General features: G+C 64.5%; 50 protein-coding genes and 1 other RNA gene (1 of these 51 running past the window's edge). 33 read left to right on the plus strand and 18 right to left on the minus strand.

What is annotated here, in order from left to right:
• Positions 1 to 823 precede the first annotated feature (823 nt).
• From DYQ94_RS19105 to DYQ94_RS19130, 6 genes are all read left to right on the plus strand, one after another.
• Entirely contained in the window at positions 824 to 3,322 is a 2,499-nt protein-coding gene (locus tag DYQ94_RS19105) for a ribonucleoside-diphosphate reductase subunit alpha (RefSeq protein WP_046345023.1), read from the plus strand.
• A gap of 185 nt (positions 3,323 to 3,507) precedes the next feature.
• Positions 3,508 to 4,551, plus strand: coding sequence for a ribonucleotide-diphosphate reductase subunit beta (locus tag DYQ94_RS19110; RefSeq protein WP_046345022.1), 1,044 nt, complete (start codon positions 3,508 to 3,510; stop codon positions 4,549 to 4,551).
• 200 nt (positions 4,552 to 4,751) lie between these two features.
• The gene (locus tag DYQ94_RS19115; protein ID WP_039521114.1) at positions 4,752 to 5,237 is read left to right on the plus strand and encodes a flavodoxin; all 486 of its coding nucleotides are present in this window, start codon (positions 4,752 to 4,754) and stop codon (positions 5,235 to 5,237) included.
• Positions 5,209 to 5,535: a thioredoxin family protein gene (locus tag DYQ94_RS19120; protein WP_024940689.1), complete on the plus strand. Its 327-nt coding sequence runs from the start codon at positions 5,209 to 5,211 to the stop codon at positions 5,533 to 5,535. Before DYQ94_RS19115 ends, DYQ94_RS19120 begins: the two co-directional genes overlap by 29 nt.
• A 40-nt stretch (positions 5,536 to 5,575) precedes the next feature.
• Positions 5,576 to 6,028: a hypothetical protein gene (locus DYQ94_RS19125; RefSeq protein WP_126966423.1), complete on the plus strand. Its 453-nt coding sequence runs from the start codon at positions 5,576 to 5,578 to the stop codon at positions 6,026 to 6,028.
• 38 nt (positions 6,029 to 6,066) lie between these two features.
• A complete protein-coding gene (locus tag DYQ94_RS19130; protein WP_054591206.1) occupies positions 6,067 to 6,471 on the plus strand; it encodes an acyl-CoA thioesterase in 405 nt (134 codons plus the stop codon).
• A gap of 6 nt (positions 6,472 to 6,477) precedes the next feature.
• Here the strand turns inward: DYQ94_RS19130 and DYQ94_RS19135 are convergent, their stop codons facing one another.
• The 4 genes from DYQ94_RS19135 to DYQ94_RS19150 form a co-directional block, all read right to left on the minus strand.
• Positions 6,478 to 6,993, minus strand: a complete 516-nt coding sequence (locus DYQ94_RS19135; protein ID WP_024940686.1) for a hypothetical protein — start codon at positions 6,991 to 6,993, stop codon at positions 6,478 to 6,480.
• A gap of 377 nt (positions 6,994 to 7,370) precedes the next feature.
• Positions 7,371 to 8,315 (minus strand): 2-dehydropantoate 2-reductase, encoded by a 945-nt coding sequence (gene panE / locus DYQ94_RS19140; RefSeq protein ID WP_184429183.1) that lies wholly within the window; start codon positions 8,313 to 8,315, stop codon positions 7,371 to 7,373.
• 5 nt (positions 8,316 to 8,320) lie between these two features.
• Positions 8,321 to 9,124: an ABC transporter permease gene (locus tag DYQ94_RS19145; protein ID WP_016903649.1), complete on the minus strand. Its 804-nt coding sequence runs from the start codon at positions 9,122 to 9,124 to the stop codon at positions 8,321 to 8,323.
• Positions 9,121 to 10,137, minus strand: a complete 1,017-nt coding sequence (locus DYQ94_RS19150; protein ID WP_126966424.1) for an ABC transporter ATP-binding protein — start codon at positions 10,135 to 10,137, stop codon at positions 9,121 to 9,123. Before DYQ94_RS19150 ends, DYQ94_RS19145 begins: the two co-directional genes overlap by 4 nt.
• Before the next feature lie 35 nt (positions 10,138 to 10,172).
• On the opposite strand from DYQ94_RS19150, the gene DYQ94_RS19155 reads away from it, so the two are divergent.
• The gene (locus tag DYQ94_RS19155; RefSeq protein ID WP_024940738.1) at positions 10,173 to 11,000 is read left to right on the plus strand and encodes a ferredoxin--NADP reductase; all 828 of its coding nucleotides are present in this window, start codon (positions 10,173 to 10,175) and stop codon (positions 10,998 to 11,000) included.
• Positions 11,001 to 11,260: 260 nt separating this feature from the next.
• Here the strand turns inward: DYQ94_RS19155 and dmeF are convergent, their stop codons facing one another.
• Positions 11,261 to 12,292 carry a CDF family Co(II)/Ni(II) efflux transporter DmeF gene (gene dmeF, locus DYQ94_RS19160; protein ID WP_160954441.1) on the minus strand — a complete coding sequence of 344 codons (1,032 nt, stop codon included), beginning with the start codon at positions 12,290 to 12,292 and terminating at the stop codon, positions 11,261 to 11,263.
• A 65-nt stretch (positions 12,293 to 12,357) separates the two neighbouring features.
• Between dmeF and DYQ94_RS19165 the strand changes: the two genes are divergently transcribed.
• Positions 12,358 to 12,630 (plus strand): metal/formaldehyde-sensitive transcriptional repressor, encoded by a 273-nt coding sequence (locus tag DYQ94_RS19165; protein WP_039514053.1) that lies wholly within the window; start codon positions 12,358 to 12,360, stop codon positions 12,628 to 12,630.
• A 62-nt stretch (positions 12,631 to 12,692) separates the two neighbouring features.
• Positions 12,693 to 12,767: non-coding RNA, sX9 sRNA (locus DYQ94_RS19170), on the plus strand.
• 282 nt (positions 12,768 to 13,049) lie between these two features.
• Here the strand turns inward: DYQ94_RS19170 and DYQ94_RS19175 are convergent.
• Positions 13,050 to 14,615, minus strand: coding sequence for a GH39 family glycosyl hydrolase (locus DYQ94_RS19175; RefSeq protein WP_126966427.1), 1,566 nt, complete (start codon positions 14,613 to 14,615; stop codon positions 13,050 to 13,052).
• A gap of 328 nt (positions 14,616 to 14,943) precedes the next feature.
• Here DYQ94_RS19175 and DYQ94_RS19180 point away from each other — a divergent pair, with 328 nt between their 5' ends.
• The 5 genes from DYQ94_RS19180 to DYQ94_RS19200 are packed head-to-tail and all read left to right on the plus strand — an operon-like array spanning position 14,944 to position 19,340.
• Positions 14,944 to 15,531 (plus strand): hypothetical protein, encoded by a 588-nt coding sequence (locus tag DYQ94_RS19180; RefSeq protein WP_126966428.1) that lies wholly within the window; start codon positions 14,944 to 14,946, stop codon positions 15,529 to 15,531.
• Positions 15,528 to 15,728 (plus strand): helix-turn-helix transcriptional regulator, encoded by a 201-nt coding sequence (locus tag DYQ94_RS19185; protein ID WP_016903655.1) that lies wholly within the window; start codon positions 15,528 to 15,530, stop codon positions 15,726 to 15,728. Before DYQ94_RS19180 ends, DYQ94_RS19185 begins: the two co-directional genes overlap by 4 nt.
• Positions 15,729 to 15,788: 60 nt before the next feature.
• Positions 15,789 to 17,372 (plus strand): alpha/beta hydrolase, encoded by a 1,584-nt coding sequence (locus DYQ94_RS19190; protein WP_160954442.1) that lies wholly within the window; start codon positions 15,789 to 15,791, stop codon positions 17,370 to 17,372.
• Positions 17,373 to 17,403: 31 nt separating this feature from the next.
• Positions 17,404 to 18,150: an ABC transporter ATP-binding protein gene (locus DYQ94_RS19195; protein ID WP_024940732.1), complete on the plus strand. Its 747-nt coding sequence runs from the start codon at positions 17,404 to 17,406 to the stop codon at positions 18,148 to 18,150.
• Complete coding sequence (locus DYQ94_RS19200; RefSeq protein ID WP_126966430.1) at positions 18,147 to 19,340, plus strand: ABC transporter permease; 1,194 nt, start codon at positions 18,147 to 18,149, stop codon at positions 19,338 to 19,340. Before DYQ94_RS19195 ends, DYQ94_RS19200 begins: the two co-directional genes overlap by 4 nt.
• Positions 19,341 to 19,623: 283 nt before the next feature.
• On the opposite strand, the gene DYQ94_RS19205 is transcribed toward DYQ94_RS19200, so the two are convergent.
• The 5 genes from DYQ94_RS19205 to DYQ94_RS19225 all read right to left on the minus strand — a co-directional run bounded on the left by DYQ94_RS19205 (position 19,624) and on the right by DYQ94_RS19225 (position 27,248).
• Positions 19,624 to 20,643, minus strand: a complete 1,020-nt coding sequence (locus DYQ94_RS19205) for an energy transducer TonB (protein ID WP_047127581.1) — start codon at positions 20,641 to 20,643, stop codon at positions 19,624 to 19,626.
• A gap of 133 nt (positions 20,644 to 20,776) precedes the next feature.
• Positions 20,777 to 22,342: a tryptophan halogenase family protein gene (locus DYQ94_RS19210; protein ID WP_126966431.1), complete on the minus strand. Its 1,566-nt coding sequence runs from the start codon at positions 22,340 to 22,342 to the stop codon at positions 20,777 to 20,779.
• A gap of 12 nt (positions 22,343 to 22,354) precedes the next feature.
• Positions 22,355 to 23,365, minus strand: a complete 1,011-nt coding sequence (locus DYQ94_RS19215; RefSeq protein ID WP_126966432.1) for a cupin-like domain-containing protein — start codon at positions 23,363 to 23,365, stop codon at positions 22,355 to 22,357.
• On the minus strand, positions 23,355 to 24,056 hold the full coding sequence (locus tag DYQ94_RS19220) for a SapC family protein (RefSeq protein WP_160954443.1): 702 nt from the start codon (positions 24,054 to 24,056) through the stop codon (positions 23,355 to 23,357). The genes DYQ94_RS19215 and DYQ94_RS19220 overlap by 11 nt, the downstream gene beginning before the upstream one ends.
• A 177-nt stretch (positions 24,057 to 24,233) precedes the next feature.
• Positions 24,234 to 27,248: a TonB-dependent receptor gene (locus DYQ94_RS19225; protein ID WP_024939092.1), complete on the minus strand. Its 3,015-nt coding sequence runs from the start codon at positions 27,246 to 27,248 to the stop codon at positions 24,234 to 24,236.
• 249 nt (positions 27,249 to 27,497) lie between these two features.
• Here DYQ94_RS19225 and DYQ94_RS19230 point away from each other — a divergent pair, with 249 nt between their 5' ends.
• The 3 genes from DYQ94_RS19230 to DYQ94_RS19240 all read left to right on the plus strand — a co-directional run bounded on the left by DYQ94_RS19230 (position 27,498) and on the right by DYQ94_RS19240 (position 32,754).
• Positions 27,498 to 28,187 (plus strand): glutathione binding-like protein, encoded by a 690-nt coding sequence (locus DYQ94_RS19230; RefSeq protein WP_160954444.1) that lies wholly within the window; start codon positions 27,498 to 27,500, stop codon positions 28,185 to 28,187.
• Positions 28,188 to 28,397: 210 nt separating this feature from the next.
• Positions 28,398 to 30,626, plus strand: coding sequence for a dipeptidyl aminopeptidase 4 (locus tag DYQ94_RS19235; protein ID WP_160954445.1), 2,229 nt, complete (start codon positions 28,398 to 28,400; stop codon positions 30,624 to 30,626).
• A gap of 343 nt (positions 30,627 to 30,969) precedes the next feature.
• On the plus strand, positions 30,970 to 32,754 hold the full coding sequence (locus tag DYQ94_RS19240) for a DUF885 domain-containing protein (RefSeq protein ID WP_160954446.1): 1,785 nt from the start codon (positions 30,970 to 30,972) through the stop codon (positions 32,752 to 32,754).
• A gap of 597 nt (positions 32,755 to 33,351) precedes the next feature.
• Here the strand turns inward: DYQ94_RS19240 and DYQ94_RS19245 are convergent.
• From DYQ94_RS19245 to DYQ94_RS19270, 6 genes are all read right to left on the minus strand, one after another.
• Positions 33,352 to 33,876: a DUF4189 domain-containing protein gene (locus DYQ94_RS19245; protein WP_126966436.1), complete on the minus strand. Its 525-nt coding sequence runs from the start codon at positions 33,874 to 33,876 to the stop codon at positions 33,352 to 33,354.
• A 157-nt stretch (positions 33,877 to 34,033) separates the two neighbouring features.
• On the minus strand, positions 34,034 to 34,327 hold the full coding sequence (locus DYQ94_RS19250; RefSeq protein WP_425519007.1) for a hypothetical protein: 294 nt from the start codon (positions 34,325 to 34,327) through the stop codon (positions 34,034 to 34,036).
• A 219-nt stretch (positions 34,328 to 34,546) separates the two neighbouring features.
• On the minus strand, positions 34,547 to 35,086 hold the full coding sequence (locus DYQ94_RS19255; protein ID WP_126966437.1) for a DUF4189 domain-containing protein: 540 nt from the start codon (positions 35,084 to 35,086) through the stop codon (positions 34,547 to 34,549).
• 20 nt (positions 35,087 to 35,106) lie between these two features.
• A complete protein-coding gene (locus DYQ94_RS19260) occupies positions 35,107 to 36,258 on the minus strand; it encodes a TrbL/VirB6 family protein (protein ID WP_126966438.1) in 1,152 nt (383 codons plus the stop codon).
• A 61-nt stretch (positions 36,259 to 36,319) separates the two neighbouring features.
• Positions 36,320 to 37,093: a hypothetical protein gene (locus tag DYQ94_RS19265; protein ID WP_102257153.1), complete on the minus strand. Its 774-nt coding sequence runs from the start codon at positions 37,091 to 37,093 to the stop codon at positions 36,320 to 36,322.
• A gap of 359 nt (positions 37,094 to 37,452) precedes the next feature.
• Positions 37,453 to 37,908: a hypothetical protein gene (locus DYQ94_RS19270; protein WP_024939084.1), complete on the minus strand. Its 456-nt coding sequence runs from the start codon at positions 37,906 to 37,908 to the stop codon at positions 37,453 to 37,455.
• A 198-nt stretch (positions 37,909 to 38,106) separates the two neighbouring features.
• On the opposite strand from DYQ94_RS19270, the gene DYQ94_RS19275 reads away from it, so the two are divergent.
• The 3 genes from DYQ94_RS19275 (at position 38,107) to DYQ94_RS19285 (ending at position 42,467) form a co-directional block, all read left to right on the plus strand.
• Positions 38,107 to 38,349: a hypothetical protein gene (locus tag DYQ94_RS19275; RefSeq protein ID WP_024939083.1), complete on the plus strand. Its 243-nt coding sequence runs from the start codon at positions 38,107 to 38,109 to the stop codon at positions 38,347 to 38,349.
• A gap of 265 nt (positions 38,350 to 38,614) precedes the next feature.
• Positions 38,615 to 39,604 (plus strand): porphobilinogen synthase, encoded by a 990-nt coding sequence (hemB, locus tag DYQ94_RS19280; RefSeq protein ID WP_126966439.1) that lies wholly within the window; start codon positions 38,615 to 38,617, stop codon positions 39,602 to 39,604.
• Positions 39,605 to 39,947: 343 nt separating this feature from the next.
• The gene (locus tag DYQ94_RS19285) at positions 39,948 to 42,467 is read left to right on the plus strand and encodes a PepSY domain-containing protein (RefSeq protein WP_126966440.1); all 2,520 of its coding nucleotides are present in this window, start codon (positions 39,948 to 39,950) and stop codon (positions 42,465 to 42,467) included.
• Between the two features lie 878 nt (positions 42,468 to 43,345).
• Here the strand turns inward: DYQ94_RS19285 and DYQ94_RS19290 are convergent.
• Positions 43,346 to 44,227: a TolB family protein gene (locus tag DYQ94_RS19290; protein WP_126966441.1), complete on the minus strand. Its 882-nt coding sequence runs from the start codon at positions 44,225 to 44,227 to the stop codon at positions 43,346 to 43,348.
• A 52-nt stretch (positions 44,228 to 44,279) separates the two neighbouring features.
• Here DYQ94_RS19290 and aroE point away from each other — a divergent pair, with 52 nt between their 5' ends.
• From aroE to DYQ94_RS19355, 13 genes are all read left to right on the plus strand, one after another.
• A complete protein-coding gene (aroE, locus tag DYQ94_RS19295; RefSeq protein ID WP_024939079.1) occupies positions 44,280 to 45,131 on the plus strand; it encodes a shikimate dehydrogenase in 852 nt (283 codons plus the stop codon).
• Positions 45,121 to 45,495 carry a hypothetical protein gene (locus DYQ94_RS19300; RefSeq protein WP_016902791.1) on the plus strand — a complete coding sequence of 125 codons (375 nt, stop codon included), beginning with the start codon at positions 45,121 to 45,123 and terminating at the stop codon, positions 45,493 to 45,495. The genes aroE and DYQ94_RS19300 overlap by 11 nt, the downstream gene beginning before the upstream one ends.
• The gene (locus DYQ94_RS19305) at positions 45,492 to 45,728 is read left to right on the plus strand and encodes a hypothetical protein (RefSeq protein ID WP_126966442.1); all 237 of its coding nucleotides are present in this window, start codon (positions 45,492 to 45,494) and stop codon (positions 45,726 to 45,728) included. Before DYQ94_RS19300 ends, DYQ94_RS19305 begins: the two co-directional genes overlap by 4 nt.
• 253 nt (positions 45,729 to 45,981) lie before the next feature.
• Entirely contained in the window at positions 45,982 to 48,114 is a 2,133-nt protein-coding gene (gene dinG, locus DYQ94_RS19310) for an ATP-dependent DNA helicase DinG (protein WP_126966443.1), read from the plus strand.
• A 188-nt stretch (positions 48,115 to 48,302) separates the two neighbouring features.
• Positions 48,303 to 48,911 (plus strand): DUF6624 domain-containing protein, encoded by a 609-nt coding sequence (locus tag DYQ94_RS19315; protein WP_126966444.1) that lies wholly within the window; start codon positions 48,303 to 48,305, stop codon positions 48,909 to 48,911.
• 434 nt (positions 48,912 to 49,345) lie between these two features.
• A complete protein-coding gene (gene katB / locus DYQ94_RS19320) occupies positions 49,346 to 50,851 on the plus strand; it encodes a catalase KatB (protein WP_180968604.1) in 1,506 nt (501 codons plus the stop codon).
• A 58-nt stretch (positions 50,852 to 50,909) separates the two neighbouring features.
• A complete protein-coding gene (locus DYQ94_RS19325) occupies positions 50,910 to 51,485 on the plus strand; it encodes an ankyrin repeat domain-containing protein (protein WP_054591226.1) in 576 nt (191 codons plus the stop codon).
• An 843-nt stretch (positions 51,486 to 52,328) separates the two neighbouring features.
• A complete protein-coding gene (locus DYQ94_RS19330) occupies positions 52,329 to 52,553 on the plus strand; it encodes a hypothetical protein (protein ID WP_016902784.1) in 225 nt (74 codons plus the stop codon).
• Positions 52,554 to 53,007: 454 nt separating this feature from the next.
• Complete coding sequence (gene dusA / locus DYQ94_RS19335) at positions 53,008 to 54,012, plus strand: tRNA dihydrouridine(20/20a) synthase DusA (protein ID WP_126966445.1); 1,005 nt, start codon at positions 53,008 to 53,010, stop codon at positions 54,010 to 54,012.
• Positions 54,013 to 54,259: 247 nt separating this feature from the next.
• Complete coding sequence (locus DYQ94_RS19340) at positions 54,260 to 54,649, plus strand: hypothetical protein (RefSeq protein ID WP_179466027.1); 390 nt, start codon at positions 54,260 to 54,262, stop codon at positions 54,647 to 54,649.
• A gap of 71 nt (positions 54,650 to 54,720) precedes the next feature.
• A complete protein-coding gene (locus tag DYQ94_RS19345; protein ID WP_002808458.1) occupies positions 54,721 to 55,404 on the plus strand; it encodes a response regulator transcription factor in 684 nt (227 codons plus the stop codon).
• 74 nt (positions 55,405 to 55,478) lie between these two features.
• A complete protein-coding gene (locus DYQ94_RS19350; protein WP_024939071.1) occupies positions 55,479 to 56,849 on the plus strand; it encodes an ATP-binding protein in 1,371 nt (456 codons plus the stop codon).
• Between the two features lie 234 nt (positions 56,850 to 57,083).
• A protein-coding gene (locus DYQ94_RS19355; protein WP_425519008.1) for a DUF1800 domain-containing protein crosses the window boundary here: on the plus strand, positions 57,084 to 57,296 show its start. Its footprint extends 1,269 nt past the window's final position; 213 of the gene's 1,482 nt are visible here — the first part of the coding sequence; its start codon is at positions 57,084 to 57,086; its stop codon lies beyond the right edge, outside the window.

Genomic DNA, 57,296 nt, shown 5'->3' on the forward strand with positions numbered 1-57,296 from the left:
AAGTACGTCCATGTAGGCTCTTACGCGGCATCCATGCCGCGTAAGGTCCCGCGACGGTGAGCGGACAAGGACCAGTCGAGATGGTCGGTGTGCACGGTTTTCAACAAAGCGGGCAGCCATCTTTCTGCTGCGGTGAGGGCGCCGCGCCCTCGACCCGACGTCGGCAGCGGCGAGTTCCTCCCATTGCCGGTGTCAGGGCAGGCCCCCCAGGCGTGCGGTGCCACCTGAGACAGTCACGGCCAACCGTGACCGGCTTCAGTCTCGATGGGTGTCGCAGCCAACCTAACCGGACCCAACTGATCGACAGAATTACCGGTTTGGGCCTTGACTGCGCAGTCCAATTGGACGGGTTCGCAGCCTTGCGCCGACCGTTCGTCAGACAGTGCTTTGTGCTGTAAGGGTTTTCGGGATTTTCCTACATTTGGTGTTGACCCCTCCGGGGGACCCCACTATCTTGGGGGAGTCGGTGGTTGGTCGCCCCAAGGCGTCCGGACCAGTGAGAGCATGATTTGCAGCAGGTTGCCAATCAAACGCCTCTCCGCGGCGGCAGCAACGAACGATCACAGCCATCCGGGCGTCGCCTGGAGCGGGCGGCGTGGTCTCGTTGCGCCGCGGTTGTTTCGCCACCGACCACTGCGCGACAGCACACCGCGCGGTGGCGGCCGTGGAATCTCCGGGAAGGAGATGGCTGGTGAAGGCGATGCCGCCGCAGACCGTGGGTCTTGCGTGCTGGTCGTCGCGCACCGCCATCGCTATCCAGGGAGTCCGGATCCGGCCGCAACCCGTCCCCAGCCGGGTTCGTGTGCCTACGCATGGAGGACGCATGACCACCAACGACACCCTTGCCGCGATCGCCACCGGTACCGCAACACCCACCAGCGTTCCTGCCAGTGTCAGCGCGCCCGGTTGCGGCGCGCCGGAATTGACCGACCCGTCGGACATCGTGCCGCCTCCCCGCCAAGCCATTGCAATGCACGCACAGACCATCGAAGAACAAGCCGTCGCCACCTGGATCACCAAGGAAGCCGGCAACCGTCGGATTCCGTTCGAGCCGGAGCGCCTGGAGCGCGCCATCGACCAGATCCATGCCGAATTCCCGCAGCTGGACGTGGCCGACTACAAGCGCTCGGTGTTTGGCTTCGTCGACCGCAAGGACAGCGTCAACGCTGACGACCTGGTCGACCACCTGATCCGCGAGGCCGAGGCCCGCGTCGATCTGACCACCCCGGAGTGGGAGCACTTTGCCGCGCGCCTGTACCTGCGCCGCCTGTACAAGCGCGCCAGCCGCAACCGTTTCTACGACGCCAGCCAGAAGTACGGCTCGTTCGTCGGCCTGCAGGAGAGCCTGGCCGACCGCAATGTCTATTCCAACGACATCCTGCGCCGCTATTCCAAGGACGAGCTGATCGAAGCCGGCAAGATGATCGAGCCTGAGCGCGACAAGCTGTTCGCCTACAACGGCCTGTACCTGCTGGCCACGCGTTACCTGGCCACCGACAACTCGCGCGGCGTGTTCGAGCTGCCGCAGGAGCGTTGGCTGACCATCGCGCTGTACCTGATGCAGGACGAGATCGGCAACGGCAAGGGCAGCCGCGAGCGCCGCATGCAGTTGGTCGGCGAGGCCTACTGGGCGCTGTCCAACCTGTACATGACCGTGGCCACCCCGACCCTGGCCAATGCCGGCAAGGTCGGCGGCCAGCTGTCGAGCTGCTTCATCGACACCGTCGACGACAGCCTGCAGGGTATCTACGACTCCAATACCGACGTGGCGCGCGTGTCCAAGCACGGCGGCGGCGTGGGCGCGTACCTGGGCTATGTGCGTTCGTCCGGTTCGGCGATCCGCGGCGTGTCCAATTCCTCCGGCGGCGTGGTGCCGTGGATCAAGCAGCTCAACAACACTGCGGTGTCGGTGGATCAGCTGGGCCAGCGCAAGGGCGCCATCGCGGTCTACCTGGACATCTTCCACCGCGACATCGAGGCGTTCCTGGATCTGCGCCTGAACAACGGCGACCAGCGTCTGCGTGCGCACGACGTGTTCACCTCGGTGTGCATCCCCGACCTGTTCATGGAAGCGGTCGAGCGTCGCGGCGACTGGTACCTGTTCGATCCGCACGAAGTGAAGCGGATCAAGGGCTGGTACCTGCAGGACTTCTACGACGAGAAGAAGGGCGACGCCAACAGCAGCTTCCGTCGCAAGTACGAGGAAGTGGTTGCCGACGAGCGCATCACCCGCAAGACGGTCAAGGCGATCGAGATCTTCAAGCGGATCATGGTCAGCCAGCTGGAAACCGGCAACCCGTTCATGTTCTATCGCGATGAAGTCAATCGCAAGAACCCGAACAAGCACGAGGGCATGGTCTATTCGTCCAACCTGTGCACCGAGATCCTGCAGAACATGAGCCCGACGCGGATGATGCAGGAGATCATCAGCGGCAATCAGATCGTCACCACCAAGAAGGCCGGCGACTTCGTCGTGTGCAACCTGTCCTCGATCAACCTGGGCCGCGCGATCACCGTGCAGGCAGACCAGGCCGATCTGCTGGGCGCCGACGTGCTGGAGCGCTTGATTCCGATCCAGGTGCGCATGCTCGACAACGTGATCGATCTGAACCAGTTGCCGGTGCCGCAGGCCACCATCACCAACCAGAAGTACCGTGCCATCGGCCTGGGCACCTTCGGCTGGCACCATCTGCTGGCGCAGAAGTCCATCCACTGGAATGCCAAGGAAGCCGAGGACTACAGCGACGAGCTGTACGAGCGCATCAACTATCTGACCGTCCAGGCGAGCATGGAGCTGGCCAAGGAAAAGGGCACCTACAGCGTGTTCCGCGGCAGCGACTGGCACACCGGCGAGTACTTCCGTGCGCGCGACTACAACAGCCCGCAGTGGCTGGAGCTGTCCGCGCAGGTAGCCGTCAACGGCGTGCGCAATGCCTGGATGCTGGCGGTTGCGCCAAACATGAGTACCGCGCAGATCGCCGGTTCCACCGCCTCGATCGACCCGATCTACAGCGCGTTCTACTACGAAGAAAAGAAGGACTTCCGTCGTCCGGTCGCCGCACCTGGCCTGTCGCTGGAAACCTGGCCGTACTACGAAAAGGGCGCCTACAAGGTCGACCAGTTCGCCAGCGTGCGCCAGAACGCGCGTCGCCAGCGGCACGTCGACCAGTCGATCAGCTTCAACTTCTACGTGCCCAGCACCATCCGTGCGAGCACCTTGCTGGACCTGCACATGACCGCCTGGCGCGAAGGCCTGAAGACCACGTACTACGTGCGCTCCAACGACATCGACATCAGCGAATGCGAGTGGTGTTCGAGCTAAAGCGCATGCAGTAGCTAAGCGCATTCGCGCTTCGCTTCCACGGTTCGCGTTGCGAACCGTGGACCCTGCTTCATCAGCTCCCACACCCCCGCGCCCTCGGCGCGCCCCCTGACTCAGGGGGCTTTCCTCCAGATTGATTTGTTGCGCCGCCGTACGCGCGACGCCTGAAACACGAGTAGAAACCCATGTCCGCAACATCGCTTGAGCGCATCAAGATCCTGGAGCCGCGTCACCCGAACCGCTCCACCGCCATCATCAATGGCCAGACATCCGGCATCCTCAACTGGAACGACATCCCGTACCCGTCCTTCTATCGGGCTTACAAGGAGCTGTCGACCAACTTCTGGATCCCCGACGAAGTGGACATGAAGGGCGACGCGCGCCAGTACAACGAGCTGTCGGCGCGCGAAAAGAACGCCTACGACTCGATCATCGGCCTGTTGGCCACGCTGGATTCGCCGCAGACGCGCTTCATCTACAACGTTGCCGAATACATCACCGACCCGGCCGCGCATGCCAATGCCGCGATCATCGGCCAGCAGGAAGTGATCCATAACGAGAGCTACAGCTACGTGCTGGCCTCGATCACCGGCCTGGCCGATCAGAACCGCGTGTTCGAGATCGCGCGCACGCATCCGACCATCATCAAGCGCAATGCGCCGATCATGGGCGCCTACGAAGACTTCATGCGCGACAAGACGGCCGAAACGCTGATCCGCGCGCTGATCCAGTCCTCGATCCTGGAAGGCATCAACTTCTATTCCGGCTTTGCGTATTTCTACAATCTGGTCCGCCAGAACCGCATGACCGGCACCGGCAAGATCATCAGCTTCATCAACCGCGACGAGCTGGCCCACTCCAAGTTCATCAGCGAGCTGATTCGCGCCATCATCGGCGAGAACCAGGCGCTGCAGGGCGACCAGCTCACCGATTACGTCCACAAGGCGTTCGAGCACGCGATCGACCTGGAAACCCAGTGGACCGCCGAAGTGCTGGACGGCATCGACGGCATCGATGTCGACGAGATGATCCGCTACGTGAAGTACCGCGCCAACAAGATGGCCGGCATGCTCGGCATCGAGAAGCTGTACGAAGGCGCCAACGACAACGTGATGCCGTGGATCAAGGCCTACGCCGACAACTTCACCGAAACCAAGACCGACTTCTTCGAGATGCGGAATGCCTCGTACAAGAAGACCAACTCGGATAACGGCTTCGACGATCTGTGAGGATCCGGGATTAGGTATTCGGGATTTGGGATTCGTCGCAGCCGCATCGATGCGCTTTACGAATCATCAAGATCCGGGATTGGAGAGTGGGTAGGCGGGATTTGCAACAGCAACTTGATGGGCTTTGACGAATCTCCACTTCGACTCTCCAATCCCTGCTTTAGACGAATCCCTAATCACGACTCCCGAATCCCCGCCTCATGAACATCCTGCTCGCACTGGCCTCGTTGAGCGGCAACACGCGCGATGTCGCGCGCAGTGTTGCACTGCGCTGCGAAGCGGCCGGGCATGCGGTGACCTGGGTGGAAACCGATGTGCAGACGCTGGCGCAGGTGCCGCATGCGCCGGGGCAGTACGAACTGTTTCTGCTCGGTAGCTGGACCGACAACGGCGGCCGTACGCCGGCAGAGATGAAACGCTTCATCGTCGAGTTGGTCGAGACGCTGGGCAAGCCGCCGCGGGTGGCGGTGTTCGGCACCGGCGAAACGCAATGGGGCGAGGACTATTTTTGCGGCGCGGTGCATCGCATCGCCCAGTTCTTCGCCAGCCCGTTTCCACGTTTGACCATCGAACAGATGCCCCACGGCCAGCGCGACGCGCAGGCCATCGCCGCCTGGACCGACGAGGTCCTGGCCCAATGCAAGAACGATCCCCATGATGCAGACCATTACCGTCACGTCGCCTGAGCACTACACCGCCGCCCTGGCTGCGCATCCGCGCCTGCTGGTCGACTACTACAAGGACAATTGCCCGGGCTGCAAGATGCTCGACATGTCGCTGACCAAGTTTGCCGCGAGCGAGGACGCCGCAGGCGTCGCACTGCTCAAGGTGAAGCTGGAAGTGGTTGGCGAGGAGTTCTTTCGCAGTCTGGGCCTGCGGCAGACGCCGACGTTGGCCTTGTTCAAGGACGGCGCGGAAGTGACACGTCTCCCAGGTTTCCAGTCGCCGGCGCAGGTCGAAGCGGCGGTCCGCAGCGGGCTGTGAGCGCGCCGGAAGTCCATCGCAACCGCGCAGGCTTCCGGCGATGAACGCCACCGTCACCATCGTCGCCTGGAGCTTCCTGCTGGCGGGGCTGGGGTTGTTGACCGGTGCGGCGCTGTTGCCCGATCAGGCGCGCTGGATCCTGTTGCTGCTGGGTGTGGCGTTCGGCGGCGTGGGGGGCGGCATCCTCGGTTATCGCGTCTGGCATGCGCGGCGTGCTGCGTGGTTGCGCCGGTATGGCACGGTGGTGGAAGCCCGCTTCGTGTGCGTCGAACGCAATGCGTCCTTGCAGGTCAACGGCGTGCACCCGTTCCGTATCCTTGCCCATCGCCAAGACCGCACGCACAACACCCTGACTGAGTATCGCAGCGACAACCTGTGGATCGATCCGCAGCCGTTTCTGGTCGACGGGCAACCGCTGCGGGTCCTGGTCGATCCACGACGCCCGGCGCGCTACCACATGGACCTGAGCTTCCTGCCGACGCTGCGCAGCTGATCTGGCTGGCTTTCCTTCCTTCTTCCGGTACCGCCTTCATGAGCAGCTCCACCACCGTTGCACCGACCGAGGCCCGCATGGCCGAGATCGTGTTCCCCAACCACACCAACCACATGGGCACACTGTTCGGTGGGCAGGCGCTGGCGTGGATGGACAAGGCCGCCTTCCTGGCCGCCTCGCGCTATGCACGCCGTGCGGTGGTGACCGCGCGCTCGGACCAGGTGGATTTCAAGCTGCCGATCCGCCAGGGCCAGATGGTGGAAACCATCGCGCGGGTGGTCTCGGTGGGGCGCAGCTCGATCAAGGTGGAAGTGGAACTGATCGCCGAAGACCTGCTCAGCGGCGCACGCGAGCTGTGCACCCGCGGCCACTTCGTAATGATCGCGCTCGGCGACGACGGCAAGCCGACCACGGTGCCGCCGCTGCCCGCGGTCAGCAGCTGAGGGCGCTTATTCCTCGACCTCGCGGTCCTCGCGCTTGGTTTCCGCCATCGCCTCGGGCTCCAGCTCTTCGGCGCTGCGATTGAGTTTGACGAATACGCCCCAGGCGATCAGCAACAGCGCCGCGCACAGGCCCACCGCCGCCGCATACGGCAGCTTGGCCGGGTCGTCGTGCATCAGCTCGAAGATCGACACCAGCGTTTCGATCGCCAGCGCAATCACGATCACCACGAAGAACCGCGACAGGTAGCGGCGTACGCGCGTGGGGCCGCTGACCTTGACGTCGCGCAGGATCTCTTCCTCGAAGATGGTCTGGCCCAGCTCCAGCGTCACCAGCGCCACGGTGAGCAGGCCGATCGCCTCCAGCACCACGTTGAAGCGGTCGCGCACCACCATGTCGCCGCCCGGGGTAAAGCCATGCCACAGCTCCAGCCCGGCCATCGCCACCAGACCCGCCGCGCACAGCACGAAAAACGCCAGGATCACGAAATGACCGGCACGGAACAGGTGGCTGAGCGCTTTCATCGGCGGCGACACGGGCAAGGGGGACGCAGAGCATCGTGTGCACCGCGTCGTTGCAGCGCGAAGGCAATGGCAACATCGACGTCGATGGCATCGCGCTGTGGAGGCATCGCGTGAGGTGTGCGATGCGTTACCAGTGCGACGTCGGCACCTGATCGAAGCAGGCCTCAGCGGCCCGCTGTTTGCGCAGATCGCCCACGATCGGCGTAACAAAGGCGCCAACTAGCTGCGACCTCCGTTACCCGAGGGGCAAGCCGCGCCCCAAAGAAAAGCCGGCAGCCGAAGCCGCAGCCCTTCCCCCACCGAGGGAAGGTGCCCGCAGGGCGGGTGGGGGTACGGTTCACACGCAGCCCAACAACCGCCCGCACACCCCAACACTCTCAGCTATGCCGCAACACCTGATACGCCTGCAGATGCACATTCGCCGCCATCAGCAGCGGCGCGTTGCGCCCTGTCTCGCGCACCCGCTTCAACATGTCGCCGACGATCTGCGCCGCTTCCACGTCCTGGCCGGCTTCCAGATCGCGCAGCATCGAGGCCTTCAGCGGCGAATCCACCTGCAACAAGGTCTGCAGCGCCTTGGCGCGCGCAGCTTCCGGGATCGGCTGCCCGGCCGCATCGGCGGCCCACAGGCATTCGTTGTACAGGCCGTTGATCAACGCGCGGCCGTCGTCGGTGGCCACGATCGCCCCGACCGGCGCACGCATCAGGCAGGTGGCCGCCGCCAGCGCGGTGAGGAAGCTGTACTTGATCCATTGCTCCTGCGCGATCTGCTCGCTGGCCACATGATCGATGCCGGCCTGCGCGCAGGCCGCCGCAAGCGCCTGCACCCGTGCCGACGCGGCGCGGCCATCGCGCTCGCCGAAGGTCATCGCCGCCGGCTTGCCCAGGTGCAGGATTTCGCCGTGCTCGCCCTTGGTCGCGCTGATGAAGCACAGCCCGCCCAGCACGCGTGCGGCACCGAAACTTTCGTCCAGCGCCGCGTAATGCCGCAGGCCGTTGAGGATCGGCAGCACCGTCGTGTGCTCGCCCACCGCCGGCGCAATCGCCTCGATCGCGCTATCCAGGTCGTAGGCCTTGCAGCTGAGGATCACCAGATCGAACGGCCGCTGCGCTACCAGGGCCGGCAGGTCCTGCGCGGTGACATGCGCCACCGGCAGATCCGCATCGCCCAGCGGGCTGCGGATGCGCAGGCCATCGGCCTGCAACTGCGCCGCCCGCGCAGCGCGTACCAGAAAGGTCACATCGACCCCGGCCTGCGCCAGGCGTCCGCCGAAATAACCGCCGGTGCCGCCGGCGCCGAGGATGAGGATACGCATCGCCATCGTCATCAGCTCCGCAAACCCACGCCACGGCGCAGCAGCCACAGTGCCAGCGCGCTGAGCACCGCGACAAAGCCCAGCATCAGCGCGTAGGCGACCCAGATCGGCACGTCCGAGCTGCCGAGCAGGCCGTAGCGGAACGCGTTGACCATGTAGAAGATCGGGTTGGCGTGGGTGGCCGCTTCGGCCCACGGCGGCAGCAGCTTCACCGAATAGAACACGCCGCCCAGATAGGTCAGCGGGGTCAGGATGAAGGTCGGCACGATCGCCACGTCGTCGAACTTCTTGGCGTACACCGCATTGACGAAGCCGGCCAGCGAGAAGATGGTCGCGCCCAGCAGCACCGTGGTCAGCGTGACCAGCGGATGCGGGATGCGCACCGGGGTGAAGAACATCGCGATGATCAGCACCAACGCGCCGACCATCACCCCGCGCAGCACGGCGCCGGAGACGTAGCCCCACAGGATCACCCAGTTGGGCATCGGGCTGACCAGCAGCTCTTCCACATGCCGGCCGAACTTGGCGCCGAAGAAGCTGGAGGAGATGTTGCCGTAGCTGTTCTGGATCACGCTCATCATCACCAGGCCCGGCACGATGAACTGCATGTACGAGTAGCCGCCCATGTCGCCCACGCGCGAGCCGATCAGCCCGCCGAAGATCAAGAAGTACAGCGTCATGGTGATGGCCGGCGGCACCAGGGTCTGGCCCCAGATGCGCAGGATGCGCTGCACTTCGCGGCGCACGATGGTGCCCAGCGCAATCCAGTTGCGGCGCGCGTTGGTGGGTTCGGTCACGGTGCGGATCTCGTTCATGGCTGGCCTCCGCTGCGCGGCTGCGCGGGCGGTGTGCCGTTGGGGGCGACAGGCGTGGGGGCGGTGGCCGGTACCGGGGCGTCACCGGTCAGGCGCACGAACAGCTCTTCCAGCCGGTTGCTCTTGGTGCGCATCGAGCGCACCCGGATGCCGGCGCTGCCGAGCGTGGCGAACACGCGGTTGAGGTCCATCGCGCGCGGCATGTCCAGGTCCAGCGTGTGGCCATCGATGGCGGTGAGCGTGGTGCCTTCGATCACCGGCAGCTCGGCCGGCAGGTCGCCGTCGATATCAAACAGGAAGCCTTCCACGTCCAGCTTGGCCAGCAGTTCGCGCATCGGCCCCTGGGTGACGATCTGGCCGTGGTTGATGATGGCCAGGTTGCGGCACAGGTGCTCGGCTTCTTCCAGGTAATGCGTGGTCAGGATGATGGTGGTGCCGGCGGCGTTGATCTCCTTGAGCACGCGCCACATGTCGCGGCGGATCTCGATGTCCACGCCGGCGGTGGGCTCGTCCAGGATCAGCAGCCGCGGCTGGGTCATCATGGCGCGGGCGATCATCAGCCGGCGCTTCATGCCGCCGGACAGCGTGCGGCTCATCACCTGGGCCTTTTCCCACAGGTGCGAGCGGCGCAGCTCGGCTTCGGCCAGCGCGGCGGCCTGCTCGCGCGGCATGCCGTAGAAGCCGGCGTAGTTGACCAGGATGTCGAAGGGTTTTTCGAACAGGTTGAAGTTGACCTCCTGCGGGACCAGGCCGATCAGGCGCATCGCATCGCTGCGTTGGCCGACCAGGTCGGTGCCGAACACTTCCACCTGGCCGGCGGACAGGTTCACCAGCGAGCTGATAATGCCGATCAGGGTGGATTTGCCGGCGCCGTTGGGGCCGAGCAGGGCGAAGAAATCGCCTGGCGCCACGTCCAGCGAGACGCCCTTGAGCGCCTGGGTGCCGTTGTCGTAGGTCTTGCGCAGATCGCACACACGCAGCGCGGGTGCGGTGATCGGAGATGGAGAATTCAAGATGTTCCTTCGCGTCAGCGTGACGGCGCAGCGAGTTGCAGGCCGTTATTATAGAAGCCCGCGGGGGCAAGCCCCGATCACAGACTGTCCCAAATACGTTCGTGCCCGTTCAATTCCCCCTCAAGCTTGTCGACCGGCGCATGATTGCGCCCACCGTGGCCCACTGCCAGTTCCTGCGTGACGACGGGCAGCCGCTGGATTTCCAGCCCGGGCAGTTCATCCAGATCCATTTCGATGCCGCCGACGGCACGCCGACCAAGCGCAGCTATTCGCTGGCGACCATCCACGACCATGCGCTCGGACCGGGCGAGGCGGTGGATATCGCGGTGAGCTTCGTGCCCGGCGGCTCGGCCACCGCGCTGTTCGAAGGCCTGCAGATTGGCGACCAGTTGCAGGCCAGCGGGCCCTACGGGCGCTTCTGCCTGCCGCCGGGCGACCACAACCGGCGTTATGTGCTGATCGCCACCGGCACCGGCGTCACCCCGTACCGCTCGATGCTGCCGCTGCTGGCCGAGGCGATCGCCACCCGTGGCGTGCAGGTGCTGCTGCTGCAGGGCGCGCGCACGCCGGCCGAGCTGTTGTATGGCGACGACTTCCGCGCGTTTGCCGATGCGCATCCGCAGTTCCGCTACGTGCCGTGTTTTTCGCGCGAGCTGCCCGAGCAGCCGCATGCCGATGTGCGCCAGGGTTACGTGCAGCAGCAGCTAGCCGAATGCGCGCCCGACGCGCAGGGCGATATCGCCTACCTGTGCGGCAACCCGGACATGGTGGACAGCTGCATCGAGGCGTTGAAGGCAGCCGGCCTGCCGAACGCGCAGATCCGCCGCGAGAAATACGTCAGCCCGGCTCCGGCGAAAACCTGAGCCAGTCGCACGGTGCCGGGCTGGCTTGCTCGGTACCCGCCGATCGCGCCCGGTGCGCGGGTCCCGACGCGTTCAAGGCCGCTCGACAGCATCGCGATGCTGTCCCGGCTATCCCTCCCGCCCACTGTGCGCTGCTGCAGTCGCATCCTGTGCTCCGGCGCGTGGTGCAACTGGAGCCACTGCTGCTCGGGCTGGCATTTTCGCTGACCGCTTCCGCGCTCACTACTGCAGGGCGCCGGATGCAGCGCCCTGCGGAATCGTCAGGCCGCAGCCCGCGCCACTGGCGGGCGCTGCAGCTCGACGGTGATGTGCACCAGTTCTTCGTGGATCTGCAAGGCAGCGCGGACCAGGTCCGCACCGATGTCGGCCGCAGTGACCAGACTGACGACACAGGCATAACGATCGCTGCCCACGCGCCAGACATGCAGGTCGTCGATGTCGATGGCATGCGGCAGCTCGGCGATGACCTGCTTCACTTCTTCCACCACCGGTGCATCCATCTCCGCATCCAGCAGCACGCGGCCGGTGCTGCGCAGCAGTCCCCATGCCCATACGGTGACCAGCACCGCGCCGACGATGCCCATGATCGGATCCAGCCAGGTCACGCCCCAGTACATGCCGGCGAGCAGCGCGACGATCGCCAGGACCGAGGTCGCCGCATCGGCCACCACGTGCAGATACGCGGCACGCAGATTGAGATCGGCATGAGCATCATGATGACCATGACCATGACCATGACCATGACCATGACCATGACCATGACCATGACCATGACCATGACCATGACCATCATGCGCGTGGGCGTGACCGTGGTGATGGCCATGCGCATGGCCGTGCGAGTCGCGTAACCACCAGGCGCAGATCAGGTTGACCAGCAGGCCGATGACGGCAATGACGGTGGCTTCCTGGTACTGGATGGGCTTGGGCGAGAACAGCCGTTCCAGCGACTGGAACGCCATCAGGCCGGCCACGCCCAACAGCAGGATGGCGCTGGTATAGCCGCCCAGCACTTCGACCTTCCAGGTGCCGAAGCTGAAACGCAGGTCGTTGGCATTGCGCCGCGCGAAACGGTAGGCAAACAGTGCCAGCCCCAGCGCCAGTGCGTGCGAGCTCATATGCCAGCCATCGGCGAGCAGGGCCATGGAATTGAGCGTCCAGCCGCCGACGATCTCCACCAGCATCATGACCACGGTCAGGATGACGGCCTTGCGGGTGCTGCGCTCGGCGAGCGGGTTGGCGCTGGCGAATGTGTGCAACTGCGCGCAATGCGGCGCGGCGTGCGTGATCGACATCGGAAGAGGCTCTGGCTACGATACCCCCCAAGGGTATCTCAGATACCCCCAGGGGGTATATGGCAATGGCACATCTGAATCAGGACAAATCCAAACTGCTTGCCCGCGTGCGCAGGATCCGTGGGCAAGTGGAGGGGCTGGAGAAAGCCCTGGCGCAGGACGTGGACTGCACCGCGTTGCTGACGCAGGTGGCGGCGTTTCGTGGCGCTGCGCAGGGCCTGATGGTCGAGCTGCTCAGCGAGCATTTGAAGCACCACGTCGCGGCACCGGAGGCGCTGGGCGAGCGCGAACTGGCGGTCGACGACATCACCGCCATTCTCAAGACCTATCTCAAGTAAGAGCGGTCATCAAAACGACTGCGCTCACCGTCAGGTGGTCGCGGCCGGTGCTTGGAATGGGCATGTACCACTCGTGCACTACGGTTCCTCCGCGCTGTCTGCACCCGCTGGTCACTGCGCGCTACGTTTTGTTTGCCGCTTCAAGTCCTGCACATCGGATCCAAGCGATCACGCCGATTCGATTTCAACCTTGTGCGCTGCGCGGGCTGAGCGACGGCCCAGCGCGCTGGACCTTGATGATGTCGTGCCTGCAGTGTCCTGCGGCGATGCGCGCGACGTGCCGCAACGCACGCGTGACGCACCCGATGTCGCAAACGATGCACGGTCGGGACATCGCGCCGAACTGCGCGCATCGTTGCGCGCACGCAATCCACACCCAACGCCTCGCCTGATTGCAGGCGCAACGGCGTGCCGGGCGCTCAGCGCGCCGACGGCTCCAGCGTCATCAGCACCACATCGTTGCTGCGCATCGGCACGCGGATCTCCACCATGCCATCGGCGCCGACGCGTACGCGCCGGTCCTGCTCGGGCGTGTCGCGCGTGGCTTGCTGCAACTGCGCCAGCTGCCGTGGCGCCAGGTCCTTGGGCATGCCCATGTCGATGTACAGCGACAGCGGATCGTTGCGCCGGTAGCCGGTCTTGCGCACCTGCAGCCGGTAGTTGCCGGCCGGCACGTGTGCCAGGCGGAAGACCAGCGCTGCGCTGTCGGTGCTCGGCACCTGCTTGGTATAGAACGGGGTATTGCTCACCGCCTGCACCGGCTGCTGCCAATCCCAGGCCAGCGCGGCGATGCGCTGGCCATCCACCGCCGCAAATGCGTGCGCATCGCGCAGCGGAACATCGCGGCCCTTGAGCGCGTTCAAGTACTTGTAGGCAAACCACGCCGGCTTGCGGATGCCCTCGCGATTCATCAGCCCGAAGCCGCCGTGGAAGGGCGTGGGCGGCGGACCGGGTTCTTCGAACAGATCGGTGTAGGTCCAGTAGCTCATGCCCTGCACCAGGCCTTGCACCTGCTTGAGCTTGGTCAGGATGTAGGGAGCGTTGATGTAGCTGTCGTGGACGAAATCGCGCGGCGTATAGCTGCTGCTCCACTCGGTGAAGTACAGCGGCAGATCCGGAAATGGCGAGGCCTGGATCTGCGCACGCACGCGGCGCACGTCGCCGACGATGGCATCCGGCGATGCCGACAGCTTGACGTCCTGCTTGCCATCTTCATCGAGAAAGCCGCCCTCCACGCCATAGGTATGCGTGGTGACGAAGTCGATCGGCAGTTTGTGCTTGGCAACGAAGGTCAGCAGTTCCGGCACCCAGTCCGCACCGGCGGTGGAGGGGCCGCCGACGCGCAGCTGCGGATCGATCGCCTTGATCGTGCGCGCGGTGTTCGCATACAGGTCGAAGTAGGCCTGCTGGTCGGCGTTCTCCCAGAAATCCTTGAGGTTGGGCTCGTTCCACACCTCGAAATACCACTGCCGCACTTCGTCGGCACCGTAGCGCGCACGGATGTGGCGCACGTACGCATCGATCAGCTGCGTCCACTTGGCCGGGTCCGGATGCGAGGTGTTGCCCTTCCAGTAGAAGAGCGTCTGTTCGGAGGTCTTCATCGCGGCGGGCGTAAAGCCCAATTCCACGAACGGACGGATGCGCTTGGCCAGCAGCGCATCGTAGAGCTGATCCAGTTTGGTCCAGTCGTAGACGAGCGTGCCGTCGACGTCTTTCACCGTGCCGAGCACGTCATGGAACACGTCGTGGAAGCGGATATAGCGAAACCCCAGCTCCTGCACCGCCGGAACCAGTTGCGCCTGGCTGTCGCTGCGGATCAAGGTGCCGGGAAAGTCCGAGCCGATCGACAGGTCGTAGAACCGGTCGACCGGTCCAGCGGCGCTGGCCAGATCCAGCTCGATCGTGCGAGGTGCGGCGACCTGCGCCATGGCAGAGCTCGCCATGCAGCCGCTCAGTGCAATTGCCAACCAGATCTTCAGACGCATCACCGCTCCCGCCAATGTTCGATCGCGGAGCGTAACCCAGCTCCGGCCCGGTGCTGCGGACGGGCGTGCTTGGTCTTCCTGCTGCCAGCGTTGCGTGGCGATGGGCAGGGATTGCACGCGGTCGAGTGTGTAAAGGGTGCTTGACAGCTGGCCGCGCCCGGCGCATCGTGCCTGTCAAGTTGACTTGACAGGCGAAGGGAATGCGTCAGCAGCATCGGCAATGGGAGTGCATACCGGCGTGGTCGGCGCAGCGACCGCTGCGCAGCGATAACGGGATGGAGGGCACTGACCTGCCAGTGCGTCCATCGGACCGCGCGAGGCAACGCGCATGACCCGCTGCAGACGCAATGCGCTACTGGCGCTCTGCCTGGGAGCCGGCCTGCTCGCCGTCAGCGCGCTCGGTCGTTGGCAACTGCTGCCGCTGAGTGCCCACCTTGCCGGGCTCTGTGCCGGCGCGGGCGTGTCCTGCCTGGTGCTGTCGCTGCTGCTCTTGCTGTCGCGCGGTAGCCTGCGCGACAGCACACGGCCGGCATTGGCGCGGCGCTATTACCGCGAATTCGGCGTGCCGATGGGCCTGTATGTGGTGGTGATGCTGTTCTGGAGATATTTGCTTGCGCATGTGGATCCAAGCTGGGCACGCGTGCTGATCGCCTTGTTGCCGGCCGTGCTGGTCGCCCTGGTGATCCGCGCGGTGGCGCGCTACGTGCGCGACTCGGACGAAATGCAGCGGCGCATCGAACTGGAGTCGATCGCCATTGCCGCAGGCCTGGTCAGCGGCGCGTACATGACCGGCGGGTTCCTGCAGGCTGCCGACTTGATCGACATCCCTGCGACGGTGGCGATGTTGTGGGTATTTCCGATGTTGTGCGCCATCTACGGCGTCACCAAAAGCATCAATGCCCGACGGTTCGAATGAATAGCCGGGTGCGCGAATTGCGCGAGGCCAGCGGCTGGTCACAGGGCGAGTTGGGCGAACGCCTGGGCGTATCGCGGCAGACCATCAATGCGCTGGAAACCGGCAAGTACGATCCCAGTCTGCCGTTGGCATTTCGCATCGCGCGTCTGTTCGGGGAATCGATCGAGCACGTCTTTCTTTACGAAGACGGGCAGTAGCCGCGCCGGTCACACCCGACCGGATGCGGCGTCAGGGGACAGGAACTATCAGGAGAGATGGTGAACATGGTGAAGCAACCCACACTGGTGGCGGCGCTGCTGATCGCATTGCTGGCAACCGGATGCCAGCCTGCGGACCAGCCAGCTGAAAACACGGCTGCCACGACCAAGACGGGCGCAGCCACGCCCGGCCTCGCGCAGCCGCAGACCGGCACCGCCGCAGGCAATCGTTACGGCACGCTGCAATTTGCACCGTGCACGCTGAGTTCCGGCAGCGCGGCCGGCAATATCGAGGCGCAATGCGCCAGCCTGCGCGTGCCGGAAAACCCGGCCGCGCCGACCGGGCGCAGCATCGATCTGAAGATCGCCTGGCTGGAAAGCGAGGCCGGCGCCGGCAGCACGCCGGATCCGGTGTTCTTCATTGCCGGCGGACCGGGACAATCGGCCACCCAGGTCGCCGCGATCGTGGACATGGGGCTGCATGAAGTCCGCAAGCGGCGCGACATCTTCCTGGTCGACCAGCGCGGCACCGGCGGTTCGCATCCGCTTGCGTGCCGCGATGCCGCCGGCAAGCCGCTCGTACTGGAAAACAGCAGCGCCGCCACCGCCGAGCAATTGACCGATTACGCACGCCAATGTGCACAAGGGCTACGCAACGATGCCGATCCGCGCTATTTCACCACCAGCGAGGCGATTGGCGATCTGGATGCGGTGCGCGCCGCACTGGGCGTGCAGACGCTCAACCTGATTGGCGGCTCCTATGGTACCCGGGTCGCACAGCACTATGCGGCGCGCTATCCGCAACACACACGCACGCTGGTGATCGATGGCGTGGCGCCGAACGATCTGGTGATCGGCGGTGAGTTCGCGCGCACGTTCGAAGATGCGATCGCGTTGCAAGCCACCCAATGCCGCAAGGACGTGGCATGCGCTAAACGCTTTCCGGTGGACACGCGCACGCAGCTACGGCAGGTGGTGGAGCGCTTGCGTCAGGCGCCGGTTGCGGTGGATTACCGCGACCCGCGCACCGGTGAACTGCACCACGAGCAGGTGACGGCCGATACCGTGGTCGGCCTGGCGTTCGGGTTTTCGTATGTGCCGCAAACCGCCTCGTTGTTGCCGCTGGTGCTGGACGAGGCGGCGGCAGGGCGTTACGCCTCGCTGATGGCGTTGGCGCAGATGAGCGCCTCGGACATGTCCGACCAGATGAATCGCCCGATGCAATGGTCGGTGCTGTGCAGCGAAGACGCCGGCCGCTACACGCCGCCATCCGGCAAGGACGACACCTTGCTGGGAGCGGAAGTGGCGCAGATGTTCTTTGCGCCCTGCAAGGCCTGGCCGACCAAGCCGACCCCGGCTGCCGACGCCGCACCGTTCAAATCCAAACTGCCGGTGTTGTTGCTGTCGGGCGAGCTGGACCCGGTGACGCCGCCGCGCTATGCCGAGCGTGTGCTGCAGGGCCTGCCCAATGGCCGTCACCTGGTGGCGCCGGGGCAGGGCCACGGGGTGTTTCGACTGGGCTGCATGCCCAAGGTGCTGGGCCAGTTCCTGCAGACCGCCAATGCCAAGGCACTGGATGCGCAGTGCGTGGCCAGCCTCAACAATGTGCCCGCGTTTACCTCGTTCAACGGATGGGAACCATGAGCCGCACCGACCACGCCACGGAGGCGCACGCATGATCGTCGTCGACAAGCTGCACAAGTCGTTCAAGACCAAGACCGGGCTGGTGAAGGCGGTCGATGGGGTCAGTTTCAGTGCTGCCGATGGCCAGATCACCGGCCTGCTCGGTCCCAATGGCGCCGGCAAGACCACCACCTTGCGCATGCTCTACACGCTGATGTCGCCCGACCAGGGCAGCGTCACCGTGGATGGCGTGGATGCCGCCCGCGACCCGGTGACCGTGCGCCGCGCGCTGGGCGTGTTGCCGGATGCGCGCGGCGTCTACAAGCGGCTGACTGCGCGCGAGAACATCGCCTATTTCGGTGAGCTGCATGGCCTGTCGCGTGCGCGGATCGCCGAGCGCACGCGCCTGCTGTCGGCCGCGCTGGACATGGACGACATTCTCGACCGTCAGACCGAAGGCTTCAGCCAGGGCCAGCGCACCAAGACCGCGATTGCGCGCGCGCTGGTGCACGACCCGCGCAACGTCATCCTCGACGAGCCCACCAACGGGCTGGATGTGATGACCACGCGCGCCATGCGTGGCTTTCTGCAGCAACTGCGTGCCGAGGGGCGTTGCGTGATCTTTTCCAGCCACATCATGCAGGAGGTGGCGGCGCTGTGCGATCGCATCGTCATCGTCGCCAAGGGCACGGTGGTGGCCTGCGGCAGCGCCGACGAACTGCGCGCCAGCACCGGCGAAGACAATCTGGAAGACGCCTTCGTCAAGGCGATCGGCTCGGACGAGGGACTGCACGCATGAGCAGCACATCGTTGTTGTCCACGCTATGGACGGTGCTGCGCAAGGAGTTGCGCGACATCGGCCGCGATCGCCGCACGCTCGCACTGGCCTTGCTGCTGTCGCCATTGCTGTATCCGGTGCTGATCCTGGGCATGGGCGCATTGAGCGAAAGCCGCGTGCGTACGCAGATCGACAAGCCGTTGGAGATCCCCATGCTCGGCCGCGAGAACGCGCCCAATCTGGTGCGGTTCCTGGCCGCGCAGGGCCTCAATGCGGTCGATGCGCCGGCCGATCTGACCGCCGCGATCCGCAACCAGGATGTGGATGTGGCACTGCGCATCAGCGACAGCTACGCCGACGATTGGCGCGCCGGGCGTCCCGCGCTGGTGGAGGTCATCAAGGACAGCACGCGGCGCGAGGCCGACGTGCCGAGCCTGCGCCTGCAGGCTGCGCTCGGCAGCTATAGCCAGCAGGTGGGTGCACTGCGCCTGCTGGCGCGCGGTATCGATGCGCAGGTGGGCAGGCCGCTGGAAATCGCCGCGCAGGATCTGGCCACCGCCGACGCCAAGCGCGGGCAGATGATGGCGATGCTGCTGCCGGTGCTGCTGGTGATCACCTCGTTCCTGGGTGGCGCCTCGCTGATCCTGGATGCCACTGCCGGCGAGCGCGAACGCCAGTCGCTGGAACCCTTGCTGGCCACCCCGGCGCCGCGCAGTGCGATCGTCAGCGGCAAGATCGCCGCCGCCTGCGTGATCGGCATGGTGTCGCTGTTGCTGACCTTGCTGGCCTTCAAGTTGAGTGCGCAGCTGTCCACCTCGAACCTGGGCCGCCAGCTCAACGTCGGCTTCGTGCCGATGCTGCAGATGCTGTTCATCCTGGTGCCGATGCTGTTCATCGGCACCTCGCTGCTGACCTATCTTGCCGCCGCCGCCAAGAGCATGAAGGAAGCGCAGGGGCATATGACCTGGCTGTTGCTGCTGCCGATGCTGCCGGGCTATGCGCTGATGGCGTATCCGCTGAAGACGCAGCTCTGGCATTTCGCGGTGCCGTTTCTGGCGCAGAACCAGATGCTGCTCAAGGTGATCCGCCACGAGCAGATCAACGCGCAGACCTGGGCGGTGTATCTGCTGGCGGGCTTCGGTGTGGCCGCGGTGCTGTGGTACGCGGCGGTGCGGCGCTATCACCAGGAGCGGCTGGCGATTTCCGGTTGATGTTCCTTCTCCCATTGGGAGAAGGTGTCTGAAGTGCGGATGAGGGTACGGATCACCAGCAAACAAAAAGCCCGCATCGCTGCGGGCTTTTTGTTTGGCGCCCACATTCGCCGGGAGTGCAGTGCACCGATCGTCGGCAGCCATCAGCCATCAGCCATCAGCCAGCAATCAACAAACGATCGACCAATCAGGCGATCAACGACCAAGCAACCAAGCGATCAAGCAACCAGCAGACTCACTCACTCAATCGCATGCAGAATTACTCGATCGCCCAACGCACCAATCAACCGCCGGGGTTGAACGACAGCGTGCGCCGCGTGGTCACCGGTGCGGCCACCGGTTCGAAGCGCCAGCGTTTGACCGCATTGAGCGCTTCGCGGTCGAACACGCGCGGCGGGGTGGCGCGCAGCACGCGCGAGGCGGTGATCGAGCCATCGGTGCCGACGGTGATCTCCACCAGCACTTCGCCGGAGGTCCCGGCGCGCAGCGCCTCGGGGGGATAACGCGGTGCCGGGGTGCTGATCGGGCGCAGCGACTGCGCGGCCGGTGCAGCCGCGGCAGTCGCCGGGGCCGGGCGCGGCGCGGCCGGAGTTGGAGCCGGCGTCGGGGTCTCGGCCTGACGGCGCGCCGCAGCCTGGCGTTCGGCCTCTGCGCTCTGCTGGCGGGCGGCTTCCTGTTGCGCGGCGATCTGCTGCGCAGCGGCCGCCTCGCGGGTCTGCTGCTCGGCCAGACGCTTCTGCTCGGCCGCCTGCTTGGCCTTGTCTTCGACCAGCTTCTTGGCCTGCTCGGCATCCTGCTCGGAGCGGCTGGCGGCGGTCTTCATGCCGGTCTCCAGGCCGCTCTTCAGGCGCGGCAGTGCCGGTGCCTTGGGGTCGACCTTTTCGATCAGCGCGATCAGGCGCTGCGCTTCGGGGAATTCTTCGCGGCTGATGCCCTGTTCGGCGGCGATCAGCGTGTACGGCAGCAGGTCGGTCAGCGCGCTGTTGACGGTGGCGTCCTGCGGCTGCTTTTCACGCAAGGCCAGGTAGTACTCCACCGCGTTGTCGCCGGCCGGGGCGTACATGCGATTGTCCTGCAAGGCCTTGGTGGCCGATGCGCGCAACTGGTCGGCGGCCATCGATTGCACCTGCGGCGACACTGCGGTGGCCGGCGTCGGCGCGGCGGCCGGTGCCGCAGGCGTGGCGCCGGTGGCAGGCGCGGTGGCGGCGGCCTTGTCATCCTGCTTGGAGCAGGCGGCCAGGCCGACCAACAAAATGACCGGCGCGATCCGGCGTGCCATACGGCCCTGTGTCAGATCCAACATGCGTCCCCCTTACCCCGATTGCGAAAGATGCTGCGGCGAGGCCGGCCATTGTTCCCGCAATGGACGGCAAAGCGGCAATCTAGCATTGCTGGGGCGGTCTAAGCCAAGGGGGGGCGCCTGCCGGGCGCGAAATTCATCGCGTTCCGGTGGCCAGTGCGGCGTCGGCCGGCAGCCGCGTGGCCGGCTCGGGCAGCGGCGGCGCAGGGCAGTAGCGGTGCAGGAAGTCCGCATGCGCAGGCAGCCGCGCCAATGCGGCATCGACCCGTGTGCGGATGGTTTCCAGGAAATGACGAAGCTCGGCATCGCCCATCAGGTCGGCCACCGGGTGGTGCTGCTTCGGCGTGATGCCCTGGCCCAGCATCACCTGCACCCAGGAATTTTCGGCAAACAGCTCGTTGGCCTGGTGGAACACCCGCCCGCTCTGGCGGAACAACTCCACCCGGTGCCGCAGCGTGTCGGGGATGTCCATCGCCGCGCAATCGCGCCAGAACGGCGTGTCGCGGCGGTCGGTGGCGTGGTAATGCAGGATCACGAAATCGCGGATATGGGTGATTTCGGCGGCGGCCTGGCGGTTGTATTCGGCGATGTCGACATCGTTGATGACCTGCGGAAAGGTCTGCATCAGCCGGATGATGCCGCGCTGGATCAGATGGATGTTGGTCGATTCCAACGGCTCCAGGAAGCCGCTGGCCAGGCCCAGCGCCACGCAATTCTTTTCCCAGACCCGATGCCGCTGATTGGGCGTGAAGCGCAGTGCGCGCGGCTGGGTCAGTGCGCGGCCGCTGAGATTGCGCTGCAGCACCTGCGCGGCGCTGTCCTGGTCCATGTAGCGGCTGGAATACACGATGCCGTTGCCGACCCGGTGCTGCAGCGGTATGCGCCACATCCAGCCCGCCTGATCGGCGCGCGAGCGGGTGTAGGCCACCGGCGCGCCGACCGATTCGGTCTGCACCGCCAGCGCGCTGTCGGCGAACAGCCACTGCGACCAATCGTCGGTGCCCACACCCAGCGTCTTGCCGATCAGCAGACCGGCAAAGCCGGTGCAATCCAGGAACAGATCGCCTTCCACCCGCGTGCCGTTGTCCAGCGTCAGCGCGGTGAGATAGCCGCTGTGCGCGTCGGTCTCCACGTTGCCGATGCGGCCTTCGATACGCTGCACGCCGAAGCCTTCGCTGAAGCGGCGCAGGAAGCGCGCGTACAGGCCGGCATCCAGGTGATAGGCGTAATTCATGCCGCCATTGGGCAGATGCGCAAAGCGGCCTTCCTGCGCGGCACGAAGTTCCAGGCAGTAGTCGCCGAAGTCGCGCGCCAGGCCACGCTGCCGGCCCTTCAACCAGAAATGCTGGAAGCCCGCGCTCCAGTGATCGGTGCCGGTGTGGCCGAAGGAGTGGATGTAATGCCGGTCCACATCGCGCCAGTGTTCGAAGCCGATGCCCAGCTTGATGGTGGCCTGCGTGGCGGCCATGAACGCGGCCTCGTCGATTTCCAGCAGGCGGTGGAAGGTGACCAGGCTGGGAATGGTGGCTTCGCCCACGCCCACGGTGCCGATCTCGTCCGATTCCACCAGCACGATCTGCAGGTGCCGGCCCAGCACTTTGGATAACGCGGCGGCGGCCATCCAGCCGGCGGTTCCGCCACCAGCGATGACGACGCGGCGTACCGGGCGCTGTTGTGGGTCGAAAGGGGCGGTGTCGGTCATGGCGTCAGATCCTCAGCGATTCAGGCGTTGCAGCAACCGCGCGCGCAGGCTGCGGGCACGGGCCTCGTCCATCGGCGCCAGGACGCCGCGCGCAGACTCCGGCATGTGTGCGGCGGTGTCCGCATCGGCATCGAACACGTAGTGGTCGAACACGTCCCGCCAGATCGCGCGCTGTTCCGCTGGCAGGTCCCGGAGGGTGAGCAGCGCCAGCATCAGCGCGTTCATCGGCGAATCCATGTAGGCCGGGCTCTGCCGCCACCAGAAATTCACCAGCACGTTGAACGGTGTCAGCGCTTCGACGTGATGCCACCACATGCTGGGAATGAACAATGCATCGCCCGGTTCCAGCTCGGCCACCAGCGCGTGTTCCAGCGCCTGCGCATAGCGTGGAAAGCGCTGCAGGTCCGGCGCGGCGATATCCACCAGGCTGACCGGCTGCCCGGCCGGGGTGAGATCGAGCGGGCCGATATACAGATTGGCCAGTTGCTGCGGCGGAAACAGGGTAAAGCGGCGGCGCCCGGCGACCACGCAGGCCAGGTTGTCGGGCAGGTCCTGATGCGCGGCGATGCGGGTGCGGTTGCCGATCCAGATACTGGCCAGCGGCTCGCGCTGCGGCAGCGCGATCGGGTTGTGCGCGCGCAGGCCGGGCAGGTAGGTGTCCAGCGTGGTGGAGCCGACGTAGATCGCCGGTGGCTGCGGGTTGTGCAGATCGCGCAACAAGGTCTCCAGCACCACGCCCAGCGGCACGCGCTCGGGGCGGAAATTGAAGCCGCTCATGTCCGCGTTGTAGAAGAAGCGCCCGCCGATGTCCGGCGGGCCGACCTGTGCCACCACCGCTTCGCCGCGATCGAAACCGCGCAGGTAGGCCGCCGCCTGCGCCGAGGTGGCGCCGGCCTGCGCCAGTGGCCAGTCGCGCACCAGCCCGCGCAATACCAGCGGCATGGTGGAGCGCAGCACGGCCGGGTCCAGCTGCTGCGGGTCCAGCCCGTGCCGTTCTTCGATGGCGCGCGGCTCAGCCAGCATGACGGCGCTGCATGCGGTCGAGCAGATGGCGGAACTGCGCGATCGAGGCCACCGCCATGTACAACGGCTCCAGATCGCCATGCCGGTGCAGGTCGAGCAAGGCCGCATCGTCGAGTGCGCGCAGGCGTTCCTCGTGCACGGCATAGAGCCCGGTCAGACGGCATTCCAGGCCGTTCTGCAGCGTGGCCTCGAACACGAACGGTTCGAGCAAGTCGTAGCCAAGCAAGCGGTCGACGAACGCCTGGCTCGCGGCCAGGCCATCGTGCAAGGTGCGCAACACCTGGCCGATGTGGTCGAGAAATTCGGTGGTACCGCCGTGTTCGCGAAACAGCACCTCGCCTTCGCTGCGGCTGATGCGCGGGCTGTCCAGGTCCACGTGCACCATCGGCCCGTCCTCTTGCTCGCCGATCAAAAACGGTTGGCGCTGGATCGCCAGCGGCACGTACGGCGCATCCCAGCGCGCGCCGTCCAGGAACAGGTTCTCGCCCAGGCGTAATCCCAGCAATGCCAGCGGCTGAAAACTGCGCTCGCCGCTGCGATGGAACACGATCGGGTATTGCGCCTGCAGTTGGCGGAACTCCTGCGGAAAGGTCGCAGCCGACATCACGTCGTCGCCGAAGGCGGCGCCGTGCGCGGTGATCACGCGCAGGTCGCGGTGATCGAGGTTGTTCAACAACACGGCATTGGTCATGGGGGGAAAGACATATCACGCGGGGCGCGTGGCCCATGCTTGGACAGTTGCTTCGGCATGGCAAGTCCCGGATGCGACACATCCGGGAAACGCCACGAGAGAGCCGTGCGAAACGCCCCGGCAGACTCGCTGCCGGGAGCGCTTAAAAGAACATCACTGCATGACCAACGCGCTGCATCACCAGAACTTGTAACGCACGCCCAGCATGTAGCGCGGGCCGGTCTGGGTGGCGTAGATGATCTGGTTCGGGTGACGGCCGTGCTGGCGCTGCACCTCGTCGGTGAGGTTGATCGCCTCCAGGCTCAGCGACAGGTTCTCGGTCCACTGGTAGCCGATGCTCAGGTCCAGCTGGCCATAGGCTTCGGTGTAGACCGGGTTGGGCTGGCCGCTGCCGTCGAAACGTGCAGCCAGGAACTCGTCGCGCCAGTTGTAGGCCGCACGCACCTGCCACTTGTCCCTGTCGTAGAAGCCCACCACGTTGGCCGAATCGCTCAGCCCTTCCAGCGCGAACTGCTCGCCGATCACGTAGTTGTCGTAAGTCAGGCCGGAGTCGACCTTGGTGTAGTTGGCCGACACGCCGAAGCCGCTGTCGCCGAACATGTGCTGCAGGTTGAATTCCCAACCGTCCAGCGAGGCCGAGCGCTGGTTGGCCGGCGCGGTAATGGCGAAGTTGGCCACCGGATCGCCCGGCTGCCCGCTGATCACGCCGGTGGCATTGCCGTTGGAGTCGTCCGGCCCGCGCACCACACCCGGCGCACCGCCGCGGTTGCGGAAGATGTAGTTGCGGATGCAGGTCAGGTCGGCCGAGGCACAGCCGTTGCCCAGCGCTTCGTTCCAGTACGCACCACCCACCGGCGTGTTCAGGCCCAGCGAGGTGTCGTTGCGCGTGGTCACGCCGATGTAGTTGTCGATGTTCTTGCGGAAGAAGCCCACCGAGGCGTAGCTGGCATCGCTGTAGTACCACTCCAGCGAGAAGTCGATGTTGTGCGAGAGCAGCGGCTTGAGGCCGGGATTGCCTTCCTGGCCGGTGCCGCCTTCCAGGCGCGCGATCTGGTTGAGCGTCTGCCCGCCCTGGATATCGCCCCAGCCGGGCCGGCCGATGGTTTCGCCGTAGCTGCCGCGCAGCACCAGATCCTCGGTGAGCTTGAAGCTCAGGTCCAGGCTGGGCAGCCAGTATTCGTATTTGCCGCTGCCGCTGGCGAACGCCGAGTCGGCCAGGCGGATCGGCAACTCGTTGTTGGCGACCCAGTCGATGCCCACCGCCACCGGCACCAGTGCCTGCGCCTCCACCTTGGTTTCTTCGTAACGCACACCGGCGGCCAGGCTGATCGGCACGCGCAGATCGTCCCAGCTGTTGTTCCATTGCAGGTAGGCGTTCTTGGATTTTTCGGTCACGCGGCGGTCGGTGGTGAACACCGGCGAGGTGCGGTACAGCGCATCGTCGCCGGCCACCTGCGCGGCCGCCTGGCGGGCACGTTCGAAGTCGAACAGGAACAGCTGGTTGAACTGCGCCGGATTGCCGCTGCCGTCGATCGCATCGAAGTACTGCGCAAACGAACTGGGGATCCACAGATCGTCCGGATAATCGGCCGCGGTACCGGCACCGCCCCAGGTGTCGCGCTGCACGTTGGAGAATGCCGAGCGGTTCTTGACCTCGGTGCTGCCGATGCCGAACTTCAACTGCGAATAATTTTCGAAGGTGAAGTCGCCGTTGACCTGGGCCTGGTCGATCTCCGACTTCATGTAGCTGTTGCGGAACGCCGAGCCGGTGACCAAGGTGCGCGACGGATCCAGCCCGGTCAGGCCGAAGCCCAACTGCTGCTGCAACACCGGGAAATCCTTGCTGAAATCCACCACCGAGGTGCCGCGGTAGAAACCGGACACGCCCAGCGAATTGCTGGAACCGAACGGGCTGTCCGCACCGGCTTCGGCGGTGGAGCGGTGGATGTCGAAGTTGAGCTTGAACTGGTCGTTCACCGCCCAATCCACGTTGAAGCCCAGCGACTTGTTCTGGTTGCGCGTGGCCGCGTTGGAGCCGGCGGTGGCCAGATCGCTGGTGGCCGGATTGACGATTTCCGAATAGCTCACCGGCCCGGCGACCGGGCCATTGGTCCAGGCGCTGGCCGACGGCCCATAGTTGAACCACACCGACATCTCGTTGCGCTGCTGCTGGATCTTGTTTTCCGAGTACGTGTAATCCAGCGTCGTGGTGACGTTGTCCAGCGGCTTGTACTGCAGCGTCAACTGGCCGTTGGTGCGCTGGCGCTCGACGCCGACCACGCGGTAGTTGAGGTTCTGCGGCACCGAATAGATGTCATTCGGGCCGGGGCGGTTGACGATGTTCTCCGAGCCCGGCGCCCCCGGCTGCGGAATGGTGCCGTAAGCGGTGGAATCGCCGCGGAACGAACGCCAGCCGTTGGGCACGCCGACCTGGCTATAGCCGAAGTCACGTTCCTGGTAGCTGCCGCTCAGCGATACACCGAAGCGTCCATCGGCCGAGGTGTTGCTGAAGATGCCGGAGATTTCCGGGGTCAGCGCATCGCCCTGCAGGCGTCCGGGCAGATTCTCGTTGGAGCTGTCGTGCACGCCCTTGAGGCCGACGTTGGCATGCAGGCCCGGGTTGTCCAGCGGCCGGCTGGTCTTGATGTTGATGGTCGCACCGATGCCGCCAGTGGGCGTGCTGGCGCGGCTGGTCTTGAACACCTCGATGCCGGAGATCGACTCCGACGCCAGGTTGGCGAAGTCGAACGCGCGCGAATTGGAGGCGTTGGATTCCTCGATGCTGGCGCCCGGCATCTGCCGGCCGTTCAACAGCACCAGGTTGAAGTCCGGGCCGACGCCGCGCACGGTGACGCGCGAGCCTTCGCCCAGCGAACGGTCGATCGACACGCCGCTGATACGTTGCAGCGACTCGGCCAGATTGGTATCGGGGAACTTGCCGATGTCTTCGGCCACGATGCCGTCAACGATGCCTTGCGCATCGCGCTTGACGTTCATCGACGAGGTCAGGCTGCCGCGGATGCCGGTGACCTGCACAGCATCGAGCGTGGCGGGATCGGCCTGGCTCGCGCCGGGAACGGTGGATGCGGACTGCGGTGCCGGCGCGGTCTGCGCGGCCAGCGGCGTCGACAGGGCAAACAGTAGGGCAGACGTCAGACGCCGCGTGCGCGGCAGGGTGCGTGGCTCTCTCACAATGATTTCTTCCCCAAATGAAGATAGCCGGCCCCAGAGGGCAGGCAAAGGTCGATGACACAATCGTGCATTTGTGAGCGCAGGCTTAACCAAGTCAATTTGCACTGCAGCATCGGCCACGAGCCAATCGCGTCACACATCGTTCCAGCCAGCATCACCGCACGCGCACGCGCCGGTCGCGGGCTTGGTCGTACCATCGATCGCCCAGGCGCGCACTGCGTGCCACCCCCTGCCGAACTGGAGCGCACGATGATCGACCTGTACTACTGGCCCACCCCCAACGGCCACAAGGTCACCTTGTTCCTGGAAGAGGCCGGGCTGGACTACACGCTCAAGCCGGTCAACATCGGCAAGGGTGAGCAGTTCGAGCCGGCCTTCCTGCAGATTTCGCCCAACAACAAGATGCCCGCGATCGTCGACCACGCACCGGCCGACGGCGGCCCGGCGCAGAGCGTGTTCGAATCCGGCGCCATCCTGCTGTACCTGGCCGAGAAGACCAGCCGTTTCCTGCCGCGCGATGCGCGTGGCCGCATTGCCGCGCTGGAGTGGCTGTTCTGGCAGATGGGTGGGCTGGGGCCGATGAGCGGCCAGATGGGTCACTTCAACGTCTACGCGCCGGACAAGATTCCTTACGCGATCGAACGCTACAACGCCGAGGTGCGTCGCCTGCATGGCGTGCTCGACAAGCGCCTGGCCGAGCAGGCATTCCTGGCCGGCCCCGAGTACGGCATTGCCGACATGGCCAGCTATCCGTGGATCGAGGTCTACGCCGACATCCGCCCCGATTACGCCGAGTTCCCGCATCTGAAGCGCTGGCACGACGCCATCGCCGCGCGCCCGGCCACGCAGCGTGCGTATGCGCTCAAGGAGCAGGTCAACCCCAACGCCGGCAAGCCGCTGAGCGAGGAAGAGCGCAAGCATCTGTTCGGTAAACGCTGAAGGCGCAGTAACAACAGCGCGGCACGCAAGGCAGTTCCGCACGGCGGCTGAGCCCCCTCCCCCCGGGAAGGGGTTGGGGTGACGGTACGGTCCGCGCGCCTTTACCGCGCGCACAAAGTGGCAGGACGTCCACGCGCGCCATCACCCGCCGCGCTTCTCAAACACCCCACGTGCCCGCATCCTGTGTGCTATCTCAAGACAGGATCTTCGATGCGCGCCCTGTTCGCCGCCCTTGCCCTCATGCTCAGCACGATCACCACCGCCCACGCCGAAAGACTCACCCTCGACGCCATCACCGGCCCATTGCCGTTGTCCGGCCCGACGCTGATGAAACCCAAGGTCGCCCCCGACGGCTCGCGCGTGAGCTTCCTGCGCGGCAAGGACAGCGACCGCAATCAGCTGGATCTGTGGGAGTACGACATCGCCAGCGGTCAGACCCGGCTGCTGGTGGATTCCAAAATCGTGCTGCCCGGCACCGAAACGCTCAGCGATGTCGAAAAGGCCCGCCGCGAGCGCCAACGCATCGCTGCCTTCGCCGGCATCGTCGATTACCAATGGGCGCCGGACGCACATGCACTGTTGTTCCCGCTCGGTGGCGAACTGTATCTGTACGACCTGCGCAAGACCGGCGCGGCGGCAGTACGCAAGCTCACCCACGGCGAAGGCTTCGCCACCGACGCCAAGCTCTCGCCCAAGGGCGGCTTCGTCAGCTTCGTGCGCGAGCGCAACCTGTGGGTGATCGACCTGGCCAGCGGCAAGCAGCTGCAGCTCACCAGCGACGGCAGCGAGACCATCGGCAACGGCGTGGCCGAGTTCGTCGCCGACGAGGAAATGGATCGCCACACCGGCTACTGGTGGGCGCCGGACGATTCGGCGATCGCCTTCGCGCGTATCGACGAATCCGGCGTGCCGGTGCAAAAGCGCCCCGAAGTCTATGCGGACCACACCGAAGTCATCAGCCAGCGCTATCCGCAGGCTGGCCAGCCCAACGTGGCCGTGCGACTGGGTGTGATCGCACCGCGCGCCAACGCCGCCCCGCGCTGGATCGAGCTGGGCAGCAACCCCGATATCTATCTCGCACGGGTGGATTGGCGCGATGCGCAGCGGCTGACCTTCCAGCGCCAGTCGCGCGACCAGAAAACCCTCGAGTTGATCGAAGCCACGCTGGCCAGCGGCAAGCAACGCGTGCTGATCACCGAGACCTCGCCGACCTGGGTACCGCTCCACAACGATCTGCGTTTTCTCAAGGACGGCCGCTTCATCTGGAATTCCGAGCGCAGCGGCTACGAACATCTGTACGTGGCATCCGAAGACGGCCGCACGCTCACGCCGCTGACTTCCGGCGCCTGGGTGGTTGATGCACTGCTCGCCGTCGATGAGCAAGCCGGCACGGTGTATTTTTCCGCCAGCAAGGAGTCGCCGACCCAGGCCCACATCTACGCCGTGCCGCTGGCCGGCGGTGCGATCGAACAACGTTCGACACCCCACGGCACGCACGCCGCCAGCTTCGCCAACAACGCCAGCGTGTATGTCGACAGCTGGTCCAACACCTCCACACCGCCGCAGATCGAGCTGTTTCGCGCCAATGGCGAAAAAATCGCCACACTGTTGAAGAACGATCTGGCCGATCCGCAGCACCCGTATGCCAGATACCGTGACGCGCAGCGCCCGGTGGAATTCGGCACGCTCACCGCTGCCGACGGCACCACGCCGCTGCAGTATCGCCTGATCAAACCGGACGACTTCGACCCGGCCAAGCGCTATCCGGTGATGGTGTACGTGTATGGCGGCCCCGCCGCGCAGACCGTGCTCGACGCCTGGCCAAGCCGTGGCGATGCGCTGTTCGATCAATATCTTGCGCAACGTGGTTACGTGGTGTTCTCGCTGGACAACCGCGGCACCCCGCGGCGTGGCCGTGCCTTCGGTGGCGCGCTGTACGGCAAGCAGGGCACGGTGGAAGTGGACGACCAGCTGCAAGGCGTGGCCTGGCTCAAGGCGCAGCGCTGGGTCGATCCCACCCGCATCGGCGTGCAGGGCTGGTCCAATGGCGGCTACATGACGCTCATGCTGCTGGCCAAACACAGCGACGCCTATGCCTGCGGCGTGGCCGGTGCACCGGTCACCGACTGGGGCCTGTACGACACCCATTACACCGAGCGGTACATGGACCTGCCGGCCGGCAACGCCGACGGCTACCGCGACGCACGCATCGCCACCCATCTGGACGGCCTGCGCGCCAAGTTGCTGCTGATCCACGGCATGGCCGACGACAATGTGCTGTTCACCAACTCCACCGCACTGATGAGCGCGTTGCAGGCGCGCGGCACTGCCTTCGAATTGATGACCTATCCCGGCGCCAAGCACGGCTTGTCCGGCAGCACCGCCCTGCATCGCTACAAGACCGCGGAGGCATTTATCCAGCGCTGCCTGATGCCCTGAGCGGCCGGCAATCGGGTGCCGGGGAGACGGAACTGCAGTGGTAAACGGTTGCCGATGCCTGGCATCGGCGACATTCACAAGACCGGCCGGGCAGGAGATGCCCGTCGCAGCGTGGATCTGCACGGGCCGCGCGGCGAGGGAAGCCGGCGCCAGGTGGACGCCAGCCGCAAGCACGGGCGATGGCGCTAGCAAATGCTGACATTCGCCAGCAGACCGCCGATCCAATCAACCTGGTAGCCGGCCCGCAAGCGCCGCCGCACTCCTGCCGACCATGACCTAAGACGCATTGCCGCAGCCGCTGCGGATGGGTAGGGTCGCGCTACTCAACTTGCGGATCCGCCCCATGAAACCACTTGTTCTCGCCGTTGCGCTGGCGCTCGGTGCTTCGCTGCCATTGCAGGCACAGACCGGTAAGGCCGCGCAGGCCCAACCTGCCACGCCGGCCTGGGTGCAGACCAGCAATGGCTATGCACAGATCCTGCTGAACGCGCAGGCGCCATTCCAGCCCGAATACGCCAGCTTCTTCGGCGTGCCCGGCTACGACGACCAGGTCATCGACCTGGGGCCAAACAACGCCGCGCGCTACCGCGATGCGATGAACAAGGCACGCGCCGCGTTGCAGGCCAAGCTGGCCACCGAGCGCGACGTCAATGTGCGCCAGGACCTGCAGATCATGATCGCTGCGGCCGAGCAGAACATCGAAGGCAGCGAACTCAACGAGCGCTATCTGTTGCCATGGAACGATGCCCCGCAGCTGGTCTTCAGCGGCCTCAACGGATTGTTGTCTGACCAGACCGTGCCCGAGCGCCGCGCCAAGGCGCTGGACCGCCTCAAGCGTTACGTCGGCCTGGTGCCGGGCAGCACGCCGACCACCACACTGGCCCGCCAGCGCTACGAAGAGCAGCTTGGCAACACCACCTTGCTGCAGCCCACCCAGCGCGAAGTGGAGCAGGCGCTGGCGAACGTGGACACCTACGTCGCCGGCATCGGCGAGTTGTTCGCCAAGTACAAGATCGCCGGCGGTGACGAAGCGCTCAAGGTGATGTCCACCCAGTTGAAGGATTACGCCAACTGGACCCGCACCACAGTATTGCCGAAGGCACGCAAGGACACCCGCCTGCCCGAACCGCTGTATGCCTTCCAGCTCAAGCAGGTCGGCATCGATATCGCCCCGCAGCAGCTGATTCAGCGCGCGCAGCTGGAATTCATGGAAACCCGCTCGGCGATGCGTCAGCTCGCGCCGCTGGTGGCCAAGGCCAAGGGCGTGCAGGGCAGCGATTATGTACAGGTGATCCGTGCGCTCAAGGGCAACAAGATCGCCGACGACCAGCTGGAAACCCACTACCGCGGCGTGATCGACCAGATCGACCCGATCATCCGTCAGCAGCGCATCGTCGATGTGCCCAATCGCCCGATGCAGATGCGCCTGGGCAGTGCCGCCGAAAGCGCTGCGCAACCGGCACCGCACTTCCTGCCGGCACCGCTGATCGGCAATACCGGCCAGCAGGGCCAGTTCGTGCTGCCGCTGGGCAATCCGACCGCCGACGGCGCCAAGAAGGAACAGTACGACGACTTCAACTTCGGCTCGGCCGCCTGGACGCTCAGTGCGCACGAAGGCCGCCCCGGCCACGAACTGCAGTTCACCGCCATGGTCGAACGCGGCGTGTCGCTGGCGCGCAGCCTGTTCGCGTTCAACTCGGTCAACGTCGAAGGCTGGGCGCTGTATGCCGAAGCCGAAATGGTCCCGTACGAACCGCTCGACGGTCAGCTGATCGCCCTGCAGTTCCGCCTGCTGCGCGCCGCCCGCGCCATGCTCGACCCGATGCTCAACCTCGGCCTGATCGACCGTGAACGCGCACGCCAGGTGCTCGAAGACGACGTCGGCCTCTCGCCAGCGATGACCCGCCAGGAACTGGACCGCTACACCGTCCGCGCGCCCGGCCAGGCCGGCAGCTACTTCTACGGCTACACCCGCATCCTCGAATTGCGCATGCGCACCGAGCTGGTCCTAGGCAAGAAGTTCGACCGTCTTGCCTTCAACAACTTCCTGCTCGACCAGGGCCTGCTGCCGCCAGACCAACTGGCCAAGGCGGTGGAAACGCAGTTCATTCCGGCGCAGCGAAAGTAACTGCGGTATCCGTGGTACCGGATAGCCGCTCTTATGGATAACTGCTTGGCCAGGTCGCGCGCTGAAACGCACGATCTGGCTTAGCGTTGTGCTGGTGAAGTATTCGCCAAAAGTCGTGTGCGGCTCGCCAGTCAAGGCCAGTCCGCTTGCGGGTTGAGTCCTCCAAAGCTCTGGGATGCGACTTATCTAGATCTCGGGGTGAGCGTTTGTGTTGTTTGAAGCTGTCCTCTAATGACTCGCTGACCGGTGGCTGTAGGCGCTGCATAAAAGCTGGCCGGTACAGATGAATTAGCACCCCCTCTGCTGTGGAGCATATGACCTGGCGGCTGCCCCTGTAACCAAGGGATGCGTTGCTTGCGCCAGCGGTACCAAACGCCGCGCACGCCATAAAGGTTCCCATGCTTCCTTGCCACAGCGCTGCAGCAACGGCAGGCATAGTGATGATGACAGTGGTAAGCAATAGCCCACTGACGCTTCGTTGCGATGCTTGGTAGCTCAAGCATTCTACAACAAGTATAAAATTTATATTTTCTTGTCAGCTGGCGGCCTTATTTGGCTGCTGCTGATTAATTCTGATAATTGAATAAATAAATTAAATCAATATTCTTCGAATACCTGCTCTGTGCAGTCGCTATAGATAACGCTGCACTGGGCAGGAGTTGGGTTGCTTTTTTTGCATCGAGCTGACGCCTCAGTCGATGCTTTAGCGATTGTTTCGCCGCCAGAAAAGTGAACCGTACCTCCTGATGGTTTGCCCCCTATTTCCGGCGTTGATATTGCTGCGCATTGATTTTGATAGGTAAGCGTGATCTTGCAATCCTGTTCGCCGTGGGATGCGCATTTTTGCATTGCTTCACGCTGCGCATCGTCTTTAGAGAACTTGCCCGTCGAAACTCCGTAGTTTATGACTGAATTTACAGAGCCCATTGCGATTGCACCCCACGTTTTGATCCATTTTCCACTTGGTCGAGGCCGTGACTGTGAACTGTTTTGTGGGATTGGTACGCATGCAACTGCCCCCTGTCCGCCAACAGGATACTGCCCCGGGGGGCAACCTCCCTCTCCGTGTGCTGAGCTAATAGAGAAAGCTAAGATAATAATAAAAAATTTATAAATTTTCATAATGCCTCAGCCCAAAATTTAGATGACTTGGTTATTGCTCTGGGATGCGACACCTCTAGCTCCCGGGGCGGGCGTTTGTGTTGCTTGAGGCTGTCCTCCAGTGATTCGCTGACCGGTGACTGTAGGCGCCTCATAAGAGCTGGGTGGCACAGATGAATTAGCACCCCTCTGCTGTGGAACATATGACCCTGGCGGCTGCCCCTGTGGCCCAGGGGATGCGCTGATCGCGCCAGCGACACCAAATGCCGAGTACGCCATAAACGTTCCCATGCTTCCCTGCCACAGCGATGCCGCGACGGTATGTGGTGATGATGAGGGTGGTCAGCAGCAAGCCGATACCGCCTTGCTGCAAGGCTTGCGAGCTCAGGCCTTCGGTATTGTTACCCATCAGCCCGGTGATGCCTTTGGCAACCCAGAGCGCGATGGCGACCTTGGTGGAAAACTTGAGCATGATGGCCGAAGTCACACTAATGCATACGTACTGTGATCAGTCTAGGCTGTAAAACGTTCCCGAGGAATCCCTTGGCTAGACGCCGAAAGGCTATGGGGAATTTGCAATTATCGTGATTTTACCTGAAATATAAGCGGAGACAAAAGGAGGATGGCTAAACGCATACTATTTCACAGCCACTCCGACCGTTCTGTGAGTCTGTGTTCTATTTAAACTAATTCAAAACTTCTCAAAAATTTGCTCAGAACAAGCGGTGTGAATTATTTTGCACTCAGCGCCTGGATTTTCCTCGCTACATCCACGAAGGGCTGCGCCTTTTGCAAGCTGTTCGGTAGGCTGCCTTGAAAACTCAATAATACCATCAGGTTTTGGCGACCCTTCGATTTGAGGTTCACCTATGGACATGCATTGATTGCGAAAAGTCGTCGAGGGCCGGCAGCCCTTGGCGCCTGACTTATTGCATCTATCCAAAGCTTCTTTTTTTGCTGCGTCTTCTGAGGCGAGACCAACCGGTACGGCATACAGGGGTTTGTCGTTCAATATACCAACAGCAACCGCACCCCAGGTTTTTAGCCACTTTCCTGCTGGGCGTGGAGGCTGTTTTTTGTTTTGTTGATAATATCCTTGAGGAATAGGCCCGCAAGAGGTAACTCCTGCCCCAGCTTGTGCGGGAATTTGTCCGGCTGGACAGCCCTCCTCTGCCATTGCTGAGGTGGCTGCCAGTAGGCTGAGAAGTAACGTTATCGTCCGTATGATCATATATTTTCTTTGAAGTGCGCTTAAACGACTCGACTATTATCGGTAGCATTTGCTGCTCCGCGCGATCCGGGCGCAGCTAATGCTGGAGTGCTGCCAGAAACTCCCGATGTTCGTACGGCACTTAAATCGCGCATTTCTGTTTGATCATTGTTTCTTGGCCCATCATTTCCTCGTTGGTGAGGAATATAAGACCCTGCGGGTTGCCCTTGTGGACCAGGTGACGAAGCTCCACCTCCGCCAAATGCTGAGAAGTGCATGAAGCTGCTCATGCTTCCTTGCCACAGCGCCGCCGCAACGGTGGGCATGGTGATGATCACCACAGTCAGCAGCATCCCGATACCGCCCTGCTGCAAGGCCTGGGAGCTCAGGCCTTCCACATCGTTGCCCATCAATCCGTTGATGCCCTTTGCAACCCATAGGGCGACGGCGACCTTGGCCGAGAGCTTGAGCACGATGGCCGACACCACCGAAAGCATGGACATCGAGAACAAGGTGCCGATCACGTAGAACAGCCACTTCTTGAATAGATCCTTGGTGGCATCAAACATCAGTGCCAGGATGAAAATGGGGCCGATGCCGACCAGGAACGCCATTGTGAACTTGAATAGCAGTAGCATGGCGCCTGCCGCCATGGCGGGACTCGCCGCGCCAAATCCGGCAAGCAGCATGGCGTTGCCCTTCTTCTGAAGAGCTTCCGGATCTTCAGAGTCGATGTTCACCACATCCACGGCGGCCATCGCCAGTTGCGTGTAGCCCAGGTTCTCGTCGATTGCATCGGCTGCTGACGTATCGCTGTCACCGGTGAACAGTTCGTGGATCTCCTTATCCAAGTTCTGCGTCATCGTCTTGTGCAGCATCGCGCCATTGCTTCCCACTGCCGTAGCGATACACAGGATAAAGACGATTTTCGCCGCCTTACCCATGGTCTCCATCGCAGAATTGCGAGACTGCCCGGTCGCTAGCCGATAGCCAACGATCATCACCCACAGCGTGACCAGAATCATGGCGATCACGCTCACCCACGTCATGGCACGGCCGATTAGCTCCATGCCGAACGTGTCGATTTCCTTATTCAGGTAATCATTGATCAGCTTGAAAAACACATAGTCGCCGATGCCTGTATCGGCCATCGGCCTAAGCCAACTCAATGCACCCTGAAAAACGCTGTCCATATCTGCCCCGATTTGATGCTACTAAAACTACCTGTCGTGCATGTCGAATGTGCAAGTGCACTTAATCAACTGATAGTGCCGCCTTCAAGGCAGCAGCCTGTACCAGCTGGCCAACCAACGGAATGCCGCCCTCTTTGTTGCCGTTCAGGGCGCGCTTGGTCAGCTTGCGCTGGTCACTTTTCAAGGAAGCCTCGTAGTAGTCGTACGCCTTCAGCTTTGCCTGCCAGTAATCGAGATCCATCGAATTCTGCGCCATGAAGCGTGAGACCTCGTTGTCGTTTGCGGCAAGCGCGCCCTGACTGGTTCCCACGCTTTTACGCTGCGACTGAATCTTTTGCTCAAAATCCTTGTTCCGCTGAATCAGTCGCTTGAGCATGCGGACAGATTCGTTGTAGCGCGCGTTGTCCGTCATCACCATCAACTGGCAAATTTTAGTCTGCTCAGTCACCAGATTTCCGTTCATGTTGGGCAGCATATTTTTGATGCTAGTCATAATGCTTCCCAAGCCGCCACCGGTACCCGGGCATGCTTCGGCCATCCCGTAGTTGGGGTCACGCTCGGTGAAATTGTCTTCCATGTTGGTAATGCCCAAATTGAGGCTCTGCAGCTTGATCAACTGTTGCTGGTAGTGCGCATATTCTTTCTGGTATTGCGACAATGTTTCCTTCCAACGTTCGAAGTCCTTTCCGTATTCAGCAATCATGCTTTCCAGCGTTACCGGGTCGTGGGTAATCACTTGTGCATTTGCTTGACCAGCGCAAAGCCCCACGGAGAGGAGCAGGCCTGCTGCAAAGCGTGAAAATGGCACGCGTGAACGACGGACATGGTCAGTCATGGCAAGTCTCACTGAATTGGCTTGATACGGAAAAAAGACAGGCGGAAGCACCAACGGGTCCTGTTGGCGGCTTGCCTGGGAGCGGCGCAACGCGGCCGATACAGCCATAGGCGCCCGCGCTGGCGCTACCGTTAGCGCTGGAATTGTTCATTTGAGTGCCTGCCACGGCCATCTTCCTTGTGTGCGGTTAAACGCAGGTCTGCCGTAAGGTGCCACAGAGCACACCGCATTTCCATACTTTTAAAGCGCGCCAACTTGATGAATGCCTTCAGATTCTCGGAGGCAGCCTCTCGATTGACGTGCGCCCTAACGGCTCCTTCTCGCTTTGCACCTCCGGAGCAACTGTCTTGAGCCGGATCTCAGAGTTCTTTCGTAGATGTATCCCTGGCCCCCGCCGGCACCCAGATCGCCATGCCGGCCGCACGCTTCTGGGTGGTCGGGATGCCGATGCCCAGGCCACCGCCGACCCGGCCGCCGTAGCTGCCGCCGCCGACCGACAGGCCGCCGCCGGAGCGTTCCGAGCCCACGCCGACGATGACCACGCCGTTGGCGCCCAGCTTGGCGGCTTCGCGCTTGAGCCGCTGCACGGCCGCGTCGGTCTGGCCCTGGGTGCCGAAACCGGCAGCACTGGTGGATTCGAGCTGGGCGATTTCCACCGAGCCGACCGGTGCATTGGAGTACACCTGCACCAGTGACGGGTCGATCGGCGCGCGCGCCTGGCCCAGCATCACCTTGGAACTGCTGGCGCAACCGGCCAGCAAGGCAACGGTGGCTGCCGCGATGGCGGCATTCCTGATCAGCGATTGCATGTACATGGTGGAACCCCCTGTGGGTAATGGCAACGATGATCCGGCGCCCGGACTGAATCGCTCTGGACTTTGCCGCACCCTAGCCATGCCCACGTGAGGCTACCGCCAAGCCGCCATTGGTCAGGGTGACCATCTGCCCACAGCGCCTTGGCGGGCGCGGCGCTAAGCTCGTGGCTTCTTTGAATGGCGAGGTGGCACGTGGGATTGATCAGCCTGCTGTGGGGCATTGTGGCGCTGCTGTGGATGGTGCTGGCCTTCATCCCGTTGCTGGGCTGGGGCAACTGGTTCCTGATCCCGTTTGCGGCGTTGGGCGCGCTGATCGCGGCGATCGCGCTGCTGTTCACCTCGGCCGGCAATCGCGGACGTGCCAAGACCGGTCTGCTGCTCAACGGCCTGGTGATCGTGGTCGGGGTGATCCGCCTGAGCCTGGGCGGCGGCGTGATCTAGCACGCGGCGTCGCCTTCCAGGCAGGTCGCGCGAGCTCTGAAGGGCCGTGCACCGGCTGGGGACGGAGAAGATCGACGCGTGGCACCGCCGCCAGCCGGGCGCGTTCCCTGTGGGGTGAGCTGACCGCGTGGTCCAAGCGGATCACGCTTGCATTTGCATTGATCACGGCGTGATCCGGCCCGTTGCACCGCTGCGACACAGCGTCGCAGCGCGTCCGGCGGCGGGTCGCGGGCGTAAACTTGCGGGCTGCTGACAGGAGCCCACGATGGCCCATCCCCATTACCGTCCCCGCCGCATGCGCCACGATGCGTTTTCGCGCCGTTTGATGCGCGAAAACACGTTGACCACCGATGACCTGATCTGGCCGGTGTTCGTGCATGAGTTGTCCGGCCGCGCGCCGATCGCGTCCATGCCCGGCGTCGAGCGCCTGTCGCTGGACGAATTGCTGCGCGAAGCCGAAGCGGCCCTGGAGCTGGGCATTCCGGTGATCGACCTGTTCCCGGTGATCGACCCGGTCGGCAAGAGCCTGGACGCGGCCGAGGCATGGAATCCGGACGGCCTGGCGCAGCGTGCGGTACGCGCGCTGAAAGCGCGGTTTCCCGAACTCGGCATCATGACCGACGTGGCGCTGGACCCGTACACCACGCACGGCCAGGACGGCATCATCGATGCCAAGGGCTATGTGCTCAACGAGATCACCGTCGAGGCGTTGGTCAGGCAGTCGCTGTCGCATGCCGAAGCCGGTGTGGACATCATCTCGCCGTCGGACATGATGGATGGCCGCATCGGTGCGATCCGCCGCGCGCTGGATGCGCAGGACCATCTCAATGTGCGCATCATGGCTTATTCGGCCAAGTACGCCTCGGCGTTCTACGGCCCGTTCCGCGATGCGGTCGGCAGCGCCGGCAATCTGGGCAAGGCTGACAAGACCACCTATCAGATGGACCCGGCCAACAGCGACGAGGCCATGCGCGAGATCGCGCTGGACCTGGAAGAGGGCGCGGACATGGTGATGGTCAAGCCGGGCATGCCGTATCTGGACGTGGTGCGGCGGGTGAAGCAGGAATTCCGCGTGCCCACCTTCGCCTATCAGGTCAGCGGCGAGTACGCGATGCTCAAGGCCGCCGCCGCCAATGGCTGGCTGGACGAACGCAAGTGCGTGCTGGAAGCGCTGATGGCGTTCAAGCGCGCCGGCGCCGATGGCGTGCTGACCTATTTCGCACCGCAGGTGGCGCGTTGGTTGCGGGAAGGCTGAGTGCGCCGAGGCGGCGCTGTGACGCCCTCCAGGCCGCAATTGGCGCCTGCAGGCTTAGCCCGATTCGAAAACCCAACGATCTCGCAGGCCGCGTTCTCTCGCGGCCTGCGCTGCGTGCGGCGCGCGCCATCCTTCCGGATGGGGAGGGAAAGTGTGGCGCAGGCAGCTTGATCAATCTGCTTCCCGCAGATCAATGGGTACCGGCGTTGCTGCAACGATCGAGTGACATTGCAGTCGCTGACTGACGGCGCTGCGGCAGTGGCATGAGCCTCGCAATCCCACGCAAACTGCGATAACGATTCTCATCTACAATGGCGAGCCCACTGTTTGCGGCTGCTCGCGCGTGCTCAAGACCGTCCTGTTCCAATTGCACTGGCTGTTCGGCATCACGGCCGGGCTGGTGCTGTCGGTGATGGGGCTGACCGGCGCGTTGATGTCCTTCGAAAACGAGATCGTGCGGTTGGCCAATCCGGCCATCGCGCAGCTGGCACAGCGGCATGCCGCAGGCGAGCGGCCATTGCCGGTGGATGTGCTGCTGCGCCGGCTGGACCTGGATCAGCAACAGGCGGTCACCCGTATGCTGATCGATCCGACTGGCAAGCGTCCGTCCAATGCACGACTGGCCGGCAAGGGCGGCGGCCGGGTGTATTTCGATCCGTATACCGGCGACAAGGTCGCCGCCCCGCGGCTGAGCGGCGCGTTTGCCTTCATCGAGGACCTGCATCGCCATCTGACCGCCGGCAAGCGTGGCCAGGCGGTGACCGGTGCGAGCACCCTGATCCTGCTGTTCTTCTGCGCTTCCGGCCTGTATCTGCGTTGGCCGCGACGCTGGTGGAGTCTGCGCACCTGGTGGGCAGTGGAATGGCGGCGGCAGGGGCGCAGTTTTCTGTGGAGCCTGCACGCGGTGTTCGGCACCTGGTGTCTGCTGGTGTACCTGCTGGTGGCGCTGACCGGGCTGACCTGGTCCTACAACTGGTACCGCGACGGCATGGTGGCCTTGCTCGGCACCGAGCCGGCGATGCGTGGCGACGGGCGCGATCACCGCCCGGCCACGGTGGATTTTGCAGCCGTGCAACGCACCCTGGATGCCATCCCGGCCACACACAGCGCGGCACTGGACCTGCGTATCCCGCCGCGTGCGGGGCAACCGCTGAGCGTGCGGTTCCTGCCCGACCATCCCGATCACGATCGCGCCTACGACAATCTGGAGATCGAGCCGGGCAGCGGTGCGTTGCTGCGTCGCCAGGACTATGCACTGCTGCCGCGCGGGCAGCAGTTGCTGGTCAGCATGTTTCCGCTGCATTCGGGCAGCTTCTTCGGGCTGCCGGGCCGCATCGTGGTGATGCTGGCCAGTGTCGGCATGTCGGTGTTCTTCGTGACCGGCTGGATGTTGTACCTGGATCGCCGCCGCAAGAAGCGCGCGCTGCGTGCCGCGCGCGATGTCCTGCACGGTGCCCCGGCGGCCTCGCAGGCCGAGCCGTGGTTGATCGGGTTCGCCAGCCAGAGCGGGTTTGCCGAACGGCTGGCCTGGCAGGCGGCCGGGCATCTGCAGGCGGCCGGTCTGCCGGTGCAGGTGCGCTCGCTGGCACAGCTCACCGCGCAGCATCTGCAGGGCACCCGGCATGCCTTGTTCGTGGTCAGCACCTTTGGCGATGGCGAGCCGCCCGATACCGCCCGCAGCTTCGAGCGCGAACTGTTGCGTCAGCGCATGACGCTGTCGCAGCTGACCTATGCCGTGCTCGCCCTGGGCGACCGCCAGTACGCGCAATTCTGCGGGTTTTCCCGACGCATCGAGCAGTGGCTGCAGGCGCAGGGCGCGCAGCCGTTGTTTCCGGCAGTGGAGATGGACAACACCGATCCGCAGGCCCTGGCGCAATGGCATGCGCAACTGGCGCAGATTGCCGGTGCGCCGGTGGCCGTCGTGCCGCTGGCCCGCCCGACGCTGCTGCACTGGACGTTGGCGGCGCGCACGCATCTCAACCCGGGCAGCGAGGGAGCACCGATCTGGCAGATCGATCTGCTGCCACCGCCCGACACGCACTGGCAGGCCGGCGACATCCTTGAAGTGCAGCCGGCGCACGCCTACACGCACGTGCGCGCGTGTCTGGCCGCCTGGGGCCTGCCGCCCGACGCGCTGGTGCATGTCGATGCGCAGTTGCTGCCGCTGCAGCAGGCCGTCGCCGAGCGCGTGCTGCCGGAGCCGCCCACGCGCCCGCCCACGCCGCATCCGGATCCGCAGACCTGGCTGGACGCCTGCGCCTGGCTGCCGACCCGCGACTACTCGCTGGCCAGCGTGCCGCCCGATGGCGTTGCGACCGCGGTGGTGCGCCTGACCACAGGCGCCGACGGCAGCCCCGGCCTCGGTTCGGGCTGGCTGATCTGCCACGCACCCATCGGTGGGCAGATACGCGCGCGGTTGCGCACCAATCCCGGATTCCATCGCATCGAACAGGCGCCGATGGTGTTGATCGGCAACGGCACCGGTATCGCCGGTTTGCGCAGTCTGCTACGCGAGGCCGAGCTGGCCGGCGTGCACGGACATTGGCTGCTGTTCGGCGAACGGCAGGCCGCGCACGATGGTCTGTTTGCCGACGAACTTCAGGCCTGGCACGCGCGTGGCCATCTGCAGCAGCTGGACCGGGTGTTCTCGCGCGACCAGGCGCACAAACGCTACGTGCAGCATCACTTGCGCGAGACCGGCGACACCTTGCGCCACTGGATCGATCGCGGTGCGGTAATCCATGTCTGCGGCAGCCTGGACAGCATGGCGCGTGAGGTCGATGTCACGCTGCGCGAATTGCTGGGCGAGACGCGGCTGGAGTCGCTGACCGCAGCGGGACGTTATCGGCGCGATGTGTATTGAGCGCGGTCATGGCCACTACATCGCTGGGTTGGAGCGGCTAGTAAAACGTGGCGTGCGGTCGTCAAGCGGATGCGAACGGTTTGGGAAAATCCCGGTGAACGACGGAGACATGCTGCGTCCTAGCTAGCATCGACCGCGCCCTCCTTGCAGCGTGTACGGTGGTTCTGTTAGCTGCAACCATGGCGTCTAAGCGCGGTCCGATGCTTGAATCAAAAGCCCGGTTGGTCGAGGACGCGATGCCCTCACCACGTCCGGGACACGCCGTGAATCCGTCCATGGAGGCTCCGTGGCGGCATCCATGCCGCCAAGGGTCCCGGAACCGGTAAGGACATCACGCCTGCCAAGATGGTCGTGCGCTGATGGAACTGCAAAAAGCGAGATGACTCAAGCGAGACGACTTAACGCAGCGGCCTGGCTGCTTGTATGCATGTGTGGATGACTATTAGCGATAGGGGGCAAACCCAATCTACTTGCTGCCCGCCTTCGGCGGAAAGATCAGGAAATCAGACTACGTCGGCCAGATCAAAAGGAGCACGTAACCACCGCTGCGTCTGACCCACCGGCCGCTGCTCCTGCTGCTGACCATGCACACCGATCATCCCGACAGGTCCTTGCCCGCTCACCGTCGCGGGACCTTACGCGGCATGGATGCCGCGTAAGAGCCTACAAGGACGTACTTGCGGCGTGTCCTGCGATGGTGGGCGGGCAAGGGCCCTGCGACCAAGCCTCAGATCAGAAGCCCTACAGCCGAGCCTTAGTACGGCCAAACCGCAAACCAGCGCTCTGCAGCGTGACCCAGATCATCCGCTCTGCAACAGCTTGGCGTGAAGTCGTATCCCCAGCAGCCCCTTGGCAAGGGTCTGCGCATCCACCCATCCTCAACGGCAGCTCGTATCTCCATCCACCGCCGGCGCCTTCATCCGATAGATGTCCAACTGCCCCGCACGCGGTGCGCGCGCACTGCCGGTCACCAGCAACTCGCCTGGCTTGGCCGCATCCACCACCGCACCGAAGGTGCGTTCCTGCGGCCCGTTGAACGACAGCGGCACTGCCTGGCCCACGGTGTAATGGCCGTTGTTGCAGGTCGCCAGCAATAACTGGCTGGGACCATCCTGCCGGCCGCGTGCCCATACCAGCCCCCGTCCATCGCCAAGCCAGGCCGCATCCAGCTCGTCGTCGGCGCTGTTGATATCGCTCAACGCCACCGGCGCGATGAACGCCTGCCCATCCCAGCGCGCCACGAACATGTCCATGCCGCCGGCGCCACCGTGGCCGTTGCTGGCGAACAGCAGGCGGGTGCCGTCCAGCGACAGTGTCGGGGAGCGCTCGTCGCCGCGGCTGTTGATCGCCGCACCCAGGGATTCCACCGCACCGATCCGGCCCTGCGCATCCACCGGCGCGCGATACAGGTCGGCGCCGCCGGCACCGCCAGGGCGGCTGGAGGCGAACAGCAGCCAGCGGCCATCGGCACTGAACAGCGGGGAGGTCTCGTCCTGCGCCGTGTTGATCGGCAGCACTTCTGCGTCCTGCCAGCGCCCGCCGTTCAACCGGGCCTGCCACAGATCCCAGCCCCCGGTGCCGCCGGCGCGGTCGCTGGCCCAGACGATGCGTTGCCCGTCCGGACTCAGCGTGGCGCGCGCTTCGTTGGCCGGCGTGGAGACCACGCCCATGCCTTCGATGCCGAATTCGGCAAGCCCCGACGCGACCGGGACGCAGAGTAAACTTGCCGCCAGCGCGAGCAGTGTCCATCGAAGTTGCATGCGGGGTTCCTGCCTCAAGTCGCGCACAGTCTAGTCAACCAGAGAGCGTTTCATGCCCGTATCCCGTTATGCCGTGTTCGGTCACCCCGTCGCCCATTCGCTGTCGCCGGCCATCCATGCCGACTTCGGGAAGCAGACCGGCATCGCGCTGGACTACACCGCCATCGACGCACCGCCAGAAGAGTTCGCTGCCGCGCTGGAGCGCTTCGCCGACGAAGGCGGCAAGGGCGCAAACGTCACCCTGCCGCTGAAGGAAGCCGCCTGTGCGTTGTCGGCCAGCCTGAGCGATCGCGCGCGTCTGGCCGGTGCGGTCAACACGCTGGTGCGCAACGACGGCCAGTGGCAGGGCGACAACACCGATGGCGCCGGTCTGGTACGTGACCTCACCGACCGCCACGGGCTGGATCTGCGCGGTCGCCGTGTGCTGCTGCTCGGCGCCGGTGGTGCCGCGCGCGGCGTGGCGCCGGCGCTGCTGGAAGCGGGCATCACCGAAATGGTGGTGGTGAACCGCTCGCCCGAGCGTGCCGATGCCTTGTGCGATGCGCTCGGCGAGCCGGGGCGGGTGGTCTCGCGCTACATCGAAGACCTGCGCGATCTGGGCGACTTCGAACTGATCGTCAATGCCACTGCGGCTGGGCGCGATCGCGACGCCGGTGCGTTCGCCATGCCGCTGGGCCTGGTCAACAGCCTCACCGCGGCGGTCGATCTCAATTATGGCCCCACCGCCATCGCCTTCCTGGCCTGGGCACGCGCGGCGCAATGCCGCTACGCCGTCGATGGCCTGGGCATGCTGGTGGAACAGGCCGCCGAGAGCTTCGCGCTGTGGCACGGCGTGCGCCCGGACACCGACCCGGTCTACGCCGCGCTGCGCGCGCGCGAGGCCGTTCTGGTCAGTGCCGACTGAGGTGGGCAGCGTCACCGCCACCGATATCCTGCTGACCCTGGTCACCAGCCTGCTGTCGCGCGTGCCGATGCTGATCGCGTTGCTGCTCGGGCTGGTTCTGCTGTGGCGTGCCTCGCAAAGCCCGTTGCGGCGTGCCGGGCTGGCCGCGCTCTGGTTGCTGCTGGGCTGCTTGTTTGCCGAGGTTGCCTTCCAGGCGATTCCGATGCTGTTGCTGCAGCAAGGCAATGTGCGTCAGATCAGCATGGTGACCAGCATCGCCCACTTCGTGCTGATGGCGATGCAAGGCGTGGGCATCGGCGTGCTGGTGTGGACGCTGGCAGGCAGCCTGCAACGCGTGCCGCCCGCCGCCGGCCCGCGCCCATGATTCCGCTCAAAGCCATCGCGCTGGTGGTGGTCGGGCTGGTCAGTGCCGGGCAGGGCGGGTGGACGCTGCTGCATCCGCAGGCGCTGGCTGCGGTCAATCGCGGCGGCCTGCTGTATGAGCGCTTCGGGCCCACTGGCGTGGGTGCCGGCATGTTGCTGATGGGCGTCGCAATGGTGGTCATCGGGCTGGTCTGGGCACGCTATGCATGGCCGCCGCGGACGCAAGGCCGCTGACAACGTGGAGCGACGCTGCCTGCTCGTTGCAGGCAGCGCAGGGTGATTGGGGCGGCATCCGTTGCGCGCCCCTTCGGGTCAGAACTTGCGGGCAGTGCCCGCCAGCGATGATCGGATCCGACGCATGCAGTGGCCGTGCAGCGTGCGTACCCGGGACCAAGATGGCGGTGGCGCCGCCCCGCGCCAGCAAACACGTTCAGCCGAGTGCCACGCCGGTCGCAGGCGCTGCGCCGGTCCGTGCGAAAATAGCGCGATGAATGAAGTCGCCCCACCGGCCGCGCCGTCGGCGCCGGTTCCCACCCAGCGCGTTCTGACCGATCCGATCAAGGCCGGCATCCGCGAGGCCTACGCCAAGCTGCAGGCCAACACGCCCGGCTTTGCCACACGACGGGCGCAGAGCCAGATGATCGGCCTGGTCTCACGCGCGCTGGCCACCTCCGGCGGCATCGGCATTGCCGAGGCCCCCACCGGGGTCGGCAAGAGCCTGGGCTATCTCACCGCCGGCGTGCCGATCGCCCTGGCCACCAAGAAGAAGCTGGTGATCAGCACCGGCACCGTGGCGCTGCAGTCGCAGTTGGTGGAGCGCGATATTCCGGCTTTCCTCAAGGCCACCGGGCTGGAAGCCACGGTCGCACTGGCCAAGGGCCGCACCCGCTACCTGTGCACGCGCAACGCCGCCGAGCTGCAGGGCGAGACCAGCCAGGAAGGGATGTTCGACGACGAACAGGTGCTCTACGACCGCCCGCTCAGCCCGGCCGACGCGGATCTGGCCAAGCGCCTGGCCACGGCCTACGCCGAGCGCAGCTGGAACGGCGATCTGGACGATGCGCCCGAGCAGGTCTCGGTGCCGCTGCGCCTGCGCATCACCACGCCGGCCTCCGGCTGTGCCGGCCGCCGCTGCAGCTACGCCGCGCAATGCCCGGTGCTGAAGGCGCGCACCGACGTGCGCGAAGCGCAGATCGTGGTCACCAACCATGCATTGCTGTTGTCGTCGCTGTCGCTGGGCGATGCCGAGAATGGCCAGCCCTTGATCGCCCCGCCCGCCGACATGCTGCTGGTGCTCGACGAAGGCCATCACATCGCCGGCGTGGCGATCGACCAGGGCGCCGCCAGCCTGCCATTGGACGAGATGGCCAAGCGCACCGGTCGGCTGCAGATCCTCATCGCCGCCGCCTACCGCGCGGTGGACAAGGACAAGCTCGGCAATCTGCTGCCCAACGAGGCCATCGAGGTGGCCGCGCGCGTGTCCAAGCTGCTCAAGGCCTTCCACGCCGAGGTCGAACGCGTGTGGAAGCCCGAGCCCGGCGAGCGCGATCCCTTGTGGCGTGCGGCCAACGGCAAGCTGCCGCCGCAATGGGGCCCGGCCATCGAAGAGCTTGGCGAAGAAACCCGCGTGTTGTTCAACTGGGTGCATGCCGCGCACAGCGCGATCGCCAAGGGCAAGCAGGACGACTCGGCGCGCGAACGCCTGCAGCGCAGCCTCGGCCTGGCTCTGGAAATGGCCGAGCAGCAACACAATCTGTGGAGCGGCTGGCGGCGCGAAGACAAGGAAGGCCAGCCGCCGATGGCGCGCTGGATCACCCTCTCGCGCGACGGCGATTTGATCTGCCATTGCTCGCCGGTGTCGGCCGCGCAGGTGCTGCGCACGATGATCTGGAACGAAGTGGATTCGGTGGTGATGACCTCGGCCACACTCACCGGCGGCGGCGATTTCCAAGCGTTCGCGATCGACAACGGCCTGCCCGATCACGCCGAAATGGCCTCGCTGGCCTCACCGTTCGACCTGCCCAATCAGGCCGAATTGATCGTGCCCAATTTCCCGGTCACCCCAGACGATCGCGAAGGCCACCCGAAGGAAGTTGCGCGTTACCTGGTGCGCGAACTCGACTGGACCGGCAAGGGCAGCATCGTGCTGTTCACCTCGCGCTGGAAGATGGAAAAGGTCGCCGACCTTATGCCGCTGGCGCAGCGCAACCGCGTATTGGTGCAGGGCGAGGGCAACAAGTCGCAACTGATCACCGAACACCTGCGCCGTATCGCCGCCGGCGAAGGCTCGGTGCTGTTTGGCCTGAACTCCTTCGGCGAAGGCCTGGATCTGCCCGGCGATGCCTGCACCACGGTGGTCATCACCCAGGTGCCATTCGCGGTGCCGACCGACCCGCAGACCTCGACCCTGAGCGAATGGCTGGAAAGTCGCGGCCATAACGCCTTCAACCTGATCGCCATCCCGCACGCGCTGCGCACGCTCACGCAGTTCGCGGGCCGCTTGATCCGCAGTTCCAGCGACCACGGCCGCGTGATCATCCTCGACTCGCGCCTGCTGACACGTCGCTACGGCAAACGCATCATCGACGCGTTGCCGCCGTTCAAGCGGGTGATCGGCTAGTCCAGGGCAGCCCTGCGCCAGTCCCGTGCGGAGGATGGAACATCCGTCTCGCAGAGTGCCGCTGTCACACATTTGCGGTGCATGACCGTGCCCGTCGCTGCGCGTGTGGTGTCGATGGCAGCGGTATCTTTCCCTGCCGTGCTTATCGACGCGATGTCGTGACCTTTTGAGATCCGGGAGGATTGCGGATGAAGACAGTGATGCTCGGTGTACTGCTATGGCAGCTGACAACGGCGGGATGGGCGATTGCCGAAGCCGATCGCACTTTGCAGCAAGGTCGTCCAGGCATGAACGCCTCTTATCGCGAACAGCTGCTGGCACTGGCCGATGCCGATCAGAAGATCCGTGAGCAGATTCGTGGTGCTTTCACGGCGCAACAGCTGCAGGCCAATCAAGGTGCAGCGAAAGACATGGCCATGCGTCTGGTTGCGTCGCAACGGGAAAACCAGGCTGCGCTGTCTGCACTGATCGACAAATTCGGCTTCCCCGATGTCGCGTCGGTCGGCGAGGACGGGGCGCATGCCGGTTTCCTGGTCGCGCAGCACTCCACTGACCGCACGTTTCGCGATGGCTTCCTGAAGAACATCGAGGTTGCGGTGGCGCGCGGGTCTTACAGCGCCGCAGACATGGCATTGTTCGTGGATCGTAATCTGATCATGTCGGGCAAGCCGCAGCGCTACGGCACCCAGCGCAAGGCGGACGGCAGCCTGTTCGAGCTGGAGGATCCTGCCCAGTTGGCACGCAGACGGGCAGACGTCGGTTTGCCTGACGAACAGAGCGGTTCTGGTGGTCTTTGAACCGTGAGCGATCCAGGTGCGAGGCGATGACTACTGTTTAACGCATGGGTCGCGCGTGCACACCTGGATCAAGAAGACGTTGCAAGGTGTTGGTGCTTTGGTTTCCACCAGGCGATGACACCCGGCCCTGTGGGTATTTTTCACCGCATGCTGTCGCTGGTTGCTGAGTGTGCGGATCTTCCGCACTGCAGTATTCTTGCAGTCCCCAACGCGCTGCATGCGTCGCAGTGAATCAGCTTGACCACCGCATCCGCGGCATAAGCGGCATGATCTTCAACGTGTCGCCGCTTTGTAACGCGATGCATATCACGCTCTGTAGTCATCATCATGTTCGCCTATCGCAGCGATCATAACTAACGACTTCTCACGCTTCGGTCCGCTGGCCATGATTCAGCTCCCTCAAACGAGCTGACGCCATGCGCCCTGGATCCCTCATGGTGCTAGCCCTGCTAGCCCCGACGCTGATCGCACCGCCGGTCTTCGCCCAATCTGTCCTGACCCGCGACAACGGCGCCAAGGTCGGTGACAACCAGAATTCGCAGACCGCCGGAGCCAATGGCCCGACCCTGCTGCAGGATGTGCAGCTGATCCAGAAGCTGCAGCGTTTCGATCGCGAGCGCATCCCCGAGCGCGTGGTGCATGCACGCGGCACCGGCGTCAAAGGCGAGTTCACCGCCACCGCCGATCTGTCCAGCCTGACCAAGGCCAAGGTGTTCAGCGCCGGCGAAAAGACCCCGGTCTTCGTGCGCTTTTCCTCGGTGGTGCACGGCAACCACTCGCCGGAAACCTTGCGCGACCCGCATGGCTTCGCCACCAAGTTCTACACCAGCGAAGGCAACTGGGATCTGGTCGGCAACAACTTCCCGACCTTCTTCATCCGCGATGCGATCAAGTTTCCCGACATGGTCCACGCGTTCAAGCCGGACCCGCGCACCAATCTGGACGACGATTCGCGCCGCTTCGATTTCTTCTCGCACGTGCCCGAGGCCACCCGCACGCTGACCCTGCTGTACTCCAACGAAGGTACCCCTGCGGGCTATCGCTTCATGGATGGCAACGGCGTGCATGCCTACAAGCTGGTCAATGCGCAGGGCGAAGTGCATTACGTCAAGTTCCACTGGAAGACGCTGCAGGGCATCAAGAACCTCGACCCCAAGCAGGTCGCTGCCGTCCAGGCCAAGGACTACAGCCACCTGACCAACGATCTGGTCGGTGCGATCAAGAAGGGCGACTTCCCGAAGTGGGACCTGTACGTACAGGTGCTCAAGCCGGAGGACCTGGCCAAGTTCGATTTCGATCCGCTGGACGCCACCAAGATCTGGCCCGACGTGCCGGAGCAGAAGGTCGGCCAGATGGTGTTGAACAAGAACGTCGACAACTTCTTTCAGGAAACCGAGCAGGTCGCGATGGCGCCGGCCAACCTGGTGCCGGGCATCGAGCCGTCGGAAGACCGCCTGCTGCAGGGGCGCATCTTCTCCTACGCCGACACCCAGCTGTATCGCATCGGTGCCAATGGCCTGAACCTGCCGGTCAACCGTCCGCGTGTGGCCGTCAACAACGGCAACCAGGATGGCGAAGGAAATAACGGCCACACCACCAGCGGCGTGAACTACGAGCCGAGCCGGCTGGAGCCGCGGCCGCAGGACACCGCTGCGCGTTACAGCGCGTTGCCGCTGTCGGGCACCACCCAGCAGGCCAAGATCACCCGCGAGCAGAACTTCAAGCAGGCCGGTGAGTTGTATCGGTCCTACAGCAAGAAGGATCGCGCCGATCTGGTGCAGAGTTTCGGCGAGTCGCTGGCCACCACCGACACCGAGAGCAAGCATCTCCTGTTGTCGTTCCTGTACAAAGCCGACCCCGAGTACGGCACTGGCGTGACGCGTGTCGCCAAGGGCGACTTGGCCCGGGTCAAGCAGCTGGCCTCCAGCCTGCAGGACTGACCCACCCACGGCATCGCGGCCTGTGCCGCGGTGCCGTTTTCGCTATCGGGAGAGCCATATGCGCACCCTGCTGTTTCTGATGCTTGGCACCCTGTCTGCAGCTGCCAATGCTGCCTCACCCGCGCCGATGTCCGCCAGCGCCACCGCTGCCGCCGCCGACCCGGCGCAGATCAAGCTGCAGTTGCGCGAGTACTTCTTCGACGCGGCACGCGAAGGGCGGCAGGACATGCTGGCCGAGTTCATCCGCTCGCACTACGACCTCAATACCCGTGACGAGAAGGGCTACACGGCCCTGATCCTGGCGGCCTATCACGGCCAGCGCCCGGCAGTGGAGCAGTTGCTCAGCGCCGGTGCCGACCCCTGCGCGCAGGACAAGCGCGGCAACACTGCGCTGATGGGCGCGATCTTCAAGGGCGAGCTGGGTATCGCCAAGCGGCTGATGCAGGCCGACTGCGCGCCGGACCAGCGCAACAATGCCGGTCAGACCGCCGCGATGTACGCAGCGCTGTTCCAGCGCACCGACGTGCTCAAGGATCTGGCCGCCAAGGGCGCAGACCTCAGCCTCAAGGATGGGCAGGGCAACGATGTGACCAAGCTGCAGCGCGGCGAGTTTGCGACGACCCCGGCGCGCTGAGCGCGCCTGTCATGCGTGGCGGGGCAGGTATGCGTGACGCCAGGCGTCAGCAGGCTCGCACCGGCGCCATGCGGCCGATACCGGCGTGAGCCGACGGCGATGCGTGCTGCAGCGTGCCGTACCACGATGCACCTGATGCACAGGCCAATCGCCTGCAGCCCGCATCCTGGCGGATTGCACGCATAGCGCTCGGCCGTCTTCGAAGCGCTGTAGGTGGTTGCGACGGCAGCTCCATCCCGGTGGCCGTCGGATGAGTCGCTGATCGGTATCGCCCGAGTCCTGCACCTCGATACCCGGAGCCTCGACGGCCTCGCCTGCAGCACTCCACCGCGCGTACCGGCGACACCCGCTCAGTTATGACCACCGACGTGGTTCGGGAGGTAGCCGTTGCGTACCGAGCGCACCGCATGCTCGCTCTTAGATCGGCTGGCCGCGCGGTGACTTACTCAATCTGCCTTCATCACCTGCCGAGAGGCGCAACCACCGCCTCGGCCCGGTTCGGAGGTCAACCACTGTGCACCGAGCGCAGTGAATCCTCGCTCCCGGGTCGGCCAGTGGCTCGCCGACCTGCTCGATTTGTCTCCACGACCCGCTGGAAAACGCAGCCACCGCCTCCGCCGGTTTTCCGCCGCAGGCGCGTTGGATCTTTGGCGGCGGTGGTGATTTTTGTGCCACTGCGTCAGGAGTCCCCTGACATGGAAACCTTTGTGCGCCAAGGGTTTGACATAAGTCTGAGTGCGCGCTGACTTGCCTGAAATTTGTTCGGAAAAATCGCAAAAAACAGTTCAAGAAAGCGCTGCGAACGCCGATGCTTCCGCTATCGCACACTGGAACCCCCGGACCATGAAGCTCGATCCCTCCATCCCTTTCCTGATGTCCCTGCTGGCGATGGTGCTGTGCACCGCTACCGCCGTGGTCGCGCTGGTGTTCGGTCAGGTACACGTGCTGGCCACGTCGTGGAGCTTCTACACCGTGCTGGGTACCGCCCTGATCACCCTGGTCGCCTCGTACCATGCGCTCGGCAAGCCGCTGAGCGCCGAAGAGCGTGTGGGCTTCCGCAACCCGTAACTGCAGATCCTGTCCAGGCGCAGTGCACGACGCCAGCACTGGACGACACAAGCTCCGCTCGTCATTGACGATGCACCGCGTTCGCTCGACATGGGCGAACGCCCAGGCACTGCGCATCCTGCAGCGATGCCGCCCGTTAACGCGCGCACCTGGCGAGCGAGGGCAACGACAGCAGCGCCAGCGCGGTGTCGTTCGTCTCTTTCGGTGGCAGTGATAGCCGCGATACTGGACGCCGAGGCGCGCCGCCAGCGGGTTCCATCAACGCGCGGCACGCCGACCTTCGCCAGCCCCTACGGGTCGATCACATGGCGCAGTAAACCGGCGATCGATCAGCGGGCTCCAGCAGGACAGCCTCACAGGATGCCATGCCGCGCTGCGGCAGATTCATCGACACCCGTGTAAGCTGTTGATCCTGCTCCGCATTCCGATGGCTGCCCGCTGCGGCCACATGTCGATGACCGCTTCCACAGATCGCTACGCCGCCTCCCTGCGCCTGTCCGTCGCCCCGATGATGGATTGGACCGACCGCCATTGCCGGGTCTTCCATCGCCTGCTGGCACCCTCGGCACGTCTGTACACCGAGATGGTGCACGCCAATGCGGTGATCCATGGCGATCGCACGCGGCTGATCGGGTTCGATCCGGTCGAACACCCGCTGGCGCTGCAATTGGGCGGCAGCGAGCCGGCGCTGCTTGCGCAGGCGGCGGCGATCGCGCAGGAGTGGGGCTACGACGAGATCAACCTCAATTGCGGCTGCCCGTCTGATCGCGTGCAGGCCGGGCGCTTCGGTGCCTGCCTGATGCGCGAGCCGGACCTGGTGGCCGACTGTGTTGCCGCCATGTGTGCGGCGACCACGCTGCCGATCACGGTCAAGTGCCGCCTCGGCGTGGACGACGATGACGACTACGCCGTGTTCGCCAGCTTCGTCGATCAGGTAGTCGCAGCCGGTGCCGCCATGGTGGTGGTGCATGCCCGCAACGCGTGGCTCAAGGGCCTGTCGCCCAAGGAAAACCGCGAAGTGCCGCCGCTGCGTTACGACTGGGCGTATCGCCTCAAGCAGGAGCGCCCCGCGCTGCCAGTGGTGCTCAATGGCGGCATCGCGGCGGTGGAGACCGCGATGGAGCATCTGCACCAGACCGACGGCGTCATGCTCGGCCGCGCCGCCTACCACGACCCCTACGTACTGCATCGCCTGGATGCAGCCCTGACGCATCGTGCGGAACAGCCGCGCGACCAATTACTGCGCGCCTTGCGGCCCTACGTCGAGTCCCAACTGGAGCAAGGCCTGGCCTTGAAACACATGACCCGACACGTGTTGGGGTTGTTCCATGGCCAGCCGGGCGGACGCGCGTTCCGGCAGGTCCTGAGCGAGGGCGCACACCGGCCAGGTGCCGGCTGGGAGCTGGTCGAGCAGGCCTTGCAGCGCACCGACACCCAGGGCTGGCGCGTTGTGGCCTGAACTGGCCTGCCGCTTGCATTACCTGAACAGGCATTTCCGCTGTCTGCTTCTGACCGGGATGCCAACTGCCGGGCACGGGTACGAGTTCCAGAAAAGTGCCGTTCCAGGCGTCCAGGGATTCATTTCACTGAACAGCGTTAACACAAAGCTAAAAAGTTCAGATGGGATTCACCCCGAAAAATCAAGAATTTGGACCATTCTCGGGCTCGACCATGCTGTCACCGGTGGCCGGTTTCACGAATTTTGAATGTTCCTGAACAACCCGCTAGGATTCATTGTGACCCAGCCCTCCTGCCGCGCTTGCTATGTCGTCCTGGTTGCCCTCGGGCTAGCCATGGCAGCGCCATTGGCGTGGGGGCAGGCATATCCGATGTCGCACGCGGGACGCGATCCATTGCCGCCTTCCGCGCGCGGTAATGGGCGCACGCTCTCGGACACCATCCGACAGGTGCAGCGGTCCACCGGTGGACAGATCCTCAGCGCCGAACGCGTGCCGTTTGACGGGGGCAATCTCAACCGCGTCAAGTACATGAAGGACGGCCGCGTGCATACCGTGTACGAGTCGGAGCAGATGCAGGCCGCGCCGCCGCGCAGCCAGGCGCCGCCGGATGCGCCACCACGCGACGATAACCACTAGACGTAGATAGTTCTGCGTTCAGTCTCATAAATTCCCCGGCCATTGGCCGACAACGTAACTAGGGAGAGTGCATGCGTATCCTTTTGGTCGAAGACGAAGCTCCGCTGCGCGAGACCCTTGCCGCGCGCCTGAAGCGTGAGGGCTTTGCTGTCGACGCTGCACAAGACGGCGAAGAAGGCCTGTACATGGGCCGTGAAGTCCCGTTCGATGTCGGCATCATCGACCTCGGCTTGCCCAAGATGTCGGGCATGGAGCTGATTAAGGCGCTGCGCGACGAAGGCAAGAAATTCCCGGTGCTGATCCTGACCGCGCGTTCGAGCTGGCAGGACAAGGTCGAGGGCCTCAAGCAGGGTGCCGACGATTACCTGGTCAAGCCGTTCCATGTCGAAGAGCTGCTGGCGCGCGTCAATGCGCTGCTGCGGCGCGCGGCGGGCTGGAGCAAGCCGACGCTGGAATGCGGCCCGGTCGCGCTGGATCTGGCCGCGCAGACGGTCAGCGTCAATGGCGCCAACGTGGATCTGACCAGCTACGAGTACAAGGTGCTCGAATACCTGATGATGCATGCCGGCGAACTGGTCTCCAAGGCCGATCTGACCGAGCACATCTACCAGCAGGATTTCGATCGCGATTCGAACGTGCTGGAAGTGTTCATCGGCCGCCTGCGCAAGAAGCTCGATCCCGATGGTGAGCTCAAGCCGATCGAGACCGTACGCGGTCGCGGCTACCGTTTCGCCATTCCGCGTACCGAAGGCTGAGTCCGCGCATCGGCAAGCAGGAAGATCAGGTGCCGGGCCGCTCCAAGTGGTATAGACGCTGGCGGCCGCGCTCGCTGCAGGCCCGCCAGCTGCTGGCCGCCAGCCTCAGTCTGGTGGCCTTCCTGGCGCTGGCGGGTTACGCGCTGGATGTGGCGTTCGCCGACACGGCCGAAAAAAATCTGCGCGAGCGGTTGAAGAACTACGCCTCTGCGTACGCCGCCAATATCGATTTCGTCCGCGACGGCTCGCTGTACATCGGCGGCCAGCCGCCGGATCCACGTTTCGATGTGCCCGGCGGCGGGCTGTACGTGGAAGTCGTGCGCCCGGACGAAAGCTGGACCTCGATGTCGGCCGAAGGCCCGAACATTCCGCACGGGCGCATGCTCGAGCCGCGCCAGGAAGAATTCATCGGCCCGCTGGAGATGACCCAGATCGACGGCAGCGTGGGCCAGTTGTACCGCTACGGCCTGGGCGTGAGTTACGTCGAGCGCGAACACGGCGGTGAGATTCCATACACCATCTACGTGATGGAAGATGCGCGCTCGATGGGCGCGCAGCTGCGCGTGTTCCGTGGCGCAGTGTGGTTCTACCTCGGCAGTGCCGGTGTGGTGCTGCTGGTGCTGCAGGCCTTCATCCTGCAGTGGAGTCTGCGTCCGCTGCGGCGGGTCATCAACGAGTTGACCAAGGTGCAGCGCGGCGAGATCCAGCGCATGAGCGAGCAGCATCCGCGCGAACTGGAGCCGCTGACCGAAAGCATCAACGCCTTCATCGAGAGCGAGCGCGACAATCTGGACCGCCAGCGCAATACGCTGGCCGATCTTGCGCACAGCCTCAAGACGCCGATCGCGGTGTTGCGCACCCAGCTCGATAGCGGCCAGTCCGAGCGCGACCTGCACGAGGAAATGGATGTGCAGTTGCGCCGCATGAACGATCTGGTGTCCTACCAGCTCGCACGCGCGGCCTCCAGTGGACACAAGCTGTTCGCCGCACCGCTGCCGATCGAGTCGACCGCCGAGGAGATCGTGCGCGGGCTGGAGAAGGTCTATTCGGTCAAGGGCGTGTTGTGCGAATTCGATATTTCGCCCGATGCGCGCTTTCATGGCGAGCCGGGCGATCTGCAGGAATTGCTGGGCAACCTGCTGGAAAACGGCTTCAAGTGGGCGCGCAGCCGCGTGCTGCTGACCGCACAGCCCGGTCCCACCACCGGCAGCCGTCGTGCCGGATTGATCCTGTCGGTGGAAGACGACGGCCCCGGCATCGCGCCGGAAGACGTAGCCAAGATCCTGCAGCGTGGCGTACGTGGCGACGAGCGCGTGCAAGGCCACGGCATCGGCATGTCGATCGTGCAGGATCTGATCAAGGCTTACCGCGGCGAGCTGCAGGTGGTGCGCTCGCAGGAACTGGGCGGCGCCCGCTTCGACGTGACCCTGCCACCGGGACTGTGACCGGCATGGGGGGGTGCGGAATGAACCCGTGGTCAACGCTGCGGCGCGCTCCGACAACCGTTTAACGCCCCGCGCGTTGGCTTGACCATACTGGGCCGGTTGCAGGCCGTTGCGATGGAGAGCTGCATGTTCGAGCGCAATGCACAGACGCGCTGGCTGAGCGCACGTCCAGCGGGCGCGCCCCGCCATCACCGGTGGCAGCTGGCATGGCTGTTGGCGGGCTGCGCTTTGGCCATGCCGTGCAGTGCTGGCAATCCAGCACTGACGCCGGCGCAGACGCGCTGGCTGCAGCGTGCGACCTACGGCGTGGATGCCGACAGCGCCGCGCAACTGCAGCGGCTCGGCCCCAAGCGCTATGGCAGGTCGCTGTTGCAGGCCAGCGACGATGCGGCGTTGCCAGCGCCGATCCGTGCACAGCTGCAGCACTTCGATGCGCTGCACACGCCG

The organism is Xanthomonas sp. LMG 8993, from assembly GCF_009835065.2.
GTDB classification, from domain to species: Bacteria; Pseudomonadota; Gammaproteobacteria; order Xanthomonadales; family Xanthomonadaceae; genus Xanthomonas; species Xanthomonas arboricola.

Excerpts from the sequence above, each read along its gene's own strand:
- dmeF (WP_160954441.1), bottom strand. The coding sequence starts at position 12,292 with ATGTCGATCACGCACGCCGCGCCGCATTGCGCGCAGTTGCACACATTC.
- DYQ94_RS19120 (WP_024940689.1), top strand. The coding sequence starts at position 5,209 with ATGCAGACCATTACCGTCACGTCGCCTGAGCACTACACCGCCGCCCTG.
- dinG (WP_126966443.1), top strand. The coding sequence starts at position 45,982 with ATGAATGAAGTCGCCCCACCGGCCGCGCCGTCGGCGCCGGTTCCCACC.
- DYQ94_RS19175 (WP_126966427.1), bottom strand. The coding sequence starts at position 14,615 with ATGCGTCTGAAGATCTGGTTGGCAATTGCACTGAGCGGCTGCATGGCG.
- DYQ94_RS19260 (WP_126966438.1), bottom strand. The coding sequence starts at position 36,258 with ATGGACAGCGTTTTTCAGGGTGCATTGAGTTGGCTTAGGCCGATGGCC.
- DYQ94_RS19165 (WP_039514053.1), top strand. The coding sequence starts at position 12,358 with ATGGCACATCTGAATCAGGACAAATCCAAACTGCTTGCCCGCGTGCGC.
- DYQ94_RS19290 (WP_126966441.1), bottom strand. The coding sequence starts at position 44,227 with ATGCAACTTCGATGGACACTGCTCGCGCTGGCGGCAAGTTTACTCTGC.
- DYQ94_RS19325 (WP_054591226.1), top strand. The coding sequence starts at position 50,910 with ATGCGCACCCTGCTGTTTCTGATGCTTGGCACCCTGTCTGCAGCTGCC.
- panE (WP_184429183.1), bottom strand. The coding sequence starts at position 8,315 with ATGGCGATGCGTATCCTCATCCTCGGCGCCGGCGGCACCGGCGGTTAT.
- DYQ94_RS19105 (WP_046345023.1), top strand. The coding sequence starts at position 824 with ATGACCACCAACGACACCCTTGCCGCGATCGCCACCGGTACCGCAACA.
- DYQ94_RS19210 (WP_126966431.1), bottom strand. The coding sequence starts at position 22,342 with ATGACCGACACCGCCCCTTTCGACCCACAACAGCGCCCGGTACGCCGC.
- hemB (WP_126966439.1), top strand. The coding sequence starts at position 38,615 with ATGGCCCATCCCCATTACCGTCCCCGCCGCATGCGCCACGATGCGTTT.
- DYQ94_RS19220 (WP_160954443.1), bottom strand. The coding sequence starts at position 24,056 with ATGACCAATGCCGTGTTGTTGAACAACCTCGATCACCGCGACCTGCGC.
- DYQ94_RS19115 (WP_039521114.1), top strand. The coding sequence starts at position 4,752 with ATGAACATCCTGCTCGCACTGGCCTCGTTGAGCGGCAACACGCGCGAT.
- katB (WP_180968604.1), top strand. The coding sequence starts at position 49,346 with ATGGTGCTAGCCCTGCTAGCCCCGACGCTGATCGCACCGCCGGTCTTC.
- DYQ94_RS19255 (WP_126966437.1), bottom strand. The coding sequence starts at position 35,086 with ATGATCATACGGACGATAACGTTACTTCTCAGCCTACTGGCAGCCACC.
- DYQ94_RS19125 (WP_126966423.1), top strand. The coding sequence starts at position 5,576 with ATGAACGCCACCGTCACCATCGTCGCCTGGAGCTTCCTGCTGGCGGGG.
- DYQ94_RS19135 (WP_024940686.1), bottom strand. The coding sequence starts at position 6,993 with ATGAAAGCGCTCAGCCACCTGTTCCGTGCCGGTCATTTCGTGATCCTG.
- aroE (WP_024939079.1), top strand. The coding sequence starts at position 44,280 with ATGCCCGTATCCCGTTATGCCGTGTTCGGTCACCCCGTCGCCCATTCG.
- DYQ94_RS19340 (WP_179466027.1), top strand. The coding sequence starts at position 54,260 with ATGTTCCTGAACAACCCGCTAGGATTCATTGTGACCCAGCCCTCCTGC.
- DYQ94_RS19245 (WP_126966436.1), bottom strand. The coding sequence starts at position 33,876 with ATGAAAATTTATAAATTTTTTATTATTATCTTAGCTTTCTCTATTAGC.
- DYQ94_RS19235 (WP_160954445.1), top strand. The coding sequence starts at position 28,398 with ATGCGCGCCCTGTTCGCCGCCCTTGCCCTCATGCTCAGCACGATCACC.
- DYQ94_RS19195 (WP_024940732.1), top strand. The coding sequence starts at position 17,404 with ATGATCGTCGTCGACAAGCTGCACAAGTCGTTCAAGACCAAGACCGGG.
- DYQ94_RS19200 (WP_126966430.1), top strand. The coding sequence starts at position 18,147 with ATGAGCAGCACATCGTTGTTGTCCACGCTATGGACGGTGCTGCGCAAG.
- DYQ94_RS19240 (WP_160954446.1), top strand. The coding sequence starts at position 30,970 with ATGAAACCACTTGTTCTCGCCGTTGCGCTGGCGCTCGGTGCTTCGCTG.
- DYQ94_RS19265 (WP_102257153.1), bottom strand. The coding sequence starts at position 37,093 with ATGACTGACCATGTCCGTCGTTCACGCGTGCCATTTTCACGCTTTGCA.
- dusA (WP_126966445.1), top strand. The coding sequence starts at position 53,008 with ATGACCGCTTCCACAGATCGCTACGCCGCCTCCCTGCGCCTGTCCGTC.
- DYQ94_RS19230 (WP_160954444.1), top strand. The coding sequence starts at position 27,498 with ATGATCGACCTGTACTACTGGCCCACCCCCAACGGCCACAAGGTCACC.
- DYQ94_RS19315 (WP_126966444.1), top strand. The coding sequence starts at position 48,303 with ATGAAGACAGTGATGCTCGGTGTACTGCTATGGCAGCTGACAACGGCG.
- DYQ94_RS19215 (WP_126966432.1), bottom strand. The coding sequence starts at position 23,365 with ATGCTGGCTGAGCCGCGCGCCATCGAAGAACGGCACGGGCTGGACCCG.
- DYQ94_RS19145 (WP_016903649.1), bottom strand. The coding sequence starts at position 9,124 with ATGAACGAGATCCGCACCGTGACCGAACCCACCAACGCGCGCCGCAAC.
- DYQ94_RS19250 (WP_425519007.1), bottom strand. The coding sequence starts at position 34,327 with ATGCTCAAGTTTTCCACCAAGGTCGCCATCGCGCTCTGGGTTGCCAAA.
- DYQ94_RS19110 (WP_046345022.1), top strand. The coding sequence starts at position 3,508 with ATGTCCGCAACATCGCTTGAGCGCATCAAGATCCTGGAGCCGCGTCAC.
- DYQ94_RS19330 (WP_016902784.1), top strand. The coding sequence starts at position 52,329 with ATGAAGCTCGATCCCTCCATCCCTTTCCTGATGTCCCTGCTGGCGATG.
- DYQ94_RS19345 (WP_002808458.1), top strand. The coding sequence starts at position 54,721 with ATGCGTATCCTTTTGGTCGAAGACGAAGCTCCGCTGCGCGAGACCCTT.
- DYQ94_RS19180 (WP_126966428.1), top strand. The coding sequence starts at position 14,944 with ATGACCCGCTGCAGACGCAATGCGCTACTGGCGCTCTGCCTGGGAGCC.
- DYQ94_RS19130 (WP_054591206.1), top strand. The coding sequence starts at position 6,067 with ATGAGCAGCTCCACCACCGTTGCACCGACCGAGGCCCGCATGGCCGAG.
- DYQ94_RS19205 (WP_047127581.1), bottom strand. The coding sequence starts at position 20,643 with ATGTTGGATCTGACACAGGGCCGTATGGCACGCCGGATCGCGCCGGTC.
- DYQ94_RS19185 (WP_016903655.1), top strand. The coding sequence starts at position 15,528 with ATGAATAGCCGGGTGCGCGAATTGCGCGAGGCCAGCGGCTGGTCACAG.
- DYQ94_RS19305 (WP_126966442.1), top strand. The coding sequence starts at position 45,492 with ATGATTCCGCTCAAAGCCATCGCGCTGGTGGTGGTCGGGCTGGTCAGT.
- DYQ94_RS19270 (WP_024939084.1), bottom strand. The coding sequence starts at position 37,908 with ATGTACATGCAATCGCTGATCAGGAATGCCGCCATCGCGGCAGCCACC.